This window comes from Citrobacter sp. CRE-46 (assembly GCF_059615875.1).
In genome coordinates this window covers 4593687-4651357 of sequence record NZ_CM184341.1, presented here as the reverse complement: position 1 = coordinate 4651357, position 57671 = coordinate 4593687, and the positions used below count along the sequence as shown (strand labels likewise).

At 52.1% G+C, this 57671-nt stretch carries 50 protein-coding genes (1 of these 50 only partly in view); 33 read left to right on the top strand and 17 right to left on the bottom strand.

What is annotated here, in order from left to right; genetic code table 11:
- Nucleotides 1-190 precede the first annotated feature (190 nt).
- The 6 genes from AC534G_RS22555 (at nucleotide 191) to AC534G_RS22530 (ending at nucleotide 3618) form a co-directional block, all read left to right on the top strand.
- Complete coding sequence (locus tag AC534G_RS22555) at nucleotides 191-955, top strand: TSUP family transporter (protein WP_042312783.1); 765 nt, start codon at nucleotides 191-193, stop codon at nucleotides 953-955.
- A gap of 158 nt (nucleotides 956-1113) precedes the next feature.
- Nucleotides 1114-1509, top strand: coding sequence for a 30S ribosomal protein S6 (gene rpsF, locus AC534G_RS22550; protein WP_003025672.1), 396 nt, complete (start codon nucleotides 1114-1116; stop codon nucleotides 1507-1509).
- Nucleotides 1510-1515: 6 nt separating this feature from the next.
- On the top strand, nucleotides 1516-1830 hold the full coding sequence (priB, locus tag AC534G_RS22545; RefSeq protein ID WP_006686338.1) for a primosomal replication protein N: 315 nt from the start codon (nucleotides 1516-1518) through the stop codon (nucleotides 1828-1830).
- 4 nt (nucleotides 1831-1834) lie between these two features.
- A complete protein-coding gene (gene rpsR / locus AC534G_RS22540; RefSeq protein ID WP_000135199.1) occupies nucleotides 1835-2062 on the top strand; it encodes a 30S ribosomal protein S18 in 228 nt (75 codons plus the stop codon).
- A 41-nt stretch (nucleotides 2063-2103) separates the two neighbouring features.
- Nucleotides 2104-2553, top strand: coding sequence for a 50S ribosomal protein L9 (gene rplI / locus AC534G_RS22535; protein ID WP_003025676.1), 450 nt, complete (start codon nucleotides 2104-2106; stop codon nucleotides 2551-2553).
- 141 nt (nucleotides 2554-2694) lie between these two features.
- Nucleotides 2695-3618, top strand: coding sequence for a DMT family transporter (locus AC534G_RS22530; protein ID WP_069324742.1), 924 nt, complete (start codon nucleotides 2695-2697; stop codon nucleotides 3616-3618).
- Nucleotides 3619-3651: 33 nt separating this feature from the next.
- Here the strand turns inward: AC534G_RS22530 and AC534G_RS22525 are convergent, their stop codons facing one another.
- Entirely contained in the window at nucleotides 3652-4302 is a 651-nt protein-coding gene (locus AC534G_RS22525; protein ID WP_496594468.1) for a LysM-like peptidoglycan-binding domain-containing protein, read from the bottom strand.
- A 219-nt stretch (nucleotides 4303-4521) separates the two neighbouring features.
- Here AC534G_RS22525 and bamJ point away from each other — a divergent pair, with 219 nt between their 5' ends.
- Nucleotides 4522-5142 (top strand): BamJ family beta-barrel-assembly machinery protein, encoded by a 621-nt coding sequence (bamJ, locus tag AC534G_RS22520; RefSeq protein WP_038642968.1) that lies wholly within the window; start codon nucleotides 4522-4524, stop codon nucleotides 5140-5142.
- A gap of 308 nt (nucleotides 5143-5450) precedes the next feature.
- Nucleotides 5451-6860 (top strand): D-serine/D-alanine/glycine transporter, encoded by a 1410-nt coding sequence (gene cycA, locus AC534G_RS22515; protein ID WP_038636591.1) that lies wholly within the window; start codon nucleotides 5451-5453, stop codon nucleotides 6858-6860.
- Between the two features lie 83 nt (nucleotides 6861-6943).
- Here cycA and ytfE read toward each other — a convergent pair whose 3' ends face one another.
- Entirely contained in the window at nucleotides 6944-7606 is a 663-nt protein-coding gene (ytfE, locus tag AC534G_RS22510) for an iron-sulfur cluster repair protein YtfE (RefSeq protein ID WP_079225626.1), read from the bottom strand.
- Nucleotides 7607-7850: 244 nt separating this feature from the next.
- On the opposite strand from ytfE, the gene AC534G_RS22505 reads away from it, so the two are divergent.
- Complete coding sequence (locus tag AC534G_RS22505) at nucleotides 7851-9422, top strand: methyl-accepting chemotaxis protein (RefSeq protein ID WP_061382738.1); 1572 nt, start codon at nucleotides 7851-7853, stop codon at nucleotides 9420-9422.
- Nucleotides 9423-9483: 61 nt separating this feature from the next.
- On the opposite strand, the gene AC534G_RS22500 is transcribed toward AC534G_RS22505, so the two are convergent.
- The 3 genes from AC534G_RS22500 to AC534G_RS22490 all read right to left on the bottom strand — a co-directional run bounded on the left by AC534G_RS22500 (nucleotide 9484) and on the right by AC534G_RS22490 (nucleotide 12283).
- Complete coding sequence (locus AC534G_RS22500; protein WP_110496170.1) at nucleotides 9484-10452, bottom strand: DMT family transporter; 969 nt, start codon at nucleotides 10450-10452, stop codon at nucleotides 9484-9486.
- Between the two features lie 76 nt (nucleotides 10453-10528).
- The gene (locus tag AC534G_RS22495) at nucleotides 10529-11353 is read right to left on the bottom strand and encodes an AraC family transcriptional regulator (RefSeq protein ID WP_110498767.1); all 825 of its coding nucleotides are present in this window, start codon (nucleotides 11351-11353) and stop codon (nucleotides 10529-10531) included.
- An 81-nt stretch (nucleotides 11354-11434) separates the two neighbouring features.
- On the bottom strand, nucleotides 11435-12283 hold the full coding sequence (locus AC534G_RS22490; protein WP_110496169.1) for an SDR family oxidoreductase: 849 nt from the start codon (nucleotides 12281-12283) through the stop codon (nucleotides 11435-11437).
- 90 nt (nucleotides 12284-12373) lie between these two features.
- Here AC534G_RS22490 and AC534G_RS22485 point away from each other — a divergent pair, with 90 nt between their 5' ends.
- A complete protein-coding gene (locus AC534G_RS22485; protein ID WP_038642973.1) occupies nucleotides 12374-12754 on the top strand; it encodes a winged helix-turn-helix transcriptional regulator in 381 nt (126 codons plus the stop codon).
- Nucleotides 12755-12816: 62 nt separating this feature from the next.
- Here AC534G_RS22485 and AC534G_RS22480 read toward each other — a convergent pair whose 3' ends face one another.
- Entirely contained in the window at nucleotides 12817-14760 is a 1944-nt protein-coding gene (locus AC534G_RS22480) for a bifunctional 2',3'-cyclic-nucleotide 2'-phosphodiesterase/3'-nucleotidase (protein ID WP_110496168.1), read from the bottom strand.
- Between the two features lie 186 nt (nucleotides 14761-14946).
- Here AC534G_RS22480 and cysQ point away from each other — a divergent pair, with 186 nt between their 5' ends.
- Nucleotides 14947-15687 (top strand): 3'(2'),5'-bisphosphate nucleotidase CysQ, encoded by a 741-nt coding sequence (cysQ, locus tag AC534G_RS22475; protein ID WP_038636607.1) that lies wholly within the window; start codon nucleotides 14947-14949, stop codon nucleotides 15685-15687.
- Here cysQ and AC534G_RS22470 read toward each other — a convergent pair.
- On the bottom strand, nucleotides 15677-16234 hold the full coding sequence (locus AC534G_RS22470) for a YtfJ family protein (protein WP_038636612.1): 558 nt from the start codon (nucleotides 16232-16234) through the stop codon (nucleotides 15677-15679). The genes cysQ and AC534G_RS22470 overlap by 11 nt on opposite strands.
- 327 nt (nucleotides 16235-16561) lie before the next feature.
- On the opposite strand from AC534G_RS22470, the gene AC534G_RS22465 reads away from it, so the two are divergent.
- On the top strand, nucleotides 16562-16768 hold the full coding sequence (locus AC534G_RS22465) for a DUF1107 domain-containing protein (protein WP_003025710.1): 207 nt from the start codon (nucleotides 16562-16564) through the stop codon (nucleotides 16766-16768).
- A 67-nt stretch (nucleotides 16769-16835) separates the two neighbouring features.
- Here the strand turns inward: AC534G_RS22465 and paeA are convergent, their stop codons facing one another.
- Together paeA and msrA are read right to left on the bottom strand one after the other, a co-directional pair.
- Entirely contained in the window at nucleotides 16836-18176 is a 1341-nt protein-coding gene (paeA, locus tag AC534G_RS22460) for a polyamine export protein PaeA (protein ID WP_003025713.1), read from the bottom strand.
- A gap of 151 nt (nucleotides 18177-18327) precedes the next feature.
- A complete protein-coding gene (gene msrA / locus AC534G_RS22455; RefSeq protein ID WP_032940276.1) occupies nucleotides 18328-18966 on the bottom strand; it encodes a peptide-methionine (S)-S-oxide reductase MsrA in 639 nt (212 codons plus the stop codon).
- 212 nt (nucleotides 18967-19178) lie between these two features.
- On the opposite strand from msrA, the gene tamA reads away from it, so the two are divergent.
- From tamA to AC534G_RS22440, 3 genes are read left to right on the top strand one after another with little or no spacing between them, the layout of a single operon-like run.
- Nucleotides 19179-20912 (top strand): autotransporter assembly complex protein TamA, encoded by a 1734-nt coding sequence (gene tamA / locus AC534G_RS22450; RefSeq protein ID WP_085048456.1) that lies wholly within the window; start codon nucleotides 19179-19181, stop codon nucleotides 20910-20912.
- A complete protein-coding gene (tamB, locus tag AC534G_RS22445) occupies nucleotides 20909-24685 on the top strand; it encodes an autotransporter assembly complex protein TamB (protein WP_110496167.1) in 3777 nt (1258 codons plus the stop codon). The genes tamA and tamB overlap by 4 nt, the downstream gene beginning before the upstream one ends.
- Before the next feature lie 2 nt (nucleotides 24686-24687).
- Nucleotides 24688-25032, top strand: coding sequence for a gamma-glutamylcyclotransferase family protein (locus AC534G_RS22440; RefSeq protein WP_003025723.1), 345 nt, complete (start codon nucleotides 24688-24690; stop codon nucleotides 25030-25032).
- A gap of 118 nt (nucleotides 25033-25150) precedes the next feature.
- Here AC534G_RS22440 and ppa read toward each other — a convergent pair whose 3' ends face one another.
- Complete coding sequence (ppa, locus tag AC534G_RS22435) at nucleotides 25151-25678, bottom strand: inorganic diphosphatase (RefSeq protein ID WP_038636623.1); 528 nt, start codon at nucleotides 25676-25678, stop codon at nucleotides 25151-25153.
- A 309-nt stretch (nucleotides 25679-25987) separates the two neighbouring features.
- On the opposite strand from ppa, the gene ytfQ reads away from it, so the two are divergent.
- From ytfQ to AC534G_RS22410, 5 genes are all read left to right on the top strand, one after another.
- The gene (gene ytfQ, locus AC534G_RS22430; RefSeq protein ID WP_006686362.1) at nucleotides 25988-26944 is read left to right on the top strand and encodes a galactofuranose ABC transporter substrate-binding protein YtfQ; all 957 of its coding nucleotides are present in this window, start codon (nucleotides 25988-25990) and stop codon (nucleotides 26942-26944) included.
- Nucleotides 26945-27065: 121 nt separating this feature from the next.
- Nucleotides 27066-28568 carry a galactofuranose ABC transporter, ATP-binding protein YtfR gene (gene ytfR, locus AC534G_RS22425; protein ID WP_038636628.1) on the top strand — a complete coding sequence of 501 codons (1503 nt, stop codon included), beginning with the start codon at nucleotides 27066-27068 and terminating at the stop codon, nucleotides 28566-28568.
- A gap of 13 nt (nucleotides 28569-28581) precedes the next feature.
- Complete coding sequence (gene ytfT / locus AC534G_RS22420) at nucleotides 28582-29604, top strand: galactofuranose ABC transporter, ATP-binding protein YtfT (RefSeq protein ID WP_038642975.1); 1023 nt, start codon at nucleotides 28582-28584, stop codon at nucleotides 29602-29604.
- Nucleotides 29591-30592, top strand: coding sequence for a galactofuranose ABC transporter, permease protein YjfF (yjfF, locus tag AC534G_RS22415; RefSeq protein ID WP_085048453.1), 1002 nt, complete (start codon nucleotides 29591-29593; stop codon nucleotides 30590-30592). Before ytfT ends, yjfF begins: the two co-directional genes overlap by 14 nt.
- Before the next feature lie 103 nt (nucleotides 30593-30695).
- Nucleotides 30696-31808 (top strand): methyl-accepting chemotaxis protein, encoded by a 1113-nt coding sequence (locus AC534G_RS22410; RefSeq protein ID WP_110496165.1) that lies wholly within the window; start codon nucleotides 30696-30698, stop codon nucleotides 31806-31808.
- A gap of 111 nt (nucleotides 31809-31919) precedes the next feature.
- On the opposite strand, the gene fbp is transcribed toward AC534G_RS22410, so the two are convergent.
- Nucleotides 31920-32918 (bottom strand): class 1 fructose-bisphosphatase, encoded by a 999-nt coding sequence (fbp, locus tag AC534G_RS22405; protein WP_032940279.1) that lies wholly within the window; start codon nucleotides 32916-32918, stop codon nucleotides 31920-31922.
- A 175-nt stretch (nucleotides 32919-33093) separates the two neighbouring features.
- Here fbp and mpl point away from each other — a divergent pair, with 175 nt between their 5' ends.
- Nucleotides 33094-34473 (top strand): UDP-N-acetylmuramate:L-alanyl-gamma-D-glutamyl-meso-diaminopimelate ligase, encoded by a 1380-nt coding sequence (gene mpl / locus AC534G_RS22400; protein ID WP_085048450.1) that lies wholly within the window; start codon nucleotides 33094-33096, stop codon nucleotides 34471-34473.
- Nucleotides 34474-34965: 492 nt separating this feature from the next.
- On the top strand, nucleotides 34966-35799 hold the full coding sequence (gene iolR, locus AC534G_RS22395) for a myo-inositol utilization transcriptional regulator IolR (protein ID WP_085048449.1): 834 nt from the start codon (nucleotides 34966-34968) through the stop codon (nucleotides 35797-35799).
- Between the two features lie 51 nt (nucleotides 35800-35850).
- Here the strand turns inward: iolR and iolT1 are convergent, their stop codons facing one another.
- Nucleotides 35851-37284 carry a myo-inositol import MFS transporter IolT1 gene (gene iolT1 / locus AC534G_RS22390; protein WP_110496164.1) on the bottom strand — a complete coding sequence of 478 codons (1434 nt, stop codon included), beginning with the start codon at nucleotides 37282-37284 and terminating at the stop codon, nucleotides 35851-35853.
- Between the two features lie 458 nt (nucleotides 37285-37742).
- Here iolT1 and iolT2 point away from each other — a divergent pair, with 458 nt between their 5' ends.
- Complete coding sequence (gene iolT2 / locus AC534G_RS22385) at nucleotides 37743-39179, top strand: myo-inositol import MFS transporter IolT2 (protein ID WP_110496162.1); 1437 nt, start codon at nucleotides 37743-37745, stop codon at nucleotides 39177-39179.
- Nucleotides 39180-39543: 364 nt separating this feature from the next.
- Here the strand turns inward: iolT2 and iolB are convergent, their stop codons facing one another.
- Both iolB and iolA read right to left on the bottom strand, forming a co-directional pair.
- The gene (gene iolB, locus AC534G_RS22380) at nucleotides 39544-40353 is read right to left on the bottom strand and encodes a 5-deoxy-glucuronate isomerase (protein WP_085048445.1); all 810 of its coding nucleotides are present in this window, start codon (nucleotides 40351-40353) and stop codon (nucleotides 39544-39546) included.
- Nucleotides 40354-40377: 24 nt separating this feature from the next.
- Nucleotides 40378-41883 carry a malonate-semialdehyde dehydrogenase IolA gene (gene iolA / locus AC534G_RS22375; RefSeq protein WP_110496161.1) on the bottom strand — a complete coding sequence of 502 codons (1506 nt, stop codon included), beginning with the start codon at nucleotides 41881-41883 and terminating at the stop codon, nucleotides 40378-40380.
- A gap of 426 nt (nucleotides 41884-42309) precedes the next feature.
- Between iolA and reiD the strand changes: the two genes are divergently transcribed.
- From reiD to iolI1, 5 genes are all read left to right on the top strand, one after another.
- Nucleotides 42310-43134 carry a myo-inositol utilization transcriptional regulator ReiD gene (reiD, locus tag AC534G_RS22370; RefSeq protein WP_110498765.1) on the top strand — a complete coding sequence of 275 codons (825 nt, stop codon included), beginning with the start codon at nucleotides 42310-42312 and terminating at the stop codon, nucleotides 43132-43134.
- A 258-nt stretch (nucleotides 43135-43392) separates the two neighbouring features.
- Nucleotides 43393-44313 carry a myo-inosose-2 dehydratase gene (iolE, locus tag AC534G_RS22365; protein WP_110496160.1) on the top strand — a complete coding sequence of 307 codons (921 nt, stop codon included), beginning with the start codon at nucleotides 43393-43395 and terminating at the stop codon, nucleotides 44311-44313.
- An 18-nt stretch (nucleotides 44314-44331) separates the two neighbouring features.
- Nucleotides 44332-45342 (top strand): inositol 2-dehydrogenase IolG1, encoded by a 1011-nt coding sequence (iolG1, locus tag AC534G_RS22360; protein WP_110496159.1) that lies wholly within the window; start codon nucleotides 44332-44334, stop codon nucleotides 45340-45342.
- 97 nt (nucleotides 45343-45439) lie between these two features.
- Entirely contained in the window at nucleotides 45440-46783 is a 1344-nt protein-coding gene (gene srfJ / locus AC534G_RS22355; RefSeq protein WP_110496158.1) for a lysosomal glucosyl ceramidase-like type III secretion effector SrfJ, read from the top strand.
- Nucleotides 46784-47617: a 2-keto-myo-inositol isomerase IolI1 gene (iolI1, locus tag AC534G_RS22350; RefSeq protein ID WP_110496157.1), complete on the top strand. Its 834-nt coding sequence runs from the start codon at nucleotides 46784-46786 to the stop codon at nucleotides 47615-47617.
- On the opposite strand, the gene AC534G_RS22345 is transcribed toward iolI1, so the two are convergent.
- Complete coding sequence (locus AC534G_RS22345) at nucleotides 47614-48780, bottom strand: MFS transporter (RefSeq protein WP_110496156.1); 1167 nt, start codon at nucleotides 48778-48780, stop codon at nucleotides 47614-47616. The two genes, iolI1 and AC534G_RS22345, sit on opposite strands and share 4 nt — an antisense overlap.
- A 60-nt stretch (nucleotides 48781-48840) precedes the next feature.
- Nucleotides 48841-50778, bottom strand: a complete 1938-nt coding sequence (locus AC534G_RS22340; protein WP_110496155.1) for a bifunctional 5-dehydro-2-deoxygluconokinase/5-dehydro-2-deoxyphosphogluconate aldolase — start codon at nucleotides 50776-50778, stop codon at nucleotides 48841-48843.
- 418 nt (nucleotides 50779-51196) lie between these two features.
- On the opposite strand from AC534G_RS22340, the gene iolD reads away from it, so the two are divergent.
- The 5 genes from iolD (at nucleotide 51197) to iolH (ending at nucleotide 57553) form a co-directional block, all read left to right on the top strand.
- A complete protein-coding gene (iolD, locus tag AC534G_RS22335) occupies nucleotides 51197-53137 on the top strand; it encodes a 3D-(3,5/4)-trihydroxycyclohexane-1,2-dione acylhydrolase (decyclizing) (RefSeq protein ID WP_110496154.1) in 1941 nt (646 codons plus the stop codon).
- A 180-nt stretch (nucleotides 53138-53317) separates the two neighbouring features.
- Nucleotides 53318-54340 carry a D-chiro-inositol-2-dehydrogenase IolG2 gene (gene iolG2, locus AC534G_RS22330; protein WP_110496153.1) on the top strand — a complete coding sequence of 341 codons (1023 nt, stop codon included), beginning with the start codon at nucleotides 53318-53320 and terminating at the stop codon, nucleotides 54338-54340.
- A 72-nt stretch (nucleotides 54341-54412) separates the two neighbouring features.
- Nucleotides 54413-55639, top strand: a complete 1227-nt coding sequence (locus AC534G_RS22325) for an MFS transporter (protein WP_085048435.1) — start codon at nucleotides 54413-54415, stop codon at nucleotides 55637-55639.
- 160 nt (nucleotides 55640-55799) lie between these two features.
- Nucleotides 55800-56615 carry a 2-keto-myo-inositol isomerase IolI2 gene (iolI2, locus tag AC534G_RS22320; RefSeq protein ID WP_110496152.1) on the top strand — a complete coding sequence of 272 codons (816 nt, stop codon included), beginning with the start codon at nucleotides 55800-55802 and terminating at the stop codon, nucleotides 56613-56615.
- A gap of 53 nt (nucleotides 56616-56668) precedes the next feature.
- A complete protein-coding gene (gene iolH / locus AC534G_RS22315; RefSeq protein ID WP_110496151.1) occupies nucleotides 56669-57553 on the top strand; it encodes a sugar phosphate isomerase/epimerase IolH in 885 nt (294 codons plus the stop codon).
- 66 nt (nucleotides 57554-57619) lie between these two features.
- On the opposite strand, the gene yjgA is transcribed toward iolH, so the two are convergent.
- On the bottom strand, nucleotides 57620-57671 hold the end of the coding sequence (gene yjgA / locus AC534G_RS22310) for a ribosome biogenesis factor YjgA (RefSeq protein ID WP_038636638.1). The gene runs 500 nt beyond the window's last position; only the last 52 of its 552 coding nucleotides appear in the window; its start codon lies off the right edge, out of view; the stop codon is at nucleotides 57620-57622.

Below are 57671 nucleotides of genomic sequence, written 5' to 3'. Positions count from 1 at the left end.
AGTTGTTCAAAAAATTACCGCATGCCCGCCTTTTCTTTTATTTACAGGTAACTGATAGATACCGCTGCGTTAAAAAATACCTGTATTTCGCGCACAAGCTCATACCAAATAGTCAATTTAAACGGATGGATACCCTGTTTATAGTGAGCCGTATAATTAATATAACTTTATGATAATAAGGCAAAAACTTATGGATACTTCATTCATGGATTTCAGCTACTTCGTGATTATGTTTATGGTCGCACTGGTGGCTGGCTTTATTAACGTGGTGTCGGGCGGCGGTGGGTTTCTCTCTATTGGCGCACTGTTAATTTCTGGTTTACCCCCGGCGAATGCGCTGGCAACCAATAAAATTCAGGCGCTGGGCAGTTCGCTAACCTCCGGGATTTACTTTTTACGCCGGGGACATATCAACGTGCAGGAGCACAAGTATGTATTCCTGTCTGCTTTTATCGGCTCAGCGTTAGGCACGACGCTCATTCAGTTCATTGAACCGGAGGTGTTGAAAAAACTGCTTCCGGTACTGATTATCGCCGTCGCCATCTACTTTATTTCCGCTCCCAATCTCAGCGAACCGAAAAGAAAGCAGCAGGTATCCCTGTTTTTCTTTTCTCTGATCTGCGGCGGCTGCATTGGCTTTTATGATGGATTTCTTGGCGCTGGTGCGGGTTCCTTTTATACGCTCTGCTATATCCTGTTGTGGGGATACAGCATCGATAAGGCACAAATTCACTCGAATTTTATTAACCTTGCATCGAATATCGCCTCGATTTTGTTCTTCATTTTCGGCGGCAAAATGATCTGGTCGCTGGGGCTGGTGATGTTTGCCGGACAATCGCTCGGCGCGCGCCTGGGCGCAACGGTGGTACTGACGCGCGGAAAGAAAGTTATCCGGCCGATGATTGTCATTGTCTCCATTTGCATTAGCGTCAAAATGCTGCTGGATATGTATTAATGGCGACATGGTAAATAATCGTACAAGCACCTTGAGTTTACCGGCTGACCCCAGTATTATGACGCGTCATTTTTCAGCCGACCTTTAACACGTTCCTTGCCTCCATGGGCCTCGGCTGACCCAGACAGGAGGCTGAATAATCCGTAAGGAGCAATTCGATGCGTCATTACGAAATCGTTTTTATGGTCCATCCTGACCAGAGCGAACAGGTTCCGGGTATGATCGAACGCTACACTGCTGCCATCACTGGCGCAGAAGGCACGATCCACCGTCTGGAAGACTGGGGCCGCCGTCAGCTGGCTTACCCGATCAACAAACTGCACAAAGCTCACTACGTTCTGATGAACGTTGAAGCGCCGCAGGAAGTGATCGATGAGCTGGAAACTACCTTCCGCTTCAACGATGCCGTTATCCGCAGCATGGTTATGCGTACTAAACACGCTGTTACCGAAGCATCTCCGATGGTTAAAGCGAAAGACGAGCGCCGTGAGCGTCGCGATGATTTCGCAAACGAAACCGCAGATGATGCTGAAGCTGGGGATTCTGAAGAGTAATTTCTGATGACCAACCGTCTGGCGTTGTCCGGCACCGTGTGCAGGGCCCCCCTTCGAAAGGTCAGTCCATCAGGAATTCCTCATTGCCAGTTCGTGCTTGAGCATCGTTCTGTGCAGGAGGAAGCCGGATTTCACCGGCAGGCGTGGTGCCAAATGCCCGTTATTGTTAGCGGACACGAAAACCAGGCCATTACTCACAGTATAACGGTCGGTAGCGCAGTAACCGTTCAGGGGTTCATCTCTTGCCATAAGGCAAAGAACGGTCTGAGCAAAATGGTTCTGCATGCCGAGCAGATTGAATTGATAGATTCTGGAGACTAGCCATATGGCACGTTATTTCCGTCGTCGCAAGTTCTGCCGTTTCACCGCGGAAGGCGTTCAAGAGATCGACTATAAAGATATCGCTACGCTGAAAAACTACATCACCGAAAGCGGTAAGATTGTCCCAAGCCGTATCACCGGTACCCGTGCAAAATACCAGCGTCAGCTGGCTCGCGCTATCAAACGCGCTCGCTACCTGTCCCTGCTGCCGTACACTGATCGTCATCAGTAATCGGTCACGGTCCATTAATACGACTTTGAGAGGATAAGGTAATGCAAGTTATTCTGCTTGATAAAGTAGCAAACCTGGGTAGCCTGGGTGATCAGGTTAACGTTAAAGCGGGCTATGCTCGTAACTTCCTGGTACCACAGGGTAAAGCTGTTCCTGCTACCAAGAAAAACGTTGAATTTTTCGAAGCGCGTCGCGCTGAGCTGGAAGCTAAACTGGCTGACGTTCTGTCCGCTGCTGAAGCTCGTGCTGAGAAAATCAACGCACTGGAAACCGTAACCATCGCGTCTAAAGCAGGCGACGAAGGTAAACTGTTCGGTTCCATCGGTACTCGCGACATCGCTGACGCTGTAACTGCAGCTGGCGTTGAAGTAGCTAAGAGCGAAGTTCGTCTGCCGAACGGCGTTCTGCGTACCACTGGCGAGCACGAAGTGAGCTTCCAGGTTCACAGCGAAGTGTTTGCTAAGCTGACTGTAAACGTAGTTGCGGAATAAGTTTTTATTCTGCTAACCGCGTAAAAGCGCCGGCCCTGTGCCGGCGTTTTGCTTTTCTGTTCCCCGTCTTTCTCTCTGGCTATTCTTTGTCCTTTTCGGGATAATCATAAAAATAAAACATTATTTCAAAGTGGTGATGGAATGGAACCAACGCACCAACCTCTGTTTGCGCGTAAAAATGTTGTCTATCTGAGCGCGGCATTCTGCTGCTTGCTGTGGGGGAGCGCCTACCCGGCGATCAAAAGTGGATACGAGATCTTCCAGATCGCCACGGATGACATTCCCTCGAAAATTGTCTTTGCCGGCTATCGCTTCCTGTTTGCGGGATTATTGCTGCTCCTGCTGGCGGTGGCGCAGCGTAAACCGATTGGTCGGTTAAGCCCGCGTCAATATGGTCAGCTCACGCTGTTGGGGCTGACGCAGACTTCGCTGCAATATATTTTCTTTTATATTGGCCTGGCGTTCACCACAGGGGTGAAAGGGTCCATCATGAACGCGACTGGCACGTTCTTCAGCGTGCTGCTGGCGCATTTTATCTATCAGAACGATAAACTCAGCTACAACAAGGCGCTGGGTTGTATCCTGGGTTTTCTTGGCGTGATGGTGGTGAACTTTAACAGCGGACTGGATTTTAGCTTCAGCCTGTTAGGGGACGGCTCGGTAGTGATGGCAGCCTTTATTCTCTCCGCCGCTACGTTATACGGCAAACGCATTTCTCAGACGGTCGACCCGACGGTAATGACAGGGTATCAACTGGGCGGTGGCGGTCTGGCGCTGGTGATCGGCGGTTACGCTTTTGGTGGCTCGCTGACCGTACACGGTGCGTCTTCGTTGGCGATTCTGGGCTACCTGACGTTGCTCTCTTCGGTGGCATTTGCCTTGTGGAGTATTTTGCTTAAACACAACCGCGTGGGGATGATTGCGCCGTTTAACTTCCTGATCCCGGTTTCAGGCGCGGTACTGTCGGCCATTTTCCTCGGCGAAAATATTCTCGAATGGAAATATGCAGTAGCGTTGGTGCTGGTCTGTTCGGGGATCTGGTGGGTGAACAAGGTGAAACGCTAACGCTTCACCTTGCTGCCTGATGGCACTGCGTGGCTATCGGGCGCGAATAAAACTGCCGTTAGGCTGGCGGGTAAACAGGACCTGCTGGCCATTACCCGTATCGATGGTTAACCCGGTCACTACGCCACTGGCATTCTGCCTGATCTGCACCATCTGTCCGTCTTTCAAATTGCTCAGCGGTTTTCCGGCCCCTTCTACCTGCGCCATGGCGTACACATCGGTTGGCGGGAGATTGTGGTCACGGAATACCTGGGCCAGCGTTTTACCCGAATCTACGCGGTAGGAACGCCACTGCTGGTCAATTCCACTATCCGGCTGGAAAGGTTGCGTCTGTGGCTGAGATTGCTGGGCCTGCGGCTGTGCGTCTGGTTCCCCTTCCTGGATGGGTTCCGGCGCAACCGGCGCGACCTGGCCAGGATCGTTTTGCGGGGCGACCAGTTGTGCCTGAAGCTGGGCCTCCGTCGGCGGCTGTGACTGCGATTGCAAATCCAACTGGGCAGTACGCGCGACCACTGGTGCATCGCTGGTGTCGCTGAAAGGGAGCAGGAAACCGATCACCAGCACGATAGCAGCAGCAATAATGCCACGGCGGTGCATCGGTGGCAGCGGGTCCATAATGCGAAAATTGTCCGGTGCATGCCAGATTTTCGCCAGGGTTGGTTTTAATTCAAAGCGCCCGGGCATGGCTTTCCTCCTGCTCCGCGTCTCGTTCCTCAGTCATAGAGTATAGATCGCTAACTCTATGATACTTGTTCGGGTACCCGCTTTCGTGACATTCATGCGGACAATAGTCATTGTTTCTTTTTCCTCGCGATTTGTCATCAGTTCCCGAGACAAAGTTTTACCGGATGCGGCATGGCTGATATGCTGCCCGCTACTTTACATCCGATGAAAGGAAATATGATGGCTACCCCGACTTTTGACACTATCGAAGCGCAAGCAAGCTACGGCATTGGTTTGCAGGTAGGACAGCAGCTGAGCGAATCCGGTCTGGAAGGGCTGTTGCCTGAAGCGCTGGTAGCGGGTATCGCTGACGCGCTGGAAGGCAAGCATCCGGCAGTGCCGGTTGATGTTGTGCATCGCGCACTGCGTGAAATCCACGAGCGTGCTGATGCCGTTCGTCGCGAGCGTTTCCAGGCTATGGCCGCTGATGGCGTTAAATATCTGGAAGAAAACCGTGAGAAAGAGGGTGTGAACAGCACTGAATCCGGTTTGCAGTTCCGTGTTCTGACCCAGGGCGAAGGTGCTATCCCGGCACGCACCGACCGCGTTCGCGTGCATTACACCGGTAAACTGATCGACGGTACCGTATTCGACAGTTCTGTCGCACGTGGCGAACCGGCTGAATTCCCGGTTAACGGCGTCATCCCTGGCTGGATTGAAGCGCTGACTCTGATGCCGGTGGGTTCCAAATGGGAACTGACTATTCCTCAGGAACTGGCTTACGGCGAGCGTGGCGCTGGCGCGTCCATTCCTCCGTTCAGCACGCTGGTTTTCGACGTTGAACTGCTTGAGATTCTGTAAGCAGTGACTTCTGTTCCCCCCGAGGCCGGGGGGAGCAAAGAAATAGCGTGAAAAGCTATAGTTACGCCGTTGTCGATATTTTATCTTGCAAATGCCTCACCAGCATGTATTTTTGTGAGCTGATTCGCGCTATCAGAGTGATATGACACTCACTTTAAACATTAAATTAACATTATATCTAAATCTTAGTATTCATCCCGCCAATTCTTACCTAATATCGATGAGTCCTGCTAACAGGATCGTCGTATCATAGACACACTAAAGGCCGTAGAGCCTGAACAACACAGACAGGTACAGGAAGAAAAAACATGGTAGATCAGGTAAAAGTCGAAGCCGCAGAAGAGGCTTCGTCTGAACAGTCGCTACGGCGCAATCTCACAAACCGTCATATTCAACTTATTGCCATTGGCGGCGCTATCGGTACCGGCCTGTTTATGGGCTCCGGTAAAACTATTAGTCTTGCCGGACCGTCGATCATCTTTGTGTATATGATCATCGGTTTCATGCTGTTTTTCGTGATGCGGGCAATGGGAGAGTTGCTGCTCTCGAATCTGGAGTACAAATCATTTAGTGATTTTGCCTCCGACCTGCTTGGGCCATGGGCCGGGTATTTTACCGGTTGGACTTACTGGTTCTGCTGGGTTGTTACCGGGATGGCCGACGTTGTCGCCATTACGGCGTATGCGCAATTCTGGTTCCCTGAACTCTCAGACTGGGTCGCCTCGCTGGCGGTGATCGTGCTGCTGCTGAGCCTTAACCTCGCCACGGTAAAAATGTTCGGTGAGATGGAGTTCTGGTTTGCGATGATCAAAATCGTTGCCATTATCGGTCTGATTGTCGTCGGCCTGGTGATGGTGCTGACGCACTTCCAGTCGCCAACTGGCGTTCAGGCATCGTTCACGCATCTGTGGAATGACGGTGGCTGGTTCCCGAAAGGGCTGAGCGGCTTCTTTGCCGGCTTCCAGATTGCGGTGTTCGCGTTTGTGGGCATTGAGCTGGTGGGGACAACCGCTGCGGAAACCAAAGATCCGGAGAAATCTCTGCCGCGCGCCATTAACTCGATCCCGATCCGTATCATCATGTTCTACGTTTTCGCGCTGATTGTGATTATGTCCGTCACGCCGTGGAGCTCGGTGGTACCATCCAAGAGCCCATTCGTTGAACTGTTTGTCCTGGTTGGTCTGCCCGCGGCGGCGAGCCTGATCAACTTTGTGGTGCTAACTTCTGCGGCCTCTTCCGCAAACAGCGGCGTGTTCTCTACCAGCCGTATGCTGTTTGGTCTGGCGCAGGAAGGCGTGGCGCCTAAAGCGTTTGCCAAGCTGTCTAAACGCGCGGTTCCGGCGAAAGGTTTAACCTTCTCCTGTATCTGCCTGTTGGGCGGCGTGGTGATGCTGTATGTGAATCCGAGCGTGATTGGCGCGTTCACCATGATCACCACCGTGTCGGCGATTCTGTTCATGTTCGTATGGACCATCATTCTTTGCTCGTACCTGGTGTACCGCAAGCAGCGTCCGCACCTGCATGAAAAATCAATCTACAAGATGCCGCTCGGTAAGCTGATGTGCTGGGTGTGTATGGCGTTCTTTGTTTTCGTACTGGTACTGCTGACGCTGGAAGAGGATACCCGCCAGGCGCTGATCGTGACGCCGCTGTGGTTCATCGCGCTGGGTCTGGGCTGGTTGTTTATCGGTAAGAAACGTATGGCAGGCGTGCGTTAGGCGTAGCCATATCGGACACAAAAAAGGCCACATAAGCAGTGGCCGAATTCGGACTTCAGGAAGGCGCTCTCGGGCGCCTTTTTTTATTCACCTGCGAGGGCACGCGGGAACAACACATTATTTTCCAGACTGATGTGTTCCATCAGATCGTCGATCATCTCGTTAATGCCGTTATACATGGCTTTCCAGGTGGTGCAGGCTTCTGGCGGCGGCGTCACATTATGGGTGATGTGTTTGATCACTTCGACCAGTTCACCGGCATCGTCATGCTCGCTTTCCATCACGCTGATTGGTCCCATTGCCTGGCTACCCATACCCTGTTTAATCATCGGGAACAGGATCTGCTCTTCCTTCATCATGTGGCTGGACAGCTCTTCATGCAGCATGCTCAGGTTCTTCGCCAGACCACGCGGTACGTTCGGTTTGTCTGCGTGGACGCGTTCAACTTTCGTGGCCTGCAGGATCAGTTCCGGCAACTGTTCGCGATGTCTGTCGTGATAACGCACAATGATATGGTCGATGATTTCAGCCAGCGCCACGGTACGCCAGTCTTTCTCCAACGGCTGTTCAGCCAGTTGCGCGAGCTGCGCCTCAATAACGTCTAAATCCAGCTCTTTACGCGCGGCAGCGCGTGCCAGCGTTTGCTTACCGCCGCAGCAGTAATCCATATCGTATTTACGAAACAGGGCCGAAGCGCGAGGAATAGAGAGCGCCAGTTCACCTAAAGGTTGATCGCGATAAGACATTGCCGTTACCTCATTCTCAATAATATAAGATGTATTTTAAATGCAACTTATAAAGAAGGCTATAACCCTTTCGGGGTGGGGTGTTTTGTGATGAGCGTCACGAAAATTTCTTATTTCGTTAAAGTGCTGAATCTTATTGAAAAGGGGAGAAATGGCGAAAAAAGCTGCGCCAGAGAATTAAATAAGCGCACGCCGCTGCCGATAGTTAGACCTCAGACAATACCTGCATAATAAAAGGCAACAGATGTTCAAACGAATCAAAGTGATAACCTTACTTATCACCGTGTTACTCGCGCTGGGCGCGATGCAGCTCATCTCCGCAGGCGTCTTTATTGGCGCACTCAATAACGATAAACAGAACTTTAATGTCTCTCAGCTTTCCAGTCAGAACGTGGCTGAATTTACCGATGCGTGGATTAGCCTGAACCAGGCTCGCGTCACGCTCAACCGGGGGATGCTGCGTTTACAGGGAACGATGGCCAGCGAGATCAACGGTGGTCAGTTGAAAGAACTGGTGAACACGGCAAATCGTCTGCTGGCCGAGTCGAAAGAGCATTACGATAAATACTACGCCCTGCCAGAAACGCCGGGGCTGGATGAGCGTCTGGCCGATCGACTGGAAGAACAGTACGGCATCTATTCTGCGACGCTGGCTAAAATGAACGCGCTGCTGGCTGAAGGTAAGCTGGAAGAGATGTTCAAGCAGAATGCTGAGCAGAAGCAGACGGCCATGCAGGAAGTATATCGGGAATGGCGTGCCGCGCAAACGGCGCTGGCCACTGCCGGCGTGCAGGACAATGAGAGTGATTACCGCAAGATAATCTGGCTGTTGTCTGCCGTGATGTTGACTGTCGTCACTGTGATTGTCGCCAGCTGGCTGGCGATGCAGCGCGTGTTGCTCAAGCCGCTCCACGAGGTGATGGGACATATTCGCCACATCGCTGCGGGTGACCTGACGCATAGCATCAACGCCGATGGCAGCAATGAAATGGCGCTGCTGGCAAGTAATGTGCGTGACATGCAGCAGGCGCTGGCGAATACGGTCAGCGTGGTGCGTGACGGGGCTGACACTATCTACACCGGCGCGGGTGAAATTGCCGCAGGCAGTAACGATCTCTCTTCACGTACTGAGCAGCAGGCTGCCTCTCTGGAAGAGACCGCTGCCAGCATGGAACAACTCACCGCCACCGTGAAGCAGAACGCGGATAACGCGCGTCAGGCGACCAGTCTGGCAAAAAACGCCTCACAGACGGCGCTGAAAGGTGGAACCGTGGTTGATGGCGTAGTGCGTACGATGGACGAAATCGCCACCAGTTCCAGCAAAATCGCGCAAATTACCTCTGTTATCGACGGTATTGCCTTCCAGACCAATATTCTGGCGCTGAACGCGGCGGTAGAAGCGGCGCGTGCGGGCGAACAGGGCCGTGGTTTTGCCGTGGTCGCTGGCGAAGTTCGTACTCTGGCGCAGCGTAGCGCTCAGGCGGCAAAAGAGATTAAGGCGCTGATTGATGACTCGGGCAATCGGGTCAATGCCGGTACGGCGCTGGTGCATGAAGCAGGCGAAACGATGGCGGAGATTGTCAGCGCCGTGACCCGCGTGACCGACATTATGGGCGAAATTGCCTCGGCTTCTGATGAACAGAGCCGGGGTATCGATCAGGTAGGTCAGGCCGTTGCCGAGATGGATCGCGTGACGCAGCAAAATGCTTCGCTGGTGGAGGAGTCCGCTTCCGCTGCCGCCGCGCTTGAAGAGCAGGCAGCACGACTGAACCAGACCGTGGCGGTATTTAAAGTGTCGCGCCGGATGGCGGCGTAAACGCCTTATCCGGCCTACATGAGATCGTACAGTCCTTGTAGGCCTGATAAGCGCAGCGCCATCAGGCATCCCCTGAAACCGGCACTACCGCCGGTTTCTGCGGTTTTGACCGCACCGCAATTACCACGCCTATTACCAGCAGCGCAATACCGCTTAGCGTCAGCAGCGGCGGAAAAGCCTGGCGCAGCATAAAGGTATACAGCAGGCCAGCCAGCGTTTCGAAGACAATCAGCGGGCCGAGGATCACCGTAGGCAGCTTCTGGCTGGCGACGTTCCAGCACAGCGCGCCAACCCACGAACACAATACCGCAATGGCTATCATCAGGCCGATAAACACATCCGGACGCGGGCCGAAGGGCAGGGCGAAACCTGGCGTTTGCCCATGCAGCCACAGACATGCTGCAATGTACCCCAGCAGAGAAACGGGCAGCGTCACCAGCGCCTGAGCCGTCGCCCACATCATCGGATGCTTATCTGGATTCTCGCGCAGCCAGCGGGCATTACGCAGTGCATACCACGCCCAGCACACCACTGAGACAAGCGCCAGCACGATACCAGAGCCATAACGCCAGCCGCTGAAATCGGGTAATCCCTGGTTCAGCTCCGAGATATTCACGCACAGCAGGCCAATAGCAATCAATATCAGCGCAGGTGACAGACGCCACCAGGATAATTTACCGTCACGCTGGCTATAGAGCAGGTTGGCGAAGACCGGGATCACCACCGGTAATGTACCAATAATCATCGTTGATACTGGCGCGCCGGTACGCTGGATGGCGCTGGCCAGGCAAACGTAATAAATCAGGTTACCCATCATCGTTAGCGCCAGCGCCGTTATCCAGTCTTTACCCGTCAGTTGGCGCAGACGCGCGCGTCCTAGCCAGGCGATCGGCACAGCGATCAGCCCCAGCGCCAGATAGCGTCCCATCGACTGTAATACTGCCGGGTATTCCGGCACGATCAGCGGCCCGACAAAAATTAATCCCCACATCAGCCCTGCCAGCAGGGCGTACAGCACGCCGCTAATCATTGTTAACATCCACATCATTAAACATTGCGTTGAGTGTAGGCAGGGAGAGTGCAGCCGTATTGTATGAGATTGCGCATTAGCGCGAATAAACCTGCTTCTGATAACGTACCGGCGTAATGCCGTAACGATGAGTAAATGCGCGGGTAAGATGCGACTGGTCGGTCAAACCGGTTGCGGCGGCGACCTCTGCGGCGGGCATTCCGTGAGTGAGAAAACCTTTGGCTCGCCACAGGCGAATGGCCATCAGCATTTGGTGCGGCGTAACGTGGAAATGAGATTTAAACTGGCGTTGAAAATGCCAGGGACTCAGTGAGGCAACCCGCGCCAGTTCGTCGAGCGTTATCGGGTGCATGTAATTATCATGCAGATACTCGCGTACCCGTTCAAAGCGATGCGCCCCTTCTGCAGATGTTGGCGCATGGCGGGCCAGCGGCTGGAAGGTGTCGATCAGATCGAGCAATAACCCTTTTTGCGCCAGCGTATCCTCTGTGTTCCACAGGCCGTGGATCAGCGAGCAGATCTGGCGCGAGCGCAGCGGATCGTGACGCGTTACGTCATGAAACCACCAGTGGCGGATCCCGGTGACCTCTTCCAGAAGATCGGGCTCAAGATAGATCATCCGATAGCGCCAGCCGTCGGCGGTTTCGGCTTCGCCGGTATGCAGCTCATCGGGATTCATGGTGACGACAGAATGGGCGGGCGCGACGTACTGCGTACCGCGATAGCGAAAACGTTCGGCTCCGGCTTCTATCGCGCCAATGCCAAACGCTTCATGGGTATGTGGTTCAAAGGCGTAACGTGAGATGTGTGCATGATACAGCTCAACGCCCGGCACCTGCGCCAGATGGCGAAAGCGGGCGCTGTCTTTTTCATCAATAAACTGCTCAGGTACACCTTGCACGTTTTCTCTCCCCACGCATCATCCTGTCATTATCAGAGAGGATGCGCGGGGATGCCACCACAATTAACTAATTTTTAACACTTATACGATGCCTTTGACGCTGTCAGCCAATGATGTGGTTGGGCGACCAATCAGTTTGCTCAACGTATGGCTGTCATCGAACAGACCGTCTTTAGAGGCGCCAACGTCAGAATCAGCCAGCATCTCCGCCAGCCCGGCAGGCAGACCAAAGCCTTTCAGCGCTGCGGCAAAATCAGCTTCGCTCAGGTTCTGATACACCACTTTTTTACCGCTCTGCTTTGCCAGCTCGGCAGCCAACTGGCTCAGGGTCCAGCCTGCATCGCCCGCCAGTTCGTAGGTTTTACCGGCGTGCCCCTCTTCACTGATGACGCGCGCGGCGGCAGCGGCATAGTCGGCACGGGTCGCTGAGGCGATTTTGCCTTCTCCCGCCGCCCCGATAAAGACGCCGTGTTCCAGTGCAGCTGGCGCGCTGGCGAGATAGTTTTCGGTGTACCAGCCGTTGCGCAGTAGCGCATAAGCGATACCGGATTCAGCCAGCATCTTCTCGGTGGCGACGTGTTCATCTGCCAGCCCCAGCGGGGAGGTGTCGGCGTGCAGCAGGCTGGTGTAGGCGATAAATTTCACGTGGGCAGCCTTTGCTGCATTAATCACGTTGCGATGCTGCGGGGCACGTTGTCCCACTTCGCTGGAGGAGATCAGCAGTAGCTTGTCGATACCCTGTAAGGCAGTCGTAAAGGCGGCTTCGTCGCTGTAATCCGCCTGGCGAACGGTAATGCCCTGCTGGCTAAGCGCCGTCGCTTTAGCGGGGTTACGCACGATAGCCACAATCTGGCTGGCAGGAACGGTTTTCAGTAGCGATTCAATAACGTGTTGGCCCAGTTGGCCGGTGGCGCCGGTAATTGCGATCATGGGGTAACTCCTTGGTATTGGTCTTGTGTTTAATCACGCTAACACTTAAACTAACTTTTAGTAAGTACGCACAAAAAGGTTAGTATGAAAATGACAGCGTCGACGCTCTCCCAGCAATTACGCGATGGCAATTTGTTTGCCGAGCAATGCCCTTCACGCGAGGTGTTAAAACACGTCACCAGCCGCTGGGGCGTGTTAATTCTGGTGGCGCTGCGCGACGGTACGCACCGCTTTAGCGATTTGCGCCGGAAGATGGGCGGCGTCAGCGAAAAGATGTTGGCGCAATCCCTGCAGGCGCTGGAGCAGGACGGGTTTATCAATCGGGTGTCCTATCCGGTGGTGCCGCCGCACGTGGAATATAGCCTGACGCCGTTGGGCGAGCAGGTGAGCGATAAAGTCGCCGCGCTGGCGGACTGGATAGAACTGAATTTGCCGCAGGTTTTGGCGCAACGGGAAGAGCGGGTTGCGTGATAGGTTGGCAGTGTGTTTTGTAGGCCGGATAAGACGCTAGTGCGTCGTATCCGGCACGAGAGTTACTTACTCAAATCCAACTGATAAATCGCAAAGCCGATATCATCGGTAGCGACTTTTTTCAGCGGATATTGCCCTTTCTCTTTGATAAACGCTGCGGCTTTCTCAGACGGTGACGTTTCAAAACGAATATCCAGTGGCGTATCACTGTGAATCGGCGCCAGACGCCAGTTGTTATCTGCCGCCGGATGAATTTCACCGGCACGCTTCGTCTCAGCACCAATCCATGCGGCCAGCACCGAGCGGTTTTCATCTGGTGACGCAAACGCGATGTGGTTGTCTCCGGTTCCGGCAAACTTACCGCCATAGGCGCGATAGTTGTTGGTCGCGACGAGGAAGGTGGCGTTAGGGTCGACAGGCTTACCGTTAAAGGTCAGATTCTTAATCCGCTCTGCTTTTGGGTTTATGGTCTGGCACTCGCCGTCGTAGCGGGCGGGCTGTGACACATCAATCTGATAATTCACGCCGTCGATCACGTCAAAGTTATAAGTACGGAACCCATCCCAGTTGATCAGCGACTGCGGCTTGCTGCTGTGAATATCAATTTGATTAAACTGCCCGGCGGAACATTCCAGCCACTCTTTCACCTCTTTGCCGCTGGCTTTCACGACCACCAGGGTATTGGGATAGAGATACAAATCAGCGGCATTACGGAAGGTTAACTGGCCTTTTTCGACTTCGACAAAGCTGGCCGGATCGTTCTTGCGTCCACCGACCTTAAACGGCGCGGCCGCGGAAAGTACCGGCAATTTTGCCAGGTCCGGATCGCCCTGAATAAAATGTTCCACATAGGCTTTCTGGGCGTTATTCACCACCTGCACGGTCGGGTCATCCTGAACCAACGCCAGGTAGCTGTACATGTTGTCGGCGGATTTACCAATTGGTTTGCTGACGAATTCACGAGTGGCGTCGTGATCGGCTTTCAGGATCTCAACGATTTTTTTGTCTTCTGCTGCCAGTGATTTTTTCGCCGCGGCGTCATAAATGGGGCGTGCCTCTGCTTTCGCCTGGCTGACCTGCCATTTACCGCTGTCGTTATTCAGTACCAAATCCACGACGCCCAGATGATCGCCCCACATGCCCGGCATCACCGCCGGTACGCCATTGAGCGTGCCTTTCGCGGTATCCGCGCCTTTAATATTGGCAAAATCTTTACCCGGGAAAACGGCGTGAGCATGACCAAACATAATGGCATCCACACCCGGTACTTCACTGAGATAATAAACGGAGTTTTCCGCCATCGTCTGATACGGGTCGGCAGAAAGGCCGGAGTGAGCAATCACCACCACGACATCAGCGCCTTTTTTCCGCATTTCCGGCACATACTTACGCGCGGTTTCGGTGATGTCATTTACCGTCACTTTGCCGCTAAGGTTAGCTTTATCCCAGGTCATGATTTGTGGTGGCACAAAGCCGATATAGCCAATCTTCAGCGTCTGCTTGTTACCTTGCTGGTCGACCACTTCAGTTTCTTTGATCAAATAAGGCGTAAATAGCGGCTTTTTGGTCTTAACATCGATGATATTGGCGTTAACGTAGGGGAACTTCGCTCCGGCCAGCGCGTTATGCAAATACGCCAGACCATAGTTGAATTCATGATTGCCGAGGTTGCCCACCGCGTAATCCAGCGTATTGAGCGCCTTATATACCGGGTGAGTTTCGCCCGCTTTCAGCCCTTTGGCCGCCATGTAATCCCCGAGCGGGCTGCCCTGAATCAGATCGCCGTTATCAACCAGCACGCTGTTTTTGACTTCACTACGCGCGGCGTTGATCAGACTTGCCGTGCGCACCAGGCCAAATTTTTCAGTCGGCGTGTCTTTGTAATAATCGAAATCCATCATATTGCTATGTAAATCAGTGGTTTCCATTATTCGCAGATCGACGGTCGCGGCATTCACGCTGGCTGCAATCAGCGTTGCCAGAAGCGTTGCACTAAACTTAATCATCAGGGGCATCCTTTTAAGATCTAAGCCACAAAAGAAAATGTATATAAATCTTCTTGCTTACAGAACTGTGAATCATGACATGAATATAGCGTTTAAAACCGCAGACGCTATCACAGTTGGCGGATCCCCTGACGATCGGGTATAAGTAAAACAACGAGTTAACACCACTGACAAACGAGGTGGAGAATGTTAGAACATGTATGCCAGCTTGCACGGAACGCGGGCGATGCCATTATGCAGGTCTACGATGGAATCAAACCGATGGAGATTACCAGCAAGCAGGATGATTCTCCGGTCACGGCGGCGGATATCGCTGCACACACGGTGATCCTCGAAGGATTACAGGCGCTGACGCCGGATATTCCGGTTCTGTCTGAAGAAGCTCCTCCTGGCTGGGATGTTCGCCAGCACTGGCAGCGCTACTGGCTGGTGGATCCGCTGGACGGTACCAAAGAGTTTATTAAACGTAACGGTGAATTTACCGTCAATATTGCGCTGATTGAACAGGGAAAGCCGGTGCTTGGCGTGGTTTACGCGCCAGTAATGAAGGTCATGTACAGCGCGGCAGAAGGTAAAGCGTGGAAAGAAGAGTGCGGTGTGCGCAAACAGATCCTGGTACGTGACGCGCGTCCACCGCTGGTGGTGATTAGCCGCTCGCATGCCGACAATGAGTTAAAAGAGTATCTGCAACAACTGGGCGAACACCAGACCACGTCGATTGGCTCGTCGCTGAAATTCTGCCTGGTGGCGGAAGGGCACGCGCAGCTGTATCCGCGTTTTGGGCCAACTAACGTCTGGGACACCGCCGCTGGCCACGCCGTTGCCGCCGCAGCCGGAGCGCACGTTCACGACTGGCAGGGGAAACCTCTGGACTATACCCCACGTGAATCGTTCCTCAACCCCGGCTTCCGGGTCTCTATTTACTGAGCAATTTATGCAGCAGGGCAATCACCTGCTGCACCTCTTCCTGCGTTAATGCACCATCTTTTGCCCACTGTACGCGTCCGTCCTTATCGAGTACCGCAATAGCGGAGCTTTCTTCATCCAGTTGCCAGGCTTTACGCGCAATGCCGTTGCTGTCGACAATAAATTGTGACCATGGATAGAGCTTCTTGTTGCTCTCCAGACTGCTGCGCACAAACATACCGGAGCCGGGAATGGCGTCATCCGTGTTGACGATAGTGGTGGTCTGGTATTTGTCGTGCGGCAGGTTCGCTGCTTTGATGGCTTCAATCAGGTTCGCGTTTTTCTCTTTAGCGGAGGTGCGCCCGGCGATGTGTTGCACAATCCGTACTTTGCCGGGCAGTTGCGCGCTATTCCAGCTTTTGTAGCTAAACTTATCGTTATCAAGAATCAGTTCGCCGCGATCGGCGATCCCCACCGGTGGTACGCGCTGGTTAGTCTCAAACTTATGGGCGGAGGCAATCATCGGCAGCAGCAGGCACGACAGCGCCAGCAGTTTTCGTAAGGTCATAGGTTTTCCTTCTTTCTTTATTTTGCAGGTGATCCGACCACTTGGGTCTGGAATTTAATCATATGTGCGATTGATGCTTTTTCCCGCAAGCGCGATGCCAGTTTGCGGACGGGCGCACAAATCCTGCGAAAATCGAAGGCTTATACTGAAGACAGCGAAGCGTTGAAAAGATAATTCTGAATAATTGTAACTTGAAGGTAAATAAACTTATACACGCTGGAAACATCAACGAGATAGTCTATAGTCATAGGGCATTAAAATTTGCGCCTGAGGATTGTCGGACCGATTGTGGTACCGCAAAGGCGTAATGCTCAGCAGGAGACAACAATGAAAATTTTCCAACGATACAACCCGCTGCAGGTGGCGAAGTACGTGAAGATCCTGTTTCGTGGACGGTTATATATCAAGGACGTAGGCGCTTTTGAATTTGATAAGGGTAAGATTCTTATCCCAAAAGTGAAGGACAAGCTGCATTTTTCGGTGATGTCCGAAGTTAACCGTCAGGTCTTGCGTCTGCAAACTGAGATGGCTTGATCAAAGTGCTATGCGGTAGTTAAAAAAACGGCTCCAGGACTGGAGCCGTTGATGTTTCTGCAAGGCGCTATGACGCCTTCGCCTCTTCCTTCGCATCCGGCAGTTTCGGTACCAGAACGGTAGGTTTACTGTCCAGACGCGTCACCAGCAGTTGATCGATCTTGTAGTTATCGATATCCACCACTTCAAATTTGTAGCCTGAATATTTCACCGAGTCGGTGCGTTTCGGGATTTTACGCAACATGAACATCATAAAGCCGCCGATGGTCTCATAGTTGCCGGACTGCGGGAATTCGTCGATATCCAGGACGCGCATGACGTCATCAATCGGCGTACCGCCGTCGACTAACCATGAGTTTTCATCACGCGCCACGATCTGCTCTTCCAGGCCCTGACCGACTAAATCGCCCATCAGCGTCGTCATCACATCGTTGAGCGTGATAATCCCCACCACCAATGCATACTCGTTCATGATGACGGCAAAATCTTCGCCTGCGGTTTTGAAGCTTTCCAGCGCTTCAGAGAGCGTCAGCGTATCCGGGACGATCAGCGTATTGCGGATCTGCACGCCGCTGTTCAGCGCCATGCTCTGGTTGGCCAGCACGCGGTTGAGGAGATCCTTTGAATCGACATAGCCAATGATGTGGTCGATATCTTCGTTACACACCAGGAATTTGGAGTGCGGGTGTTCCGCCACTTTGTTCTTCAGGCTCTGCTCGTCTTCGTGAAGATCGAACCAGATAATGTTCTCGCGCGAGGTCATTGAAGACGGTACGGTACGGGATTCCAGTTCGAACACATTTTCAATCAGCTCATGTTCCTGCTTGCGCAGAACACCCGCCAGCGCACCGGCTTCGACCACGGCGTAAATGTCGTCTGACGTGATGTCATCTTTACGCACCATCGGGATTTTAAACAGGCGGAAAATGTTATTTGCCAGACCGTTAAAGAACCACACCAGCGGGCGGAAGACCAGCAGACAGAAGCGCATCGGGTTGATGATACGCAAAGCCACAGCTTCTGGCGCAATCATACCGATGCGTTTCGGGGTTAAATCCGCGAACAGGATGAACAGGCCAGTAACCAGTGAGAAGGACAGAATAAAACTTAACTGTTCGGACAGCTCTGGAGCGAAGTACTTTGAGAACAGACTGTAAAACGCCGGGGAAAAGGCCGCATCACCCACGATACCGCCGAGAATGGCGACCGCGTTAAGGCCAATCTGCACCACGGTAAAAAACATGCCGGGGTTTTCCTGCATCTTCAAAACACGCTGTGCGTTTACATTGCCTTCATCGGCAAGCAGTTTAAGTTTGATTTTGCGTGATGCGGCAAGCGAGATCTCGGATATCGAGAAAAACGCACTCACGGCGATCAGGCAGAGAATGACTAAAATACTGTTTAACATATCTTATCCGACCGTTCGGGTCAGATCCTCGGAAGGGAGAAGTTGATAAATCCGTGTGAAATACACATTGAAAACCGGCTCGTGGAAGTGAGCCGGTAAATTCAGAAGCTAGTATAGCGTAAGGTACTGTAACGTCGCCAGAGGGGGAAATTTATCCTTGTGGTGGCAAACACACGCCAATCCCGCCAATTCCACAGTATCCATAAGGGTTTTTGTGCAGATATTGTTGGTGATCGTCTTCGGCATAATAGAACGGGGTTGCCGTACTGATTTCCGTTGTAATGGTGCGCTCGTCGCCAGCGGCGGTCATCGCCGCCTGAAAACGCTCAAGGCTGGCCTGTGCAGCGGCGGTTTGCTCTGGCGTTAAGGGATAAATAGCGGAACGATACTGCGTACCCTGGTCGTTGCCCTGGCGCATACCTTGCGCCGGGTCGTGATTTTCCCAGAACACCTGCAGCAGTTGCTCGTAGCTGATAACATGCGGGTCATAGACGACGCGTACCGCCTCGGCATGCCCGGTATCGCCAGAGCAAACTTCCCGATAGGTCGGGTTAGGGGTATAGCCGCCGGTGTATCCGGCTGCGGTGCTGTACACGCCGGGTAATGACCAGAATAAACGCTCCACGCCCCAGAAACATCCCATGGCGAAAAGGGCGATTTCCATACCATCGGGCACGTTGGTCATCGAATGTTGGTTAACCGCATGCAGCGTTGCCACTGGCATCGGGGTGTTGCGTCCAGGTAGCGCATCTGCTTGAGTAACGAGATGCTTTCTATCAAATAAACTCATGGCCGTTCTCCCGAAATCAGTCATTTGGGTTAAGGTTGTAACGAGACGCGTCTTTGCCCACAATAAACGGCATGAATACGTCTAGAGTTAAACATAAGAAATATTTGGGTTGCCGTCTGTTTTTCAACTCTTATTGTTGATTTTTTGTTAAGCCGAGGAACGGCATAGTATTTTTTTCCAGGGGTGGGAAAAAAGGATATTCAGGAGAAAATGTGCCACATATCCGTCAGTTATGTTGGGTGGGATTACTGTGCTTAAGTGGCTCCGCCGCCGCCGCGAATGTTCGCTTACAGGTCGAAGGATTATCAGGACCGCTGGAGAAAAACGTCCGTGCGCAGCTGTCCACGATTCAAAGTGATGAAGTCACGCCAGACCGACGCTTTCGTGCGCGCGTTGATGATGCCATCCGCGAAGGGCTAAAAGCGCTGGGCTACTTTGAGCCGACTATCGATTTTGAGCTGCGCCCGCCACCGGCGAAAGGACGCCAAGTGCTGATTGCCAAAGTAACCCCCGGCGAGCCGGTGCTGATTGGCGGCACCGAAGTGATTCTGCGCGGTGGCGCGCGTACGGATAAAGATTACCTGGATCTGCTGAAAACGCGCCCGGCAATCGGCACCGTGCTGAATCAGGGAGACTATGACAACTTCAAAAAATCCCTCACCAGCGTGGCGCTGCGCAAAGGTTATTTCGACAGTGAATTTAATAAAAGCCAGCTTGGAATAGCGCTTGAGCGCCGTCAGGCGTTCTGGGATATCGATTACAACAGCGGCGAACGCTATCGCTTTGGGCATGTCACCTTTGAAGGTTCGCAAATTCGTGATGAGTACCTGCAAAACCTGGTGCCATTTAAAGAAGGTGAAGCGTACGAGTCGAAAGATCTGGGGGAACTGAACCGTCGTCTGTCGGCGACCGGATGGTTTAATTCTGTGGTTGTCGCGCCGGAATTTGATAAAGCCCGCAAAACCAAAGTGCTGCCGCTAAAAGGCGTGGTCTCGCCGCGCACCGAAAACACCATCGAAACCGGGGTTGGTTATTCAACTGACGTCGGGCCACGGGTGAAGACCTCGTGGAAAAAGCCGTGGATGAACTCCTATGGCCACAGCCTGACCACCAGCGCCAGCATCTCTGCGCCAGAGCAGGTGCTTGATTTTAGTTATAAAATGCCGCTGTTAAAGAACCCGCTGGAGCAGTATTACCTGGTGCAGGGCGGCTTTAAGCGTACCGATTTAAACGACACCGAGCAGGACTCCACGACGCTTGCGGTTTCCCGCTACTGGGATCTCTCCAGTGGCTGGCAGCGCGCGATTAACCTGCGCTGGAGCCTCGACCACTTTACGCAGGGTAACGTCACCAATACCACCATGCTGCTCTATCCGGGCGTGATGATTAGCCGGACGCGTTCGCGCGGCGGTCTGATGCCCGTCTGGGGCGATTCACAGCGTTATTCCATTGATTACTCCAATACGGCCTGGGGCTCAGACGTTGATTTCTCCGTCTTCCAGGCGCAAAACGTCTGGATCCGCACGCTATACGACAAGCATCGCTTTGTGATGCGCGGTAACCTCGGCTGGATTGAAACCGGGGACTTCGACAAAGTGCCGCCGGATCTACGTTTCTTCGCCGGGGGCGATCGCAGTATTCGCGGCTATAAATACAAATCTATTTCGCCTGAAGGCAGCGACGGTAAGCTGAAAGGGGCCTCGAAGCTGGCAACCGGCTCGCTGGAATACCAGTACAACGTGACCGGGAAATGGTGGGGCGCGATGTTTGTCGATAGCGGCGAAGCGGTCAGCGATATCCGCAAAAGCGATTTCAAAACCGGCGCCGGGGTCGGCGTACGCTGGCAATCGCCGGTCGGTCCCATCAAGCTCGACTTTGCCGTTCCTGTCGGCGACAAAGATGAACATGGTTTACAGTTTTACATCGGTCTGGGGCCTGAATTATGAGTTTATGGAAGAAGATAAGCCTCGGCGTGCTGATTTTTATCCTGCTGTTGTTAGGCACGGTGGCGTTTCTTGTCGGCACCACCTCGGGCCTGCACCTGATCTTCAAAGCAGCTAATCGCTGGGTTCCGGGGCTGGAAATTGGTCAGGTCACCGGCGGCTGGCGGGATTTATCGCTCAAAAATATTCGTTATGACCAGCCTGGCGTGGCGGTGAATGCCGGCGAAGTGCATCTGGCCGTCGGGCTGGAGTGTCTTTGGGATAGCAGCCTGTGCGTCAACGATCTGTCGCTGAAAAATATCAACGTGGCGATCGACAGTAAAAAGATGCCGCCTTCAGCACCGGTTGAGGAAGAGGATAGCGGCCCGCTTAACCTTTCCACACCTTATCCGATTACGCTTTCACGCGTGGCGCTCAACAACATCAATATCAAAATCGATGACACCACGGTTTCAGTGCTCGATTTTACCTCCGGCCTGAACTGGCAGGAAAAAACGCTGACCCTGAAGCCAACGTCATTACAGGGCCTGCTGATTGCCCTGCCTAAAGTGGCGGAAGTGGCGCAGGAAGAGGTCGTTGAACCGAAGATTCAAAACCCGCAGCCGGATGAAAAACCGCTCGGCGAAACGCTAAAAGATCTGTTCTCAAAGCCGGTGCTACCGGAAATGACCGATGTCCATCTGCCGCTCAACCTCAATATTGAAGAGTTTCGCGGCGAGCAACTGCGCGTGACCGGGGATACGGATTTAACGGTGCATAACATGCTGCTCAAAGTGAGCAGTATTGACGGCAACATGAAGCTCGACGCGCTGGATATCGACTCTAATCAGGGCACGGTAAACGCCAGCGGTACGGCGCAGCTCACCAACACATGGCCGGTAGATATTACCCTCAACAGCACGCTGAACGTTGATCCATTAAAAGGCGAAAAGGTGAAGCTGAAGGTCGGCGGCGCGCTGCGTGACCAGCTGGAAGTCGGCGTCAATCTGTCTGGCCCGGTTGATATGGACCTGCGTGCGCAAACGCGTCTGGCAGAAGCCGGATTACCGCTCAATCTGGAAGTGGTGAGTAAGCAGGTTTACTGGCCGTTTACCGGCGACAAGCAATTCCAGGCCGATGACATTAAGCTCAAGCTGACCGGCAAAATGACCGACTATACGTTGTCGATGCGTACCGCGGTGAAAGGGCAGGATATTCCTCCGGCTACCATTACGCTGGACGCCAAAGGCAACGAACAGCAGATTAATCTCGACAAACTGAGCATTGCGGCGCTGGAAGGGAAAACCGAACTGAAAGCGCTGGTGGACTGGCAGCAGGCGATCAGTTGGCGCGGGGAGTTAACGCTGGATGGTATCAACACCGCGAAAACAATCCCGGACTGGCCGTCAAAGCTGAATGGTCTGGTGAAAACGCGCGGCAGTCTGTACGGCGGAAGCTGGCAGATGGAGATTCCTGAGCTGAAGCTGACCGGTAACGTGAAGCAGAACAAGGTTAATGTAAACGGCTCGCTGAAGGGGAACAGCTACCTGCAGTGGACGATCCCGGGCCTGCATCTGGAACTGGGGCGCAACAGTGCGGACGTGAAAGGGGAACTGGGGGTTAAGGACCTCAATCTCGACGCGACGATTGATGCCCCGAGCCTGGATAACGCGCTGCCGGGATTAGGCGGCACGGCGAAAGGGCTGGTAAAAGTTCGCGGTACGGTAGAAGCGCCACAGCTGTTGGCGGACATCACCGCCCGCGGCCTGCGCTGGCAGGAACTTTCCGTTGCTCAGGTTCGCGTCGAAGGCGACGTGAAATCGGCGGAGCAAATCGCCGGTAATCTCAACGTTCGCGTAGAACGGATTGTACAACCGGACGTGAATATCGGCCTGGTGACGCTCGATGCCAAAGGCAGTGAGAAGCAGCATGAGCTACAGCTGCGCATCCAGGGCGAGCCGGTCTCAGGGCAGCTCTCCCTGGCAGGCAGCTTTGATCGCAAAGAGCAGCGCTGGAAAGGGGAATTAAGCAATACCCGTTTCCAGACGCCGGTTGGTCCGTGGGCGCTCAATCGTGCGATCGCGTTGGATTATCGCAATCAGGAGCAAAAAATCAGCATTGGGCCGCACTGCTGGAACAACCCGAATGCGGAGCTGTGCGTACCACAAACCATTGATGCTGGTGCAGAAGGACGCGCGGTGGTGAATCTCAACCGTTTCGACCTGGCGATGCTGAAACCGTTTATGCCGGATACGACTCAGGCCAGCGGGGTGTTCACCGGCAAAGCGGATGTCAGTTGGGATGCGACCAAAGAGGGGCTGCCGCAGGGGCAGGTCACGCTTTCCGGGCGTAACGTGAAGGTCACGCAAAGCGTGAACGATGCGCCGCTGCCTGTGGCATTTGAAACGCTGAATCTGACCGCCGACCTGCACGACAACCGTGCCGAGCTGGGCTGGCTGATTCGCCTGACTAATAACGGGCAGTTTGACGGAAAGGTGCAGGTGACGGATCCACAAGGGCGCCGTAACCTGGGCGGCAACGTCAATATCCGCAACTTCAATCTGGCGATGGTGAACCCTATCTTCTCACGTGGTGAAAAGGCCGCGGGGACGATCAACGCCAACCTGCGTCTGGGCGGCGATGTGCAAAGCCCGCAACTGCTTGGACAACTGCAACTGAGCGGACTGGATATCGACGGTAACTTCATGCCGTTTGACATGCAGCCAAGCCAGTTAGCTGTTAACTTCACCGGAACACGCTCAACGTTGGCGGGTGTGGTGCGTACGCAGCAGGGGGAAATCAACCTGAGCGGCGACGCAGACTGGAGTCAAATAGACAATTGGCGGGCGCGCGTTGCGGCGAAAGGCAGCCGGGTGCGGATCACCGTGCCGCCGATGGTGCGTCTGGATGTCTCGCCGGATGTGGAATTTGAAGCGACACCGAGCCTGTTTACCCTGAACGGCAATGTCGATGTGCCGTGGGCGCGTATCGTGGTCCACGATCTGCCGGAAAGCGCGGTAGGGGTGTCCAGCGATATGGTGATGCTTAATAACGATCTGCAGCCCGAGAAACCACAGACCGCCGGGATCCCGATCAACAGCAACCTGAATATCCACGTCGGTAATAACGTGCGTCTTGATGCCTTTGGTCTGAAAGCGCGTCTGACGGGCGATCTGAAGGTGGTGCAGGATAAACAGGGGCTGGGGCTTAACGGGCAGATTAATATCCCGAGCGGTCGCTTCCATGCCTATGGTCAGGATCTGATTGTGCGTAAGGGCGAGCTGTTATTCTCCGGTCCGCCGGATCAGCCGTTGCTCAATATTGAAGCGATTCGTAACCCGGATGCTACAGAAGATGACGTGATCGCCGGCGTTCGCGTCACGGGCACGGCTGATGAACCGAAAGCGGAGATCTTCTCCGACCCGGCGATGTCGCAGCAAATGGCGCTGTCCTACCTGCTTCGTGGGCAAGGACTGGATAGTGAACAGAGCGACAGCGCGGCGATGACTTCAATGCTTATTGGCCTGGGGGTTGCACAAAGTGGTCAGGTTGTGGGTAAAATCGGGGAGACATTTGGCGTAAGCAATCTGGCACTGGACACGCAAGGGGTGGGTGACTCATCTCAGGTCGTTGTCAGCGGATACGTACTGCCAGGTCTGCAGGTGAAATATGGTGTGGGTATATTTGACTCCTTAGCGACACTCACGCTACGTTATCGTCTGATGCCTAAGCTATATCTGGAAGCAGTGTCTGGCGTAGATCAGGCACTTGATTTGCTCTATCAGTTCGAGTTTTAGCAATGCGAATATTTGTCTATGGCAGTTTACGAACCAAACAAGGCAACAGCCACTGGATGACCAATGCCCTGTTGCTGGGAAATTTCAGTATCGACAACTACCAGTTGTACAGCCTGGGCCACTATCCAGGCGCCGTTCCGGGAAATGGAACAGTACACGGGGAAGTTTATCGTATTGATAACGCCACGCTGGCAGAGCTTGACGCTCTGCGTACCCGTGGTGGTGAATACGCACGTCAGCTAATTCAAACGCCGTACGGAAGTGCATGGATGTACGTGTACCAACGTCCGGTTGATGGCTTAACGCTGATTGAAAGCGGTAACTGGTTAGACAGAGACCAGTACTGATATATACCCGATAGGTAAAACGCGCCACCTTCGGGTGGCGTTGTTTTATGTGCCTGCCGCACTCGCATCAGGACACAAAAAAGCCCCGACATGCGGGGCTTAGCATCAAAAGTAAGAATTACTTCTTCGCGCGCTCGAAGGAAGCAACGATTTCAGCTTTAGCAGCTTCTGCGTTGTCCCAACCGTCAACTTTCACCCATTTGCCCGCTTCGAGGTCTTTATAATGCTCGAAGAAGTGGGTGATCTGCGCTTTCAGCAGTTCCGGCAGGTCGGACACATCTTTGATGTGATCGTATTCTTTGCTCAGCTTGGTGTGCGGTACCGCAACCAGTTTGGCATCTTCACCGGATTCGTCGGTCATTTTCAGAACGCCAACCGGACGGCAGCGGATCACTGAACCAGGCTCCAGCGGGTACGGAGTCGGGACCAGAACGTCAACCGGATCGCCATCCAGAGACAAAGTGTGGTTGATGTAACCGTAGTTGCACGGATAGAACATCGCGGTGGACATGAAGCGGTCAACGAACAGGGCGCCGCTCTCTTTGTCAACTTCGTATTTGATCGGATCTGCGTTGGCTGGGATCTCGATAACAACGTAGATATCTTCCGGCAGGTCTTTACCGGCAGGGACGTTGAGTAAGCTCATGTCTGTTTCCTTTAAATAAGCTATGGCAAACAAGTGGCGGGTATTATAGCCAACTCGCGCGGAATGTCTCCGCTTGTTTTCGCTTTCTCTACTCCCATTTTCTTCTTTTTGCTCCTCTCTGGTGACAGAAAAATCCATATCTTCAGCCGCATTTTTCATAGTGATATGAAAGCGATTACAAACTTGTGATTAACGTTTTATTTACTTTTTTGAAGTGTGATGTAACGCAATCCGTTACATGCTCAATTGTCTATAGTTTTTTCGCGACGGTTTATTAACCAACAATAATCACCCTACGAGGACGCACTTATGTGGAAGCGCTTACTTTTAGTCACAGCAGTTTCGGCAGCCATGTCGTCTATGGCAATGGCAGCCCCATTAACCGTAGGATTTTCGCAGGTTGGCTCTGAATCCGGCTGGCGCGCCGCAGAAACCAACGTGGCGAAAAGCGAGGCCGAAAAGCGCGGAATTACGCTGAAAATCGCTGACGGCCAGCAAAAGCAGGAAAACCAGATTAAAGCAGTCCGCTCATTTGTTGCCCAGGGCGTCGATGCCATCTTTATTGCGCCGGTCGTGGCAACAGGTTGGGAGCCGGTGTTAAAAGAGGCCAAAGATGCCGACATTCCGGTCTTTTTGCTCGATCGTTCCATCGATGTAAAAGACAAATCTCTCTATATGACTACCGTCACCGCCGATAACGTGCTGGAAGGCAAATTAATCGGCGACTGGCTGATTAAAGAAGTGAACGGCAAGCCGTGTAACGTCGTTGAGCTACAAGGAACCGTTGGCGCCAGCGTGGCGATCGATCGTAAGAAAGGGTTCGCTGAAGCCATCGCTAACGCGCCAAACATCAAAATTATCCGCTCTCAGTCCGGCGACTTCACCCGCAGTAAAGGGAAAGAAGTGATGGAGAGCTTTATTAAAGCGGAAAACAACGGCAAGAACATCTGCATGGTTTACGCCCACAACGATGACATGGCGATCGGCGCTATTCAGGCGATCAAAGAGGCGGGCCTGAAACCAGGCAAAGACATTCTGACGGGGTCAATCGACGGCGTACCGGATATCTACAAAGCGATGATTGATGGTGAAGCCAACGCCAGCGTCGAGCTGACGCCGAATATGGCTGGCCCGGCATTTGACGCGCTGGAGAAATTCAAAAAAGACGGCACGATGCCTGAGAAGCTGACCATTACCAAATCGATCCTCTATCTGCCGGATACCGCGAAAGAAGAGTTAGAGAAGAAGAAAAACATGGGCTACTAGTTTTGCTGTCGGTCTTGCGTAGGCCGGATAAGGCGTTACGCCGCCATCCGGCATTTATTGCCTGATGGCGCTGCGCTTATCAGGCCTACGAAACGCCGTGATTTCGTAACGGAGGAATGCCATGACCACCGACCAACACCAGGAAATCCTCCGTACAGAGGGCTTAAGTAAATTCTTTCCCGGCGTCAAAGCGCTGGATAACGTGGATTTCAGCCTGCGACGCGGCGAGATCATGGCATTGCTCGGCGAAAACGGGGCGGGGAAATCGACGCTGATCAAAGCATTGACCGGTGTATATCATGCCGATCGCGGCACGATCTGGCTCGAAGGCCAGCCTGTCTCCCCCAAAAATACCGCCCATGCCCAGCAACTGGGAATCGGCACCGTGTACCAGGAAGTGAACCTGCTGCCCAATATGTCGGTAGCGGATAACTTGTTTATTGGCCGCGAACCGCGGCGCTTTGGCCTGTTGCAGCGCAAACAGATGGAAAAGCGCGCGACGGAACTGATGGCGTCGTACGGTTTTTCCCTTGATGTGCGCGAGCCGCTGAACCGCTTTTCCGTGGCAATGCAGCAGATCGTCGCCATTTGTCGGGCGATCGATCTCTCTGCGAAGGTACTGATCCTCGATGAACCTACCGCCAGCCTCGATACCCAGGAAGTTGAAATGCTGTTCGGCCTGATGCGGCATCTGCGCGATCGCGGCGTCAGTCTGATCTTCGTCACCCACTTCCTCGATCAGGTTTATCAGGTCAGCGATCGCATCACCGTCCTGCGTAACGGCGGCTTTGTGGGCTGCCGTGAAACCCATGCGCTGCCGCAGATCGAACTGGTCAAAATGATGCTGGGCCGCGAACTGGATACCCACGCGTTACAGCGTGCGGGCCGCACGTTGCTGAGCGATAAACCGGTGGCGGCGTTTAGTGATTTTGGTAAGAAAGGCACTATCGCCCCGTTCGATCTGCAGGTGCGTCCCGGTGAGATCGTCGGTCTCGCCGGACTACTGGGATCCGGGCGAACGGAAACGGCGGAGGTGATCTTCGGCATCAAACCCGCCGACAGCGGCAGCGCACTGATCAAAGGTAAACCGCAGACCTTGCGATCGCCGCATCAGGCTTCGTGCCTGGGGATCGGTTTTTGCCCGGAGGATCGGAAAACGGATGGCATTATTGCCGCCGCCTCGGTGCGGGAAAATATCATTCTGGCGTTGCAGGCGCAGCGCGGTTGGTTGCGCCCCATTCCCCGCAAAGAACAAAACGAGATTGCCGAGCGCTTTATTCGCCAGCTTGGTATTCGCACCCCTAACGCCGAACAGCCGATCGAATTTCTCTCCGGCGGCAATCAGCAAAAAGTCTTGCTGTCGCGCTGGTTACTGACCAAACCGCAGTTTCTGATCCTCGATGAACCCACGCGCGGGATCGACGTCGGCGCGCATGCCGAGATCATCCGCCTGATCGAAACGCTGTGTGCCGATGGTTTGGCCCTGCTGGTTATCTCATCGGAACTGGAAGAACTGGTGGGTTATGCCGATCGGGTCATTATTATGCGCGATCGCAAACAGGTGGCCGAGATCCCACTGGCTGAATTGTCCGTCCCGGCGATCATGAACGCCATTGCGGCCTAAGGAGACTATGGTGATGCCTCAATCTCTCCCTCAATCCAATCCGCCTGAACGACGGTTTCATTGGCCCAAGGGAATGCCACAGCTGGTGGCGCTACTGCTGGTGCTGCTGGTGGACAGTCTGGTCGCGCCGCACTTCTATCAGGTGATTTTGCAGGATGGTCGGCTGTTCGGTAGCCCGATTGATATTCTCAACCGCGCCGCACCCGTGGCGCTGTTGGCGATTGGTATGACGCTGGTGATTGCCACTGGCGGCATTGATCTTTCCGTTGGCGCTGTGATGGCCATTGCCGGGGCGACGACCGCGGCGATGACGGTGGCCGGGCACAGCCTGCCGGTAGTGCTGCTTGCCGCCTTAGGCTCCGGCATTCTGGCGGGATTGTGGAACGGAGTTCTGGTGGCCATCCTCAAGATCCAACCGTTCGTCGCCACGCTGATCCTGATGGTTGCCGGGCGCGGCGTCGCGCAGTTGATCACCTCCGGGCAGATCGTCACCTTCAACTCGCCTGAGCTTTCCTGGCTTGGCAGCGGCTCACTGTTACTGTTCCCCACGCCGGTGATTATTGCGCTACTGACGCTGGTGGTGTTCTGGCTGCTGACGCGGAAAACGGCGCTGGGCATGTTTATTGAAGCGGTGGGTATCAACATTCGCGCGGCGAAAAACGCCGGGGTCAACACCCGCATTATTGTGATGCTTACCTATGTCTTGAGCGGCCTGTGTGCCGCTATCGCCGGGATCATTGTTACCGCGGATATTCGCGGCGCGGATGCGAATAACGCCGGATTATGGCTGGAGCTGGACGCTATTCTGGCGGTGGTCATTGGCGGCGGTTCGCTGATGGGCGGGCGCTTTAACCTGCTGCTGTCGGTGATAGGCGCGTTAATTATTCAGGGGATGAACACCGGGATTTTACTGTCGGGCTTCCAGCCGGAACTGAATCAGGTGGTCAAAGCCGTCGTGGTGTTGTGTGTGCTGGTTGTGCAGTCACAACGCTTTATCAGCCTGATAAAAGGAGTGCGTGGTCATGATAAAACGTAATTTACCGCTGATGATCACCCTCGGCGTGTTTGTGCTGGGCTACCTCTACTGCTTGACGCAATTTCCAGCTTTTGCTTCCACCCGGGTGATTTGCAATATCCTGACCGATAACGCTTTTTTAGGGATTATCGCCGTCGGCATGACCTTCGTGATTCTCTCTGGTGGGATCGACCTTTCCGTTGGCTCGGTGATTGCCTTTACCGGCGTATTTCTGGCAAAGGCGATTGGCTACTGGGGGATTTCTCCGTTACTGGCCTTCCCCCTGATTCTGCTGATGGGCTGTGCGTTTGGCGCGTTTATGGGATTACTGATTGATGCGCTGAAGATCCCGGCGTTTATCATTACCCTGGCGGGAATGTTCTTTTTGCGCGGCGTTAGCTATCTGGTTTCTGAAGAGTCGATCCCGATTAACCATCCGGTTTATGACACGCTCTCCAGTCTGGCATGGAAAATTCCCGGCGGCGGTCGTCTGAGTGCGATGGGTTTGCTGATGCTGGCGGTGGTGGTGATTGGCATCTTCCTGGCGCACCGTACACGGTTTGGCAATCAGGTATATGCGATTGGCGGCAACGCCACCTCTGCTAACCTGATGGGGATCTCCACCCGCAGCACCACCATCCGTATTTATATGTTGTCTACCGGCCTGGCCACGCTTGCCGGCATTGTTTTTTCAATTTACACCCAGGCCGGTTATGCGCTGGCGGGCGTCGGTGTCGAGCTGGACGCGATTGCCTCAGTCGTGATTGGCGGTACGCTGTTGAGCGGCGGAGTGGGTACGGTTTTAGGCACCTTGTTTGGCGTGGCTATTCAGGGCCTGATCCAGACCTACATTAATTTTGACGGCACATTAAGTTCCTGGTGGACCAAGATCGCGATTGGCATTTTATTGTTTATTTTTATTGCCTTACAACGCGGTCTCACGGTGCTTTGGGAAAATCGTCAAAGCTCGCCGGTCAGCCGCGTAAGCACGGCGGCGACACCAAAGTAACGTCCTGATTTTTCAAGAGACATTTAAATACCTAAACTTTTTCCGGTTGTAGTCGATAGGTTCTGTACAGGTCTGTTTTAACCCTACAACCGGAAATATAACAATGCCAAAATCCCTTTCAATTCGATCAAGTTTGTTGGTGTTATTGTCTCTGCTGGCGTTTCTGCTGTTGCTGACCGGCGGAATGGGGCTATACGCCTCTACCCGCATTATTACTTCATTGATTTATCACGGTATTATGAGTGCAGCAATGCTGGCGGCCATCGCCTTGCTGGCGGTTATTTGGTTTATGCTGCGAAATAAGTTTCTCAAACCGCTGGATAACATTGTTGAACAGCTGGAACGTCTGGCGACAGGCGATTTGTCGCCAGTTAGCGCGCTGTCGGCCAGCGCTGAATTCAACCGTCTCAACGCGGCAATGGATGAAATGCGCCATGCGCTGGGCGACTCGGTGCAACGCGTGCGTGACGCCAGCTCGCAAATTGATATCGGTAGCCGTGAACTGACGGCCGGAAACCAGCATCTGGCGCAGCGTACTGAATCGACAGCCACGTCGCTGGAACAGACCGCTGCCAGCATGGAAGAGTTAACGGCGACCGTGAAACAGAATGCGGACAACGCCGAACAGGCGCACCAGTTGGCAAAATCGGTATCGGATACCGCCGATCGCGGCAGCGAGATGGTGTGCTATGTGATCGAGAAAATGCGCGATATTGCCGGCAGTTCCAGTCGTATTGCCGATATCCTTAGCGTGATTGACGGCATCGCATTCCAGACCAATATTCTGGCGCTCAATGCCTCCGTTGAAGCGGCGCGGGCCGGTGAGCAAGGACGGGGTTTTGCGGTTGTCGCAGGTGAAGTACGTAATCTGGCCAGCCGCAGCGCCGAAGCGGCAAAAGAGATCCGCGCGTTAATCAGCGATTCGCACACTCACGTCGGTGAAGGTAGCGAGCTGGCGCAACAGGCGGGCGAAACCATGGATGAGATTGCCACTGAGGTGATGCGCATGACTAAGCTGATGCGTGAAATCGCCAGCGCGTCCCAGGAGCAGAGTCGCGGCATAGAGCAGGTGAATATCGCGGTGATTCAGATGGATGAAACGGCGCAGCAAAATGCGGCACTGGTACAGCAGTCTTCAGCGGCTACCCGCTCGTTGGAAGAGCAGTCACATGTGCTGCTGGAGGCGATGGCGGCGTTTAAGCTACAGACAACGTAACCGAACGTAGGCCTGATAATGCGCAGTCGCCATCAGGCAATGTCACTGCATCATGCCGGATGGCGCTTCGCTTATCCGGCCTACTGTACGTTGTAGGCCGGGATAGGGCGTTTACGCGTCCGGGAACTCGCGGATAAAGCGTTCTACATCTTCAACCATATGGTCATTGCCCACGAAGAAGGAACGGCGCTGGTGCAGGCTTTCCGGAATGATATCCAGAATACGTTCTTTACCATCGCTGGCTTTGCCGCCCGCCTGCTCGGCCAGGAAGGCCATCGGGTTGCATTCGTACAGCAGACGCAGTTTCCCTTGCGGGTGGCTGGCGGTGCTTGGGTACAGGTAGATCCCGCCCTTCAGCAGATTGCGATGGAAATCCGCAACCAGAGAGCCAATGTAGCGCGAGGTGTACGGGCGCTGGGTTGACTTATCTTCTTCCTGACAGAATTTAATGTACTTCTTCACGCCATTCGGGAATTTGATGTAGTTGCCTTCGTTAATGGAGTACGTGCTGCCTTTTACCGGGAAGCGCATACGTTCCTGGCTGAGGCAGAATACGCCCAGAGAAGGATCGTAGGTAAAGGCGTGTACGCCACAGCCGGTGGTATATACCAGCATGGTGGAAGAACCATAAACCACGTAGCCCGCAGCAACCTGCTTGTTGCCCGGCTGCAGGAAATCCTCTTCCGTAACCGGTGTGCCGACTGGGGTTACGCGGCGGTAAATAGAGAAAATCGTACCGACAGAGACGTTAACATCGATGTTGGATGAGCCATCCAGCGGATCCATTAGCACAACATATTTTGCGTGTTCGCAGCCTTCGAAGACGACGATTTCATCCTCTTCTTCCGAGGCAATGCCCGCCACAATGTCGCGCGCCTTCAGTGCAGCTTTCAGTTTTTCGTTCGCGAACAGATCGAGTTTCTGCTGAACCTCTCCCTGCACGTTCTCAGCACCGCTGGCACCCAGGATATCGACCAGACCGGCCTTGTTGATATCGCGGTGGATGATCTTGGCGCCCAGCTTTATTGCCGACAACAAAGCAGTGAGTTCACCGGTAGCATGAGAAAACTCGTGCTGCTTTTCGACAATAAATTCACCTAACGTTTTCATAACACTTTCCCTGCAATTTATGTGGAGTAAAGCGACCGCAACAATATTAACAAATATTTCCATTGTTGCGCTTAGGTGAATCGCGCCAGCAAACTACGGAATATCCTGAAATGCGTTTCTCACTTGCCGGACATGTGCGTAAAATGGCCCCCAGATTAAAAAAGGATAGTGACGTATGCGCATTCATATTTTGGGAATTTGTGGCACTTTCATGGGCGGTCTGGCGATGCTGGCGCGCTCGCTTGGTCATGAAGTAACCGGTTCGGACGCCAATGTGTATCCGCCGATGAGTACCTTACTTGAGAAGCAAGGCATTGATTTAATTCAGGGTTACGATGCCAGCCAGCTCGACCCGCAGCCGGACCTGGTGATCATCGGCAACGCCATGACCCGTGGTAATCCCTGTGTGGAAGCGGTGCTTGAGAAGAACATTCCATACATGTCCGGCCCGCAATGGCTGCATGACTTTGTGCTGCGCGATCGCTGGGTACTGGCGGTTGCGGGTACGCACGGTAAAACCACCACTGCCGGAATGGCGACCTGGATCCTTGAAGCCTGCGGCTATAAGCCTGGCTTTGTGATCGGCGGCGTTCCGGGCAACTTTGAGGTTTCTGCGCGTCTGGGCGAAAGCGACTTCTTCGTGATTGAGGCGGATGAGTACGATTGCGCCTTCTTCGATAAGCGTTCTAAATTCGTGCATTACTGCCCGCGTACGCTGATCCTCAATAACCTTGAGTTCGATCACGCGGACATCTTTGACGATCTGAAAGCTATTCAGAAACAGTTCCATCACCTGGTGCGTATCGTGCCGGGCCAGGGACGCATCATCTACCCGGAAAACGACATCAATCTGAAACAGACGATGGCGATGGGCTGCTGGAGCGAACAAGAGCTGGTGGGTGAACAGGGTCACTGGCAGGCGAAAAAGCTGACCACCGATGCATCCGTTTGGGAAGTGTGGCTGGACGGTGAAAAAGTGGGCGAGGTGAAGTGGGGCCTGGTCGGCGAACATAATATGCACAACGGTCTGATGGCGATTGCGGCTGCCCGTCATGTTGGCGTAGCGCCTGCCGACGCGGCGAATGCGCTGGGCTCGTTCATCAACGCCCGTCGTCGTCTTGAACTGCGCGGCGAAGCAAACGGCGTGACGGTGTATGACGATTTTGCTCACCACCCGACGGCGATTCTGGCAACGCTTGCCGCACTGCGCGGTAAAGTGGGCGGCACCGCGCGCATTATCGCGGTACTGGAACCTCGGTCGAACACCATGAAAATGGGCCTGAGCAAAGACGATCTGGCGCCGTCGTTAGGACGCGCGGATGAAGTGTTCCTGCTGCAACCACCGCATATTCCGTGGCAAGTGGCGGAAGTCGCTGAAGCCTGCGTACAGCCTGCGCACTGGAGCGGCGATGTGGATGCGCTGGCAGATATGGTGGTGAAAACCGCACAGCCTGGCGATCACATCCTGGTGATGAGCAACGGCGGGTTTGGCGGCATTCATCAGAAACTGCTGGATGGCCTGGCGAAGAAAGCTCAGGACTTAACCGCGTATTAAATTACTATGTAGCCAGCCAACTTTGTGGCTGGCAGTTTTATATTGGGCAACTTGCCATTGGAAGCGCGCTCCGCTCGCCGTGGGACGTTAAAGCCCTACTGAAAAAGATCATTTGCCGCTCAGTATTGAAAAAGAGTAGACGGATATCCTTAAGGTAATCAGTGTAATACACTAAGAGTGTTCCGCCAGTTGCCGTAAGCGGGACGAAAAGAGCCAGTTCGCAATAACAGATGAAGATTTCGTGATTTATAAACGACATCTTCTGCCTTTCAACGTTTGCGATGCCGCCTGGCTGCGGGCATCGTCCAGTCATAACAATGCTGATTCTGTTGCATTTATGCGTTCAGATTCAGATTGCTCAGAACCCAGCCCGCCTGCAAATTCTGTACTGAAGATAACCACAGCGCAATTTGAATGTTGTTAACTGTATGGTCAGTTCATTTGTGCTAATATCGTTATTTACGAAATTTTCGTTCTATTAGAGTATTATGCATGTCTAAACATCAAACTCAACTTTCCTTACTGCAGGATGATATCCGCAGTCGCTATGACAGCCTTAGCAAACGTCTTAAACAAGTTGCTCAGTATATTCTGGATAACAGTAATAGCGTTGCTTTTGACACGGTCGCTTCCATTGCGCAGCATGCGGATGTCCCCCCTTCGACGCTGATTCGTTTTGCTAATGCGTTTGGTTTTAGCGGATTTAATGAAATGAAACAGGTATTTCGCCAACACCTGATGGAGGAAACTGTAAGCTATACCGAGCGGGCGCGCCTGTTCAGACAGAAAAATGCGGATGAAGGGGAACCTACCCCGGAAAAGCCGGGTGAAATTCTGAAGCTATTTTCAATGGTGAATGCACAGGTATTACAACAATTACCGGTGCAGATTAAAAATGAGCAGTTGGATGCTGCGGTAAATCTGCTCGCGAAAGCCGAAAATATATATGTGATTGGATTACGTCGTTCGTTTAGCGTGGCCAGTTATTTAACTTACGCATTGCGCCATCTCGAGAGACGGGCATTTTTAATTGACGGTATTGGCGGAATGTTCTCTGAACAGCTGAGTATGGTCAGCCCTGATGATGTTGTTATTGCTATCAGCTACTCGCCTTACGCGCAGGAAGTGGTGGAATTGGTCGAGCTTGGCGCGAAACGGGGTGCGCACCATATTGCGATAACTGATAGTCAGGTCAGCCCGCTGGCAGCGTTCAGTGAAGTCTGTTTTGTGGTACGTGAAGCGCAGGTCGATGGTTTCCGGTCTCAGGTTGCGTCCATGTGTCTGGCGCAGACGTTAGCTGTTTCACTGGCGCTGGCGACGGAGTAAAAAAAACAAGCCGATGATCGTATTTAGCGATCATCGGCATTGTGGTGAGACTTAATCAGAATAACGTTCGGCTTGAATTGGCGGCAGTTTTTTTCTGCGTTTTGCTAACACGACGCTCTCCATTTTCTCCAGCGAAATACCTTTTGTTTCCGGCAGGTAACGGCAGATAAAAAAGTAACTGAAGACGCAGCAGATAGCGAATATCCACATCGGAAATGCGCCGTGGAAATGAGAAAGTAAATACGGGTTTTCATTAATCATCGGGAAGCATTGTGAAACTATAAAGTTTGCCATCCACATAAATCCGACCGAAATACTCATTCCCTGTGACCTCATCCGGTTAGGGAATATTTCAGAAATAAGCACCCATGCGCCCACGCCCCAGGAAAGCGCGTAGAAAATCATAAAGAACAGCATACCAAATAGCGCGAAATAACCGGTTGCCTGGCTGTACAGCGCCCATGATGTGAGCAACAAGCCGATGATGCTGCCGATAGTGCCTTTCCGCATCAGTGACAAACGACCCATCTTATCCATAATCATTGCGCCAATAATGGAGCCGATAAGCTGAATTACGCCGATCCAGATTGTCTGGAACAGGGCTTCCTGGGCGCTACCGGTCACATCCTTAAGGACGATTGGTGCGTAATACATCATGACGTTAACCCCGGTCACTTGTTGCAGCATAGCGATCATGCAACCCAGAATCAGGATGAAACGCACGTTCCCGTCGCGGTAATTGAGTTTTTGATGTGCGTTTAGTTGGTCATTTTGCAGTGAGGTTTTTATATCGGCAAGAAGATGTCTGGCATGCTCTTCGTTGGATATTTTGGTCAGGATTTTTAGCGTCTCCTCCTCGCGACCAATCATCATCATCCAGCGGGGAGATTCCGGGATTAAAAAGACTAAAATACAGAACAAAATGCAGGGAATAATACCTGCAGCAAACATATAGCGCCAGCCAAGCTCAATAAGCCAGGTATCCGCTGCAATCGACGCTATTTTGTAGTTAACGTAGAAGATCAGAATCTGACCAAAAACGATAGCGAACTGCTGCATACTTAATGCTCTTCCGCGCATGTTTTTAGGTGAGACTTCAGACATATACATCGGTGATACTGTTGCCGCCAGACCGACTGCCAGGCCACCGATAATGCGATAAATCACAAAATGGGTGAACGTGTAGGAGAGGGAGGTACCCACTGCGGAAATCGTGAATAACAGTGCTGAAATCATCAATGATTTCTTGCGTCCAAAACGTTTGGATAAATATCCGGCGCTAAACGAGCCAATAACGCACCCCACCACAACGCAGGAAACTGCCCAGCCGGTCTCAGCAGGAGATAGATGAAAGTAGCTGGTAAGTGAACCAATCGCACCTGAAATAACAGCAGTATCGTAGCCAAATAATATTCCGCCCAGTGCGGCGATCGCGCAGATGCGTAATATGTAACCCGTATTATAACAACTATCTGATGTGGACATAGGTAGATTATCTCCAGAATAAACTTCATCTATCTGTTTGAATTCAGTGAGCAAATAGACAAATTCATCTTATGTCGGTCATCGCCGTAGCGCTGCCGACGATCTTATAGCTATTGAGAACTCTCGTTTCACAAACTATGTTTTAATTTCAAATCGATCAATAATGAAACTTATGTTTTGTTATGGTTATCACATTTCGAATTTCATAATCCTGGCATTTTTCATCGTTAAGATGCCGTATTTTGCGCAATGACTTTATTTATCTTTATGAAATTCCTATGTTTTATTGGTGTGTTGACAGTGCCTCTGTTTAACTTGTCAGAGGTTGTACTTTTTGCTCTTTCCTGGAATATCTCTATTTCGTGATCCTTTGCATGGAATTTTTCTTCTAATAAATGCAAAAATAAAATGAAAAATTTCATTGGTGTGTTGTTTCCTCAACAGGCAAGGGAGGGGTTATGTCTCAGAGAAGTAAGTACAATTCGGCCTATGTGTACGCCCTGTGTTGTATTGCGGCGCTGGCTGGATTGATGTTTGGTTATTCAACGGCGGTGATTACCGGGGTGGTATTGCCTTTACAGCAGTATTACCAACTGACGCCAACCGAGACCGGATGGGCCGTTTCCAGTATCGTGATTGGTTGTATCATCGGCGCGCTGGTGGGGGGGAAAATTGCCGATAAACTGGGGCGTAAACCTGCGCTTCTGATCATTGCGATCATTTTTATCGCTTCTTCCTTAGGGGCGGCGATGAGCGAATCGTTTATGATCTTCTCTCTTTCCCGCATTGTGTGTGGTTTTGCTGTTGGGATGGCCGGAACGGCATCCACCATGTATATGTCTGAACTGGCGCCTGCTGAAATTCGCGGCAAAGCGCTGGGCATTTACAATATCTCCGTGGTGTCTGGCCAGGTTATCGTTTTTATAGTCAACTATCTGATAGCAAAAGGAATGCCTGCTGATGTGCTGGTTTCCCAAGGCTGGAAGACTATGCTTTTTGCACAAGTAGTGCCATCAATTGCGATGTTAGCGATTACGCTTTTCCTACCTGAATCACCGGCGTGGTGCGCCCGTAACAACCGCGGCGAAGCCCGTTCGATAAAGGTGCTTACTCGGGTCTATAGTGGATTAACGGCCACAGATGTGGCTGCTATTTTTGACGGCATGAAAGAAAGCGTACGCCCACAGGACAACGTTGCTGGGGGAGAACGCACCAGCCTGAAAAGCTCAGCGGTGCTCCGCTATATTCTGTTGGTTGGATGCTGTATCGCCGTTTTGCAACAGTTCACAGGCGTTAACGTAATGAACTATTACGCGCCGCTGGTGTTGCAGAACAGCAGTACCGAAGTGGTTATGTTCCAGACCATTTTTATCGCGGTATGTAATGTGGTGGGCAGTTTTATCGGCATGATTCTGTTCGACCGCTATGGTCGTATTCCGATTATGAAAATTGGTACCATCGGCTCAATTGTCGGGCTGTTGATCGCGTCATACGGTTTGTACACCCATGATACAGGTTACATTACCATCTTTGGCATCCTGTTTTTTATGCTGCTGTTTGCCGTCAGCTGGAGCGTTGGCGCATGGGTACTGATTTCTGAGGTTTTCCCTGAAAAGATTAAAGGTTTTGGGATGGGGTTGGCGGTGAGCCTGATGTGGATAGCCAACTTCCTCATCTCACTGTTGTTCCCGGTCATAAATGATAACGCCTGGCTGCAGGAGACCTTCGGTGGCGCTTTCTCGATGTGGATCTTTGTCGTCTTTAATTTGGTCTGCTATGTCTTTATTTCTCGCTATGTACCGGAAACAAAAGGGGTACCGCTAACGGAAATTGAACGGCTGGCCGAGAACAAGCTGCGTGAGATTCAGGGGAAACGTCGCGATGTAATAGCCTGATACACCTCTGATATTAGCGGAGAATATCCGGAGATATTCTCCGCTGGTTACACAACCTTAAATCCCTTCAGCGAGTGCCCACAGGATATACCCTGTTGAAACCTCCACTGTATTGATCACCTCTACGTAAATACTTGCTCCATAATAATATCGGCAAACAGGGTAAGTCCCCTTCGGCCTCATTATTATTTAACAGAAAGTCACGGCGCATTCCTTGTGGGAGCCGTGTCGTAATAAGCTATATACAAAACAGGGAAATAATTTGAGTGAAGGCGGAGATCGATCTTATAAGCTCGTACTGCGCAGAGTTGAATAAAAAAGCCAGCCGCAGAGGACGGCTGGCAAAATACTACTCAACGAAGTGTTATCGAGGGTAGTCTGGTGAGTTAATCCACGCGTGGTTCTCTTCCCAGGTGAAACGCCATTTTCGTAACGGTCCGGCCATCACGTTCAGATAGTAGTTATCGTAACCCGCGATGGTGGCAACCGGGTGGTAGCCCTTAGGTACTTTCACTACATCCCGGTTATAGACCGCCATACATTCATCCAGGCTGCGATCGTCGGTGTAGACGCGCTGTAAGCAGAATCCCTGAGGTGGATTGAAACGGTGATAGTACGTCTCTTCCAGATAGGTCTCTTGACCTTCAACTGCTGTATCGTGCTTGTGCGCGGGCCAGGAGCTGGTATCACCTTCATTGGTGTACACTTCAACGACTAGCAGGCTGTCGGCGAGCTGGCTATCAGGAAGGATGTTATGCACCAGGCGCTGATTGCGCCCTTTTCCCCGATGCTCTACTCCGACCTCTTGTGGCAAGATCAGACGTACCGGAAGATCTCCGAATCCCGGCGCGCTGCACACGGCCAGCTCAAGGTCGGTTTCGGCTGTCACTTTCGCCTCCGTATGATGCGGGAGGTAAACTGAATAAGCAGGAATGCGCTCAAATGGACTCATGCGCTGGCCAATCCGATAGAAAAAACTGTCGGCGGCCTTAACGCTGGCCAGCCCGGCAACCAGCACCAGGCAGCGTTCGCGCTCATCGGACGGCAGGGTTATCGACTCTCCAGCCTTCAACTGCCAGACATCAAAACCGACATACTCCCAGCCTGCATTTTGAGGGGAAATGTGTTGGATATTCCCCGACTCAGACGTACAGGTACTCAGCAAGTTGGCCATAATCTTCTCCTTCCTGAAAGCGTATTAACCGAGAGTCGGCATACTGAACTCCGATACGATCTGCTGTCCGTTCGGCCAGCGCGCGGTAACGGTTTTCATCCGGGTATAGAAGCGCACGCCATCCGGCCCATGGACGTTCAAAGCACCAAACACCGAACGCTTCCAGCCGCCAAAAGAGTGAAATGCCATCGGCACCGGAACTGGAATATTAATACCGACCATCCCGGCTTCAACCGACTGGGCGAATTCTCGCGCATAGTGACCGTTGGTGGTGAAAATCACGCTGCCGTTGCCGAATTCATGGGAGTTTACTGTGCTAATAGCGGTGGCATAATCCGGGACGCGCACAATTCCGAGAACCGGGCCAAAAATTTCTTCGCGCCAGATGGTCATCTCAGGCGTGACGTTATCAAACAGCGTGCCGCCGACATAAAAGCCTTCAGGATATCCCGCCACGCTATAGTTGCGGCCATCCATGACCAAAGTGGCTCCCTCGTTAACCCCTTTGTCGATGTAACCCAACACTTTCTGTTGATGAGCACGTGAAACAACCGGGCCCATTTCATTTTCATCTTTGCCGCGCAGCTCTCCCGGGCCGATACGTAGCGCCGCAATCAGCGGTTTCAGGCGTTCGATCAGACGGTCCGCCGTTTCATCGCCCACCGCGACCACTACCGGCAGCGCCATACAGCGTTCGCCCGCGGAGCCAAATGCTCCGCCCATAATGGCGTTGACGGTGGCGTCCAGGTCTGCATCCGGCATGACTATTGCGTGATTTTTGGCGGCCCCGAAGGCCTGTACGCGTTTGCCATGGGCGCTGGCAGTGGTATAGATATGTTCCGCGACAGCGGAGGAACCGACAAAGCTGACTGCCTGTACGCGAGGGTCGCTGGTCAACAGGCTAGCCGCTTCATTGCCACAGTGAACAACGTTAAACACGCCGTCCGGCAGGCCAGCCTCCTGCAGAAGCTGCGCCATACGTAACGATGCGGACGGCACCAGCGCGGGCGGCTTCAGGACGAAGGTATTGCCGCAAGCCAGAGCAACCGGGAACATCCACATAGGCACCATTGCCGGGAAGTTAAACGGTGTGATGCCTGCCACAACCCCAAGCGGCTGCATTAATGAAAAGCTGTCAACGCCCGAGCCGACGTTAAAGGAGTACTCTCCTTTGCTGAGGTGCGGGATCCCGCAGGCAAATTCGACAACCTCTATGCCGCGCGTCAGCTCGCCAAGCGCATCTGACCAGACCTTGCCATGCTCGCTGACGATCAGCGCCGCCAGTTCGTCCCGATGTTTTTCCAGTAATACTTTGAATTCAAAAAGGATACGCGCCCGGCGTAGCGGAGTCATTTTACTCCATGCCGGAAAAGCCTCATGTGCGCTTTGAATTGCTGCCAGCATCTCTTCTCGGGTGCTCTGGGTGACCTGACGAATTACTTTACCGGTGGCCGGATTAGTCACCGGTAGCGTCTCGCCGCTGCTGCTCAGTGTCGTTTTACCATGAATAAAATTGCCGATTGTTTCCATCTCTTTTTTATCCTCTTAAACCGATGTTGACGACGTTCTGACTGAGCGGTACAGGCTTCAGCCTAAAACGCATACCGTATTCAATGTAAATTTTAGGATTAAAAATTTCAAATTTATTTTTATGAAATCTTTTTTTGAAAAAATCATGGTCGATTTTTATCTGGAATTATGTGCAACAAAAAACATGATTTGTGGTTAATTTATTGATATTTATTGTTTTTGATGAGTTTTTCATCAAGGGTGGTCTGCTTTGTTGGGGGATGGTTTGGAAAAAATTATGATCTGTATAGCATTTTTGTTTCATTTGGTGTGGTATAAAAATTCAAATTTCAGGGGTGTTGCGGCACCACAGTTTCGGATGTTGGAGGGTAAATCATGCGCTTGTGCTTCTGTCCTTCAGAACGAGAGAATAAGGCTCAGCCCCAGTTGGCGTATGTTAGTCAGGTCAGTGAGAGCAATGGTCCGTTTGTCCGGTTCATGCATATGCACCCACAGACCGTTGAACTGATACTTATCACTGAAGGAGATGGGGAGTATTTCATTGGCGATCGCATCTACCCGGTTCGTAAAGGCGACCTGGTAATTTATAACAGCCAGGTGGTACATGATGAGTATCTGGAAAGCGGGAGGCCAATTGGCACTATTTGCTGTGGAATTAACAATATTTCGTGTCCGGGTCTACGTGAGAATGCGCTAATACCGGATGATATTGTGCCGGTTATTCCACTGTATCATCATTATGCAACGGTGGAGAAACTGATGAGCTCCGTGTTTACCGTTATTAACCAGCATGCGGTAGAAGGCCCAACAATGGCGCAGTTATTGACCCAGGTAGTACTCAAATACATTGAGGGAAATGTATTATTGCGAACAGGTAACGATGCCATACAGCGCCATGAAAATTTACTTGATTCAATAAAAACCTATATTGATCGCAATTTCTATGAGCCAATTCGGCTGGATACGCTGGCGACGAAATTTAATGTCAGCCCTTATTATGTGTCCCATGAATTTAAACGCCGCTATGGTTATTCACCGATGGATTACCTGATAAAACGTAGGCTGGGAGAGGCACAATCGTTACTAACCACGGATGAAGGTGGGCGCGAAAAGATCACCTCTATTGCCTATCGTGTTGGCTTTAGCAACCTTAGTCATTTTCAGAATTACTTTAAGAATAAAGTGGGGAAAACACCTGGTCAATATCGCAAGGATTATCGCAAGGCTAATTATTTATTGTTTGAATATTAATGTTTGTTAAAATCTAATTGTAATAGGAATGGTCGCAATACTGCGGCCATTTTTATTTGTTGGTATGTCTTATGCGTTTATCTATAGTGCGAAAAGACTGGCAATATCATTAAAGAGTGATGATTTTTTTGTGATATCTGACGCATTTATCTCTCTTCTTCAACCAGGATAGATAAAGTTTTTCAGGCTACAAAAAGTAATATGTTGTCCATCAAAGGTTAACTTGCATCGCGGTATGCAGTAAAAGCGTTTCATTAAGTGGGAGCCAGCAACATGTACAATGTAAAAAAGAGCATTAAGTTGGGGATTGCGCCTATTGGTTGGCGCAATGATGATATTCCTGAAATTGGTAAAGAAAATACATATAAACAAATACTTAGTGATGCCGCGCTTACCGGTTTTTCCGGGACGGAAGTTGGCGGTTGTTATCCGCAGGATCCTGCTGAGTTAAATAAAGAGTTAATGCTTCGCGGGCTGGAAATACCAGGCCAGTGGTTTTCTTCCTTTATTATTCGCGATGGTATTGAATCAGCGATGAATGCTTTTGAACAGCATTGTGCTTATTTGCAGGCAATACATGCATATGTCGCTGTTGTTTCAGAACAAACTTATAGTATTCAAGGTGTTATCGATAAATGCGTATATACGGAGAAGCCTGGCTTCAGCGACAACGAATGGCAGCTTTTATGCGAAGGACTTAATGCGCTTGGGAAAATTGCCAACAAGCATGGGCTGAAGCTCGCTTTCCATCATCATATGGGCACCGGTGTGCAGACTCTGCTGGAAGTGGATCGACTAATGGAAAATACCGATCCGCAATTTGTACATCTGCTGTTTGATACCGGGCATATGTATGTTTCAGATGGCGATGTCATGCCGTTACTGCATAAACATTTTGATCGTATTAAACACGTTCACTTTAAAGATGTGCGTAATGAAAAACTCAAAGCGTGTCGCCTCGCGAAGAAATCATTCCTCAATTCTTTCCTGGATGGAGTGTTTACCGTTCCCGGCGATGGAAATATTGATTTTAAATCCGTATTAGCTTATCTGGTCGAGCATCAATATTCTGGCTGGATTGTTGTTGAAGCCGAGCAGGATCCTAAGAAATATAACCCATTGGAATATGCGCAAAAAGGTAAAAAGCATATTGATGAGCTACTGAAAAATTATCTTTGATTGAAAAGGAAACAGAAAATGACTTTAAAAGCAGGTATTGTGGGTATCGGCATGATCGGCTCCGATCACTTAAGACGTCTGGCCAACACCGTGTCAGGTGTTGAGGTTGTTGCTGTATGTGATATCGTCGCGGGCAGGGCGCAGGCGGCGCTGGATAAGTATGCGATTGAAGCCAAAGACTATAATGACTATCACGATCTGATTAATGATAAAGACGTTGAAGTGGTCATCATTACCGCATCAAATGAGGCGCACGCCGATGTGGCAGTTGCCGCGCTAAATGCTAACAAATATGTTTTCTGCGAAAAACCGTTAGCGGTGACGGCTGCGGATTGTCAGCGTGTGATTGAAGCAGAGCAGAAAAATGGTAAGCGTATGGTGCAGATTGGTTTTATGCGCCGCTACGACAAAGGTTACGTTCAGCTGAAAAATATTATCGACAGCGGCGAAATCGGTCAGCCATTAATGGTTCATGGACGTCATTACAATGCCAGCACGGTGCCAGAATACAAAACGCCACAGGCTATCTATGAAACATTGATTCATGAAATTGACGTTATGCACTGGCTGCTTAACGAAGATTATAAAACCGTTAAGGTTTACTTCCCGCGTCAGTCCAGCCTGGTGACCACTCTGCGTGATCCGCAACTGGTAGTAATGGAAACTACCTCCGGCATCAATATTGTGGTTGAAGTGTTTGTGAACTGCCAGTACGGCTACGACATTCACTGCGATGTTACCGGCGAGAAAGGAATGGCGGAGCTGCCAACCGTCGCCAGCGCCGCGGTACGGAAAGCGGCGAAGTATAGCACTGACATTCTGGTTGACTGGAAACAGCGCTTTATTGATGCCTACGACGTTGAGTTCCAGGATTTCTTCGATCGCCTGAACGCAGGATTGCCGCCGGCAGGCCCAACGTCATGGGATGGTTTTCTGGCTGCGGTTACCGCTGATGCCTGCGTGAAGTCTCAGGAAACAGGGAATACCGAGATTGTTGAATTACCCTCAAAACCTGATTTCTACAAATAAACCTTCCGCGTATTAAGACCTCCTGCCGGATAGCGATGCATAAGCGTCTTATCCGGCATATCACAATTTATTATCTTCTTTTATCCGGAACTCCCCTATGAAAGGCAGACTCATCTCTTCCGATCCGTATCGTCAGCAATTCCTTGTTGAGCGCGCGGTCTCTTTTTCGCATCGTCAGCGTGATTGTAGTGGATTAATCAGCGTCTTACCGCGCCACACGTTACAGCAGATTGACGGATTCGGCGGCAGCTTTACCGAAGGTGCGGGCGTGGTATTCAACAGCATGAGCGAAAAGACGAAGGCGCAATTTCTTTCCCTTTATTTTTCTGCTCAGGAACATAATTACACTCTGGCACGGATGCCAATTCAGAGCTGTGATTTTTCCTTGGGCAATTACGCGTATGTCGATTCCAGTGCTGACCTGCGGCAGGGACGACTCTCCTTTTCCCGCGATGAAGCGCATTTAATGCCGCTGATTTCTGGGGCGTTGCGGTTCAATCCACAAATGAAGCTGATGGCTTCGCCGTGGAGCCCGCCGGCGTTTATGAAAACTAATAACGATATGAACGGCGGCGGCAAGCTGCGGCGAGAATGCTACGCCGACTGGGCCGATATCATTATCAACTACTTGCTGGAATACCGCCGCCACGGCATTAATGTGCAGGCGCTCTCCGTGCAGAATGAGCCAGTGGCGGTAAAAACCTGGGACTCCTGCCTGTATAGCGTAGAAGAGGAGACAGCCTTTGCCGTGCAGTATCTGCGCCCGCGCCTTGCCCAGCAGGGTATGGATGAGATGGAGATCTATATCTGGGATCACGATAAAGATGGCCTGGTGGACTGGGCTGAACGCGCCTTTGCTGACGAAAATAATTATAAGGGAATTAACGGGCTGGCATTCCACTGGTATACCGGCGACCATTTTTCGCAAATACAGTATCTGGCCCAGTGCCTGCCGGATAAAAAACTACTGTTTTCCGAAGGCTGTGTGCCAATGGAGAGCGATGATGGTAGCCAGATTTGCCATTGGCATACCTATCTACATGATATGATTGGTAATTTCAAATCTGGTTGTAGTGGGTTTATCGACTGGAATCTACTGCTGAACAGTGAGGGCGGACCGAATCACCAGGGTAATCTGTGTGAAGCGCCCATTCAATACGATGCGCAAAACGATGTGTTGCTGCGTAATCACTCCTGGTATGGTATTGGCCACTTCTGCCGCTATGTGCGTCCGGGGGCGAAGGTCATGCTTTCTTCAAGTTACGATAATCTTCTGGAAGAGGTGGGATTTGTGAATCCCGACGGCGAGCGTGTGCTGGTGGTGTATAACCGTGATGTGCAGGAAAGGTGTTGCCGGGTGCTGGATGGCGATAAAGAGATTGCATTAACGCTGCCGCCGTCAGGCGCCAGTACATTGCTATGGCGGCAGGAGTCGATCTGAATGATGAAGCTGGGATTTAATGAAGCGACCTGTATGCGCAACTCCACGCTGGCACAGGATGTCGTATTGGCGGAACGTTTTGGCTATGATTACATCGAAATCCGTCTGGATATGTTGCAGGAGTGGTTGCAGGAACATACGTTAGGTGAGCTGGCAGACATTTTTGCCGCCGGTCACCTTAAGCCCTGGGGCTACAATTCGCTGGAAGATATTACGTTTTGTGATGGCGAAAGCTGGGCGGAAAAACGGCGGCAGTTGGCTTTCGCCTGTCATGCTGGCTCGGTGGTGGGTGGTGATTGTCTGGTCGTGGTGCCCACCATTCGTCAGGGGGGGAATTTTCCGCCAGGGGAAACGGTGAAAGATTCAGTGAAGCGTCTGCGCGAGATGGCGGCAGTGGCGGAAGAAAGTCAGATGCGGCTGGCCTTTGAGCCGATAGGTTCCGCAGGATGCTGTGTGCGCAGTCTTGCCATGGCGATGGAGATAGTAGATGCGGTCGATCGCAGTAACGTCGGGCTGGTCGTCGATGCCTTTAATCTTTACCTGCACGATCAATGGCGGGATCTGACCACGCTTCGCCAGATCCCTGTGGAAAAGATCTTCGTTTACCACATTGATGACGCCGATAATCTGCCGCCGGCAACACTGGATCATTGCCATCGTCTGTTTCCTGGCAACGGAGGGATCCCACTGCATGAGATCACGCGTGAGCTAGTGCAAAAGGGCTATGAGGGGATCTGTTCGCTGGAACTGTTTAACCCAGGCTACTGGCAGATGGCGGCCAGCGAAGTCTTTGCGATAGGGGCGGAAAAGACTCGCCCCTTCTTAACGGCTTAATGTTGCCGCAGCAGGAGATGGACAACCGCCGCGCCCAGCAGCGCAAAGGCCGCGGCCAGAAGAAAGACCTGCTGATAGCCGATGAACGGCGTCAGCAGACCTGCTATTGGTCCGGTAAATCCGTAGGCCAGATCCTGAAATGCTGACCAGACGCCGAGGGCTGTACCACGAATCTCCGGTGGCACTCTGCGCACAACCTCTACGCCCAGCGACGGGAACATCAGCGAACAGCCGCAGCCGGTAATTGCCGCTCCAATCAGTGCAGCGCCTGCTGACGGAGCTGCCCACATGACTGCCAGTCCGGTCCCCTCTACCAATAGTGAAAAGGTTGCGACCGTGGCACCGCCGTAACGGTCGGGAAATTTGCCGCAGAAAAAGCGGATAGCGATAAACGCAATGCCAAACAGCGTCATCGCAAAACCGGTGTTATCCCAGTGACGCTCGTTGAACCAGAGTGCGGTAAACACGCTGAGGGTGGCAAAACCAATGCCCTGGAGCACAAGCCCTGTTCCTGGTCGCCACACCAGGCCAATTACCCGTAACACAGGAACGCGGGGACGGGCTGTTGGGATATTCCCCGGCATGCCATAGATGACTCCGCTGGCGATGATCGGCAACAGCACAACAAGGACTGCCGGAAGCGCCAGACCACTCCTGGCGTAAAGCGACAGCCCCAGCGGTGCACCGATAGCCAGCGCACCGTAGGTCGCCATGCCGTTCCATGAAATAACCTGACCCGCGTGAGTCGAGCCCGCCAGCCACATCCCCCAGGTTAAATTACCGGTCAAAATGAAACTTTCACCGACGCCCAGCAATACACGACCAACAATCAGTATGGCCCATGCGAGTAGCGGAACCGGGTGAGCGATCAGACTGACCAGCATCAGCAGACCCGATGCGGCGCAGTAGAACAGACCGGTGATAACCGTCCGACGTCCGCCTGACGTGTCGGCTTTTCGACCCGCGGCGCCCCGGGTAAGCAAGGTGGCGATAAACTGGCTACCTACCGCGATACCGATCAACAGATCGCTCAGATGTAACTCCTGCTGAACGTACAGCGGCAGCATAACCAGCGGGATGCCAATAGTCAGATAGTTGAGGAACATCGCGGCGCTGATGCGAAACAGCGCGGTTGATGTGGAATGTTGAGTGAGAGCTGGCATGGGATCGTCCTTGAACACGCCCCGCGCTTGATGTAGACACGGGGCGTGATGGGGCAGGAATTAACGTGCCGGGCGGTATTCGCGCCAGTAGTCGATAAGCGTGCGGTATTTTTGTTTCACCGTTGCGATGAGTTGTTCATCGTTAAGCTGGCCGCCTAACCACTGACGTGACGGTTCAGCAAAGATGGTCCGGCCGACGGCGAAACCTTTCACCCAAGGCATATCCGCCGCTGCGGCGAATCCTGACTTCAGCTCGCTTTCCGGTGCGTCCAGACCAAGTATCAATATACCGCGACATTCGGGGTCATAATGCTCAATGTGCTGGCTGATTTCTCGCCAACGAGCGGGGCTTAACGGCGGCAGTTTCCACCAGTCCGGCTGGATCCCTAGTTGATAAAAACGTTCCACAATCTGAGGATAGTATTGCTCATTCTGGTCTGCTGCATCGCGCGGCAAGATGACTTCCAGCAGCAGATCGTGACCAGACTGACAGCAGGCGCGGTAAACCTCGTCAATGAGCGTCTCTTGCGCAAGACGTACCGACTCTGCGTCCTGTGGATGATAGAAAACCAGGCATTTCACGACGTGCTCTTGCGGCCAACTGACAAGCTGAGAGCCAATATCGCCATGTTCCAGCTTCAGCGGATACGAACCGGGCATCTCAACCGGTCGGCCAATCCACCATCCATGGCCGGTCACGTCGTTAAGCGCCTGCTGACCAAAGGTGGTATCGGCAAGAATGCCGCTATTATTCTGTAAACCTGCCTCAAGCGCCGCCTGCCGCGCCCCTTCCAGCAGTAGCATCTTCAGGGCGGGGAGCGCAGATTCACTTGCGCCGACTTCATTTGCGATATCCACCAGTTGCTTGCGATGGTCAAAGGCGAATACGCACAGCTCCGGCCAGTGCTGTTTACGGGTTGTAACCCGATGAAGATGATTCAGTCGCTGGTCTTTGTCTGGCCGGGCGATGGATTGTTCACGCGCGAGGTAGTCGTCCAGCTCTTTTTTGGTTGGCATGGCTGGGGCACAACCGTGGCGCGATACTACTAACGCGCCGCAGGCGTTTGCATAGCGGCAAGCCTGCTCCCAGCTTTCATCGTTCAGGTATCCCCGCAGCAAACCTGACATAAATGCATCGCCTGCGCCCAGCACGTTCAGAACGTCTACGCGTACGCCGCTATGTATCTTCACCTGCGACCAGTCATCGGCGATGTTGCCTTCAAATACTGAGCAGCCCAGCGCGCCGCGTTTGCACACAAGTACCGCCGGGGTCAACTGCCGGACGCGCCGTAGGGCGGTCAGCGTGTCGGTACTGCCACCGGCGATATGGAATTCTTCTTCGGTCCCAACGATCAGATCGAAATGGCGCAATACCTGCTGGAGCTGTTCGGTAACCTGTGGTGAGGCAATGAAACGCGTTTCACCGTCTCCTAGCGACGTCAGGCCCCACAGCACGGGACGATAGTCGATATCCAACGCCCGCCGCAGGCCGTGTTTTTGCGCATACTCCAGAGCTTTAAGAACGGCGGCGCGCGTATTGGGGTGTGAAAGATGGGTGCCGGTGACGGCTAATGCGCGTGAAGAGGCGATGTAATCTTCGCGGATATCCTCGGGTGTTAGCGCCATGTCCGCGCAGTTATCGCGGTAGAAGATCAGCGGAAAGGTGTCCTGATCTTTAATGCCGAGGATTACCAGCGCGGTCAGACGATCGCGATCCGATAGAAGGCACTGCGTATCCACACCAACGCGGTTTAATTCTTCACGAACGAAACGTCCCATATGTTCATCGCCGACGCGGGCCAGCATAGCGGAACGTAATCCCTGAATGGCCGTGCCGTAGGCAACATTGCCTGACGATCCTCCTAAATATTTAGCGAAAGTCGTCATATCCTCCAGCCGTGATCCGATTTGTTGACCATACAAATCAACGGCAACTCGCCCCAGACAGATAACGTCCAGCGGCTTTTGCTCACTACTGACTGCTTTATTCATTGACATATCCCCTAACAGAAGACGGCGTTATTTTTGCCCATACTAAGGTTTGATGATTTCATTTTCAATAAAAATGGAACTAACGTTTTTATTTTTTATTTGAACAAGATCACAGAAACGGCATTTTTGGGCGGCGTGTATGAATCAATTTTTATTGTGTTTTTTCTGCTAATTTATTGATTAGTATTGTCTTTATTGCTTTTTGAACTCTATGGAAGATAAATTTCATTTTCATGCAAAATACGACTAAATGGCGAAATTTTTTAACCGTTTTTTGATCTCCTTCCCATAAATGAAATATAAATTCCATATAATCATGAAGACGGAAATTTTGATCCTATGATAAGTCTCTTTGTTTTTGGGGCTGAAACGATGCATAAGTAGGCAACGACAGCCGAACGGTTGATAAAAGCAGGTGGGGTACATGAAAACAATCAGGTTGACCATGGCGCAGGCTTTGGTGCGCTTTCTTGATAATCAGTACATCGACGTAGACGGCAGCGAAATCAAATTTGTAAAAGGGATTTTCGCCATTTTTGGCCACGGGAACGTCGTCGGATTGGGACAAGCGCTGGAAGAGGACTGTGGCCAACTTAGCGTTCATCAAGGACGTAACGAACAGGGAATGGCGCATATCGCGACGGGATTTGCCCGCCAGATGCGTCGCCATCAAATTTATGCCTGCACCTCCTCAGTGGGGCCGGGGGCCGCCAATATGATCACCGCAGCGGCGACCGCGACGGCTAACCGTATTCCACTGCTTTTGCTGCCGGGCGATGTGTACGCATCGCGTCAACCCGACCCGGTTTTGCAACAGGTTGAACAAGAACACGATCTGACGCTGAGCACCAATGACGCTTTCCGTGCAGTTAGCCGCTACTGGGATCGCATTACGCGTCCGGAACAGCTAATGAGCGCCTGTATCAGCGCGATGCGGGTGTTAACCGATCCGGCGGATACGGGGGCCGTGACGCTTTGCCTGCCACAGGATGTGCAGGGCGAAGCTTGGGATTATCCGGATTATTTTTTCGCTCGCCGGGTCTATCGTCTTGAGCGTCACGCGCCGACGGAGCCGATGCTGAACGAGGCGGTTGCTCTGATTTGCCGCCACCAGCGGCCGCTGATCGTTTGCGGCGGGGGCGTGAAGTATTCGCAGGCTGAAGAGGCGCTGCTGAGATTTGCCGAACGCTGTCATCTGCCGATTGCTGAAACCCAGGCTGGTAAGGGAGCGCTCAGTTCTGCACATCCGCTGATCGTCGGTGGGATTGGCGAAACCGGTTCACTGGCGGCGAATTTGCTGGCGCAGGAGGCCGATCTGATTATCGGTGTGGGGACGCGTTATACCGATTTCACCACCTCCTCAAAGTGGATCTTCCAGAATCCCGACGTGCGCTACTTGAATATCAACGTCAGCCGTTTCGATGTCTTCAAGCTGGATGGCATACAGATGCAGGCTGATGCTCGCGTCGCCCTGACGCAGCTTAGCGAACGGCTGGCCCATGAGCATTATGCTTCGCAATGGGGTGAGACTATTCACCGCGTCCGCTCGCAATATATAGCGGAAGTTGAGCGCGTCTATGCTGTGGAATATTGCAGAGAGGGCTTTAAACCTGAAATTGAGGATCATATGGATACTCAAAAGGTGTTTGAAGAGTTTAATGCGATTACGCGGTCGTGGCTGACCCAGACGCGTGTGCTGGGTGTGCTTAACCGGATGCTGCCGGAAAACGCGTTAGTGGTGGCGGCGGCGGGCAGCCTACCGGGCGACCTCCAGCGCGTCTGGCAAAGCCGCGGCGAGAATGATTACCACGTCGAGTACGGCTACTCCTGTATGGGCTACGAGGTCAACGCCGCATTGGGGGCCAAGCTGGCGCAGCCAGAGCGCGAGGTGTACAGCTTCGTGGGTGACGGCTCGTTCATGATGCTGCACTCTGAGTTGGTCACTTCCGTCCAGATGGGGAAAAAGATCACCGTCATTTTGCTCGATAACATGACCAACGGCTGTATCAATAATCTGCAAATGGAACACGGTATGGACAGTTACTTTACCGAGTTTCGTTTCCATCAACAGGAGAGTGGTCGTCAGGAAGGCGGGTTTATCCCAGTCGATTTCGCTCGCATCGCTGAAGGGTATGGCTGTAAAAGCTATCGCGTCACTACCATTGGACAACTGCATGAAGCATTGGAAGATGCACGCAAACAGACCGTGAGCACGCTAATAGACATAAAAGTGCTTCCCAAAACGATGGTGCATAAATACCTGAGCTGGTGGCGCGTTGGCGGGGCGCGGGTATCCCGTAGCGAACGCATCCAGGCGGTGGCGCGAATGCTTGAGGAACATATTGGACAGGCTCGGCAGTACTGATTGACTTGCCGTCGTTCAGGTTGCTGAAGTGTGGTTATTTTTCTGCAACCTGAATGATGCAGTGTCCACGCATTGTTTGCTTTTCAGAACGGCAAAATAAAACGATCCGTTTTTCTCAGAATTACGAATGCTTTTCTTTTGCGGTTTAAAATTTACTATTCATGATATTAAGAGGTATGAATGAAAAAGCTTCGATGTGGTGTTATTGGCCTCGGCCGGGTAGGTAAAATGCATGTTGAGAATATGTATTTGCTGCCTCAATTAGATATTATCTGCGCCGCCGATTATTTTATTGAGGAGATGAGCGATTGGCTTTGTTCGGTAAATATAACTTCAGGGTATAAAAATTATCAGGAACTTTTACAGCGTGATGATATAGAGGCAGTTTTTATTTTCACCTCAACAGACATGCACGAAGAGATTGTCATGGCGGCAGCGCAGGCGGGGAAGCACATTTTTTGTGAAAAACCGCTCAGTATGAATGAAGATGAGCAGGCCTCAATGGCGGTGCTGAGAAAAGTGAAAGAGAAGGGGGTGACTCTGCAGGTTGCCTTTAACCGCCGTTTTGATCCTCAGTTTCACGAGGTCTTTGATCTGGTGCGCAGCGGCAAGATTGGTCGGCCCCAGATGATAAAAATTACCTCCCGCGATCCAGACCTGCTGCCCCATGATCTGATCAAACGTATTGGCGGTCTGATTTTTGACTTCACTATGCATGACTTTGATATGGCACGTTTTATGATGCAGGATGAAGTCAGCGAAGTCTACGTTAAGGGCAATACGCTGATTGATCCCAGCCTGAAAAATATTGATGACGTTGATACTCTTGCGGTGATGTTGACTTTCAGAAATGGCGGCTACGCACTCATTGATAACAGCCGTCGGGCGGTATATGGCTATGACCAACGGGTGGAGGTTTTTGGCTCAGAAGGGATGGCATATGCGGATAACGTTAGTGAATCGACGGTGAAAGTTTTCAACAGCCAGCACTGCGTAATGAAAAATCCCCTTCCTGATTTCACTGTCCGTTATCGTGAGGCTTACCGAACGGAAATATTACACTTTATAGATTCAGTCCTGCATCATACGCCAGTTGTCTGTACCGGCGAAGACGCATTATTGGCCCAGCGTATCGCTATTGCCGCGCAGCAATCATTAAAAAGCGGACTGCCGGTGAAAATAGCAAGCGATATTTATCTTTAACTGCATCTGTTAATAATGAATAAACTCTCGCACTGAAAAGTGTGAGAGCTTTTCTATACCGAGGGTAATAAAATGAAAGAAATGCAGGCAACGCTGCCCCAGACATTTTATATAAAACCAGGTAAGTTTATCTGGAGTTACCTAGGAACATTTTTATTTATGTTGGGCGGCTGTATCGAGAACAGCTGGTTATCTGCCTGGTTAAATACGCAGGGATTTGATCAGTCTCATATAGGGCAGATTTTTGCCGGATATGGGATTGTGGTCGCGATCACCTCCTGGCTATCCGGTGTTTGTGTGGACGTTTTTGGTCCTAAAAAGGTGATGGTTACCGGTTTTATCGTCTATTTGCTGGCTTCCGTCGCGTTTCTGAACTTTGCGCTACCCAGCCATGATTTTAGCGCGATTCTCGTCACCTACATGCTGCGTGGCGTGGGGTATCCGCTGGTCTGTTACTCCTTCCTGGTACGCCTGACCATCCAGTTGGATAATCACCAGCAAGGGATCGGCACCTCGCTGTTTTGGGTGGTCTATAACCTAGGTTTTACTATCATTGGGCCAGTGGTGGCGGCGTCGTTAATTCCTGCGCTGGGGCACATCAACGTGATGTGGGCCGGGATGGGCGTTGCGCTGCTGGGGGTTCTCTTCATGCTGGTGCTGGAACGCAATGAATTTATTCTGAAGCCGCGAACAACGCCGGTCTTCAAAGAGTTATCTGCGGGTATCTCCATTATGTATGAACGGCCACGGATCGGCCTGGCGGTGATAGTCAAAACTATTAACGGTCTTGGCACCTATGGATTTGTTGTCGTATTACCTCTGTTTCTGCTGGATAAGCATTTTACGCTGGAGGAGTGGGCGAGTATTTGGGGGATTACCTTTATCTCTAACCAGGTCTTCAACATTATCTTCGGCTGGATGGGCGATAAAATTGGTTTTCGCCGAACCATCCAGATTTTTGGCAGCATCCTGACCGGTGTCGCTACGCTGATCGTTTACTGGGTGCCGATGATATGGGGCCATAACTATGTCGCCTTTATGCTGGCAATGTGTTTGTGGGGGGCTGGGCTGGCTGGCTTTGTGCCGATGACGCCGCTGGTGCCGATGATGGCGCCGGATAAGAAGGGGGCGGCGAACTCGGCCGTGAACTTTGGTTCCGGCCTGGGGAATTTCGTTGGGCCAGCGCTGGTCTCCGTCCTGGCAGGGTTCGGCACCGGCGTGGTGATGTATACCATGGCGGGGCTCTATTTATTCAGCGGCATTCTGGTGCAATTTCTTAAAGTGCCTGGCGAGAAATAGTTTCAAATATTCTTCAAAAATCCCTTATAGCCTGTGATGTTCATCACTAAATTAAACCGGTTTTTATCAAGATTGATAAAGCCGGTTTTTTCACCCTACGTTAAATTGTACTAAAGAATTACGGTTATTTACCCACTCATATGCGTTCAGGGAGAAAATAATGAATATCGAAAAAACACGGTTTTGTATTAACCGGAAAATTGCACCGGGTCTAAGCATCGAAGCATTCTTTCGACTGGTTAAACATCTTGAATTTAATAAAGTGGAATTGCGTAATGATATGCCGGGCGGCAGCGTTACTGATGACTTGAATTATAATCAGGTACGTAACCTGGCGGATAAGTATGGACTTGAAATTGTCACAATTAATGCAGTCTATCCCTTCAACCAACTGACCGATGAGGTAGTAAGAAAAACGGAAGAATTATTACGAGACGCGCAGGGAGTTGGCGCGCGGGCATTAGTGCTTTGTCCGCTGAATGACGGAACGATTGTGCCGCCGGAAGTTACAGTTGAGGCAATAAAACGACTGAGCGATCTCTTTGCTCGGTATGATATTCAGGGGCTGGTTGAACCTTTGGGGTTCCGCGTAAGTTCGCTGCGTTCTGCCGTCGGGGCTCAGCAACTGATCCGGGAAGCAGATTCCCCCTTTAAGGTTTTGCTGGATACCTTCCATCATCATCTATACGAAGAGGCCGAAAAAGAGTTTGCGTCACACATTGATATTTCCGCTATCGGTCTGGTGCATTTGTCTGGTGTGGAAGACACCCGACCAACGGAAGCATTGGCTGATGAGCAGCGTATTATGCTGAGCGAAAAGGATGTGATGCAGAACTACCAGCAGGTGCAGCGCCTGGAAAATATGGGATATCGCGGTATTTACGCTTTTGAACCTTTTTCTTCCCAGCTGGCTTCCTGGAGTGAAGCGGAAATAGAGGAACAAATTAATCGCAGCGTGTCATTGCTGTTGCAATGAGGCAGCTAATATCCAGGTGATCGTTTTTCAGTTTCCGCAGCGTGGTACTTACAATGAAAATTGCTTTTGATGTCGATGTTATTAAACATTTACCCATTACACAAATGGTACGGCAGGTTTCCGAGTGGGGATATAAATATATTGAGCAGTCGCCGCACCCGCGTATTAATCCGTTTTATAAACATCCTAAAGCCGGTCGCGAAACAATGCAGGAATATAAACGCGCCTTGCAGAACTACGGTGTGGAAATCTCGTCATTTATTGTGGTTTATCGTTGGTCCGGCCCTGATGAAGAGCGTCGGCGCGCCGCGGTAACCAACTGGAAGCGGATGATTGAGATTGCCGTTGATATGGGCGTACAGGTGATTAATACCGAGCTTTCCGGGACGCCGGATGAGCCGGAGATTTGTGAAGAGATGTGGTATCGCTCCATGGAGGAACTGCTGCCGATCGTGGAACGAGAGGGAATTCGAATCGAAATTCAGTCTCACCCTTGGGATTTCTGCGAACTGAACGATGAGACGGTCGACATGGTGCAGTCTTTGCGTAGTGATAATGTGACCTATCTGTACAGCGCACCGCATGGCTTTTTTTACGATAAAGGACAGGGCGACGTCGCAAGGATGCTGAACTATGCCGGGGCCGAACTTTCGCATGTTCTGCTGGCAGATACGCACAACCACACACTCCCCTGCCGCTACATCATGAATCCGCCAGGCGTGAATGCGACGATTCATCAGCACATCGGGCTGGGAGAAGGTGAGGTCGATTTTGAAGCGCTATTCCGGACGTTGCGCGACATGGATTTTGCAAACCGCACGTTTAAGGTGGGCGGTGAGGCAATTATCACCACGTCGCTGTTTGGTTACCCTGAAAAAATGAGTGTTCAGGCGGTGGAAACGCGCGAGCGGATCGAGCGCGAGCTACTCGGACGTTAAAAACGCGTGGATTTGCCTGTACCGCGCCACAGGCTGGCGCGGTCATTTGCGGCAATTACCCTGAAATTACGCCTCGTTTTCCGCCAGTTCACGCAGGTACTGGAAAATCTGACGCGCT

What these genes read in the sequence shown, in the direction of transcription:
- tamB (WP_110496167.1), top strand. Translation starts at nt 20,909, where the DNA reads ATGAGTTTATGGAAGAAGATAAGCCTCGGCGTGCTGATTTTTATCCTG.
- AC534G_RS22440 (WP_003025723.1), top strand. Translation starts at nt 24,688, where the DNA reads ATGCGAATATTTGTCTATGGCAGTTTACGAACCAAACAAGGCAACAGC.
- AC534G_RS22465 (WP_003025710.1), top strand. Translation starts at nt 16,562, where the DNA reads ATGAAAATTTTCCAACGATACAACCCGCTGCAGGTGGCGAAGTACGTG.
- ytfQ (WP_006686362.1), top strand. Translation starts at nt 25,988, where the DNA reads ATGTGGAAGCGCTTACTTTTAGTCACAGCAGTTTCGGCAGCCATGTCG.
- AC534G_RS22555 (WP_042312783.1), top strand. Translation starts at nt 191, where the DNA reads ATGGATACTTCATTCATGGATTTCAGCTACTTCGTGATTATGTTTATG.
- rplI (WP_003025676.1), top strand. Translation starts at nt 2,104, where the DNA reads ATGCAAGTTATTCTGCTTGATAAAGTAGCAAACCTGGGTAGCCTGGGT.
- rpsF (WP_003025672.1), top strand. Translation starts at nt 1,114, where the DNA reads ATGCGTCATTACGAAATCGTTTTTATGGTCCATCCTGACCAGAGCGAA.
- AC534G_RS22410 (WP_110496165.1), top strand. Translation starts at nt 30,696, where the DNA reads ATGCCAAAATCCCTTTCAATTCGATCAAGTTTGTTGGTGTTATTGTCT.
- fbp (WP_032940279.1), bottom strand. Translation starts at nt 32,918, where the DNA reads ATGAAAACGTTAGGTGAATTTATTGTCGAAAAGCAGCACGAGTTTTCT.
- AC534G_RS22485 (WP_038642973.1), top strand. Translation starts at nt 12,374, where the DNA reads ATGACAGCGTCGACGCTCTCCCAGCAATTACGCGATGGCAATTTGTTT.
- iolG1 (WP_110496159.1), top strand. Translation starts at nt 44,332, where the DNA reads ATGACTTTAAAAGCAGGTATTGTGGGTATCGGCATGATCGGCTCCGAT.
- mpl (WP_085048450.1), top strand. Translation starts at nt 33,094, where the DNA reads ATGCGCATTCATATTTTGGGAATTTGTGGCACTTTCATGGGCGGTCTG.
- AC534G_RS22530 (WP_069324742.1), top strand. Translation starts at nt 2,695, where the DNA reads ATGGAACCAACGCACCAACCTCTGTTTGCGCGTAAAAATGTTGTCTAT.
- AC534G_RS22500 (WP_110496170.1), bottom strand. Translation starts at nt 10,452, where the DNA reads ATGATTAGCGGCGTGCTGTACGCCCTGCTGGCAGGGCTGATGTGGGGA.
- srfJ (WP_110496158.1), top strand. Translation starts at nt 45,440, where the DNA reads ATGAAAGGCAGACTCATCTCTTCCGATCCGTATCGTCAGCAATTCCTT.
- iolT2 (WP_110496162.1), top strand. Translation starts at nt 37,743, where the DNA reads ATGTCTCAGAGAAGTAAGTACAATTCGGCCTATGTGTACGCCCTGTGT.
- cysQ (WP_038636607.1), top strand. Translation starts at nt 14,947, where the DNA reads ATGTTAGAACATGTATGCCAGCTTGCACGGAACGCGGGCGATGCCATT.
- cycA (WP_038636591.1), top strand. Translation starts at nt 5,451, where the DNA reads ATGGTAGATCAGGTAAAAGTCGAAGCCGCAGAAGAGGCTTCGTCTGAA.
- bamJ (WP_038642968.1), top strand. Translation starts at nt 4,522, where the DNA reads ATGGCTACCCCGACTTTTGACACTATCGAAGCGCAAGCAAGCTACGGC.
- AC534G_RS22480 (WP_110496168.1), bottom strand. Translation starts at nt 14,760, where the DNA reads ATGATTAAGTTTAGTGCAACGCTTCTGGCAACGCTGATTGCAGCCAGC.
- iolB (WP_085048445.1), bottom strand. Translation starts at nt 40,353, where the DNA reads ATGGCCAACTTGCTGAGTACCTGTACGTCTGAGTCGGGGAATATCCAA.
- iolA (WP_110496161.1), bottom strand. Translation starts at nt 41,883, where the DNA reads ATGGAAACAATCGGCAATTTTATTCATGGTAAAACGACACTGAGCAGC.
- iolI1 (WP_110496157.1), top strand. Translation starts at nt 46,784, where the DNA reads ATGATGAAGCTGGGATTTAATGAAGCGACCTGTATGCGCAACTCCACG.
- AC534G_RS22490 (WP_110496169.1), bottom strand. Translation starts at nt 12,283, where the DNA reads ATGATCGCAATTACCGGCGCCACCGGCCAACTGGGCCAACACGTTATT.
- iolR (WP_085048449.1), top strand. Translation starts at nt 34,966, where the DNA reads ATGTCTAAACATCAAACTCAACTTTCCTTACTGCAGGATGATATCCGC.
- rpsR (WP_000135199.1), top strand. Translation starts at nt 1,835, where the DNA reads ATGGCACGTTATTTCCGTCGTCGCAAGTTCTGCCGTTTCACCGCGGAA.
- yjfF (WP_085048453.1), top strand. Translation starts at nt 29,591, where the DNA reads ATGATAAAACGTAATTTACCGCTGATGATCACCCTCGGCGTGTTTGTG.
- iolD (WP_110496154.1), top strand. Translation starts at nt 51,197, where the DNA reads ATGAAAACAATCAGGTTGACCATGGCGCAGGCTTTGGTGCGCTTTCTT.
- AC534G_RS22505 (WP_061382738.1), top strand. Translation starts at nt 7,851, where the DNA reads ATGTTCAAACGAATCAAAGTGATAACCTTACTTATCACCGTGTTACTC.
- ppa (WP_038636623.1), bottom strand. Translation starts at nt 25,678, where the DNA reads ATGAGCTTACTCAACGTCCCTGCCGGTAAAGACCTGCCGGAAGATATC.
- AC534G_RS22470 (WP_038636612.1), bottom strand. Translation starts at nt 16,234, where the DNA reads ATGACCTTACGAAAACTGCTGGCGCTGTCGTGCCTGCTGCTGCCGATG.
- iolH (WP_110496151.1), top strand. Translation starts at nt 56,669, where the DNA reads ATGAAAATTGCTTTTGATGTCGATGTTATTAAACATTTACCCATTACA.
- msrA (WP_032940276.1), bottom strand. Translation starts at nt 18,966, where the DNA reads ATGAGTTTATTTGATAGAAAGCATCTCGTTACTCAAGCAGATGCGCTA.
- AC534G_RS22325 (WP_085048435.1), top strand. Translation starts at nt 54,413, where the DNA reads ATGAAAGAAATGCAGGCAACGCTGCCCCAGACATTTTATATAAAACCA.
- paeA (WP_003025713.1), bottom strand. Translation starts at nt 18,176, where the DNA reads ATGTTAAACAGTATTTTAGTCATTCTCTGCCTGATCGCCGTGAGTGCG.
- ytfE (WP_079225626.1), bottom strand. Translation starts at nt 7,606, where the DNA reads ATGTCTTATCGCGATCAACCTTTAGGTGAACTGGCGCTCTCTATTCCT.
- iolG2 (WP_110496153.1), top strand. Translation starts at nt 53,318, where the DNA reads ATGAAAAAGCTTCGATGTGGTGTTATTGGCCTCGGCCGGGTAGGTAAA.
- AC534G_RS22340 (WP_110496155.1), bottom strand. Translation starts at nt 50,778, where the DNA reads ATGTCAATGAATAAAGCAGTCAGTAGTGAGCAAAAGCCGCTGGACGTT.
- AC534G_RS22525 (WP_496594468.1), bottom strand. Translation starts at nt 4,302, where the DNA reads ATGCCCGGGCGCTTTGAATTAAAACCAACCCTGGCGAAAATCTGGCAT.
- ytfR (WP_038636628.1), top strand. Translation starts at nt 27,066, where the DNA reads ATGACCACCGACCAACACCAGGAAATCCTCCGTACAGAGGGCTTAAGT.
- iolT1 (WP_110496164.1), bottom strand. Translation starts at nt 37,284, where the DNA reads ATGTCCACATCAGATAGTTGTTATAATACGGGTTACATATTACGCATC.
- AC534G_RS22345 (WP_110496156.1), bottom strand. Translation starts at nt 48,780, where the DNA reads ATGCCAGCTCTCACTCAACATTCCACATCAACCGCGCTGTTTCGCATC.
- priB (WP_006686338.1), top strand. Translation starts at nt 1,516, where the DNA reads ATGACCAACCGTCTGGCGTTGTCCGGCACCGTGTGCAGGGCCCCCCTT.
- ytfT (WP_038642975.1), top strand. Translation starts at nt 28,582, where the DNA reads ATGCCTCAATCTCTCCCTCAATCCAATCCGCCTGAACGACGGTTTCAT.
- iolI2 (WP_110496152.1), top strand. Translation starts at nt 55,800, where the DNA reads ATGAATATCGAAAAAACACGGTTTTGTATTAACCGGAAAATTGCACCG.